We start from the raw sequence: 56608 nt of genomic DNA, 5'->3' as shown, positions 1-56608 counted from the left end.
CGCCCGGCGCACTGGCCGACCCCTCGGGCTGCCCGCCCGGAGCGGTCGACTGTGGCGGGGTCATCACCAGGTGAGCCTGCTCGAACTGCGCGACGTCACGCGCACCGTGATTCCGCCTGACCAGCCGGCTCTGACCATCTTGAACGGCGTCGACCTCACGGTCGAGCCGGGTGACCGCATCTCTATCGTGGGTCGCTCGGGCTCGGGCAAATCGACTCTGCTCAATCTGCTCGGCCTTCTCGACATGCCCACGAGCGGACTGCTGACGTTCGATGATCGTCCGGTCAAGTCGTATTCCGGTGCCGCCCGCGATCGGGTGCGCGGCGCGCAGATCGGCTTCGTCTTTCAGCAGTTCAACCTGCTTCCGGGTCGCACGGCCCTGGAGAACGTCGCCATGCCGCTGCTCTATGCCGAGGGCCGATCGTTCTGGCGCCGCAAGCAGCTTGCCGCCGAGATGCTCCAGGAGGTCGGTCTCGGCGACCGCATGGAGAGCATGCCCGACAGGCTCTCGGGCGGAGAGCAGCAGCGCGTCGCCATCGCCCGCTCGCTGGTGCGCGGACCGCGGCTGATTCTTGCCGACGAGCCCACGGGTGCACTCGACCTCGATACCGGCAGCTCGGTGATGCAGCTGATCGACGAGGTCGCGACGCGAACCGGTGCGGCTCTCGTGACAATCACCCACGACCCCGCCATCGCCGCTCGGGCGCGTGACCACTTCCGACTCGACCGCGGCGTCTTGACGCGAGCCGACAGTGACGAGCTGGCTGCGGCATCCGAGGCCATCTCGTGAAGCGCGCATTCACGAGCCTCGTCGGAGCGGTCATCGAGGCCTGGCAGGAACTGCGGGTGCATCGCACTCGAGTGCTGCTCTCGCTGATCGGCGTCGCCGTCGCCGTCTGCTCGCTCACGACGGTCGTGGCGCTCGGAGGCATCGTGCAGCAGGCGAACCAAGAACTCAGCGAGCGGCAGAGCGGGCGGCCCGCGAGCCTCTTCGTCTCGGCCTACAGCAACCAGGGCACCGCGATCGATTCGGCGACGATGGATGCGACGTGGGCCGAGACGCTCGCCCGTTACGACATCACCTATGGCAGCCGGGTGATGCAGACGACTCAAGCCGTGCCGTTCACCACCGGAGTCGTCGACGTGCAGACGCAGGCCGTCGACCAGCCCTACGGCGAGATGCACCGGGTGCGCCTCACCGAGGGCGAGTGGTTCACCGCCGACGATGCCGCAGGCCTCGCGCCCGCGCTCGTGGTCAATCAGATCTTCTGGGAGCGACTCGGCAGCCCCGAGTTGCGAACGCATCCGACCGTCGAGCTCGGCGCTCAGGGCGGCAAACCCGGCACGACCGCGGTGATCGTGGGCGTCTACCCCGTGGCGAGCTACGAGACCGATCCCGCCATGTTCATGCTCGCCGACCAGCTCTCTGCGATGACGGCCGCAAGGCCCTCGGCCGCCGTGCAGGATCCGTATGGCGGAGGTGGCGGCTCCACACAATATGAGATGTGGGTGCCTCCCGCCATCTCAGAGCAGCTCATGGAGGTCGTGAAGCGCGACTTCACGTCGGCGCTTGCGACGCCCGGAGGCGGAACCGGTGACGTTCAGGTCGACGTCTATCGCCAGGATTACGCCCAGTACGGCGACGACCCCTTTCTCGTGACGAAACTCGTCGTCGGTGGAATCGCCGTGCTCGTGCTGCTGCTCGGCGCTCTCGGACTCGTGAACATCGCCCTCGTGACCGTGAAGCAGCGCGTGCGCGAGATCGGAATCCGCCGCAGCTTCGGCGCCACGGCCGGGCGGGTGTTCTTCTCGGTGATGATGGAGAGCGTGGTGGCGACCATCGCAGCCGGCGCCGCCGGAGTGATCGCGTCCGTTCTTCTCGTGCAGAACCCATGGACCATGGATCTCATCGGCCAGGGTCTGGTCAGCGACTTCCCGCCGTTCCCCGCAGAGGCGGCAGTCCTCGGCCTCGTTGCGGCGACCGCTGTCGGAGCTCTGGCCGGCCTGCTGCCCGCGCTCGTGGCCGTGCGCGTGAAGGTGATCGACGCCATCCGGTACTGATCGCTGTTAGCTGGCCTGCTTCGCGGAGAGCGACCAGTGGTCGGCGATGAGCTGCAGGCCCTGGGCGAACACGTACGACCAGGTCGTGGAGTCGTGCGCGCTGCCCGGCGCCTCGATGTACGTGGCGTCCATTCCGGCCGCCTTGGCTGCGGCGTAGACGGTCTTGACCTGCGGCAAAAAAGCCTCATCGTTGGAGCCGACACCGAAGACGGCGAACGTATCGGCGTACTGGCCGTGCTGCTGCATGATGTTCGTGGGGTAGGCGGCCTCGTATCGAGTCAGGCTGCCACCGAATGCCGCGTCGGCGGTCTTCTGTTCGTTGCCGATGCGCGGGTACTGCTCGCCCGATGCGTCGAGGATCGCTCCGAACAGATTCGGAAAGGCCGCGCCGAGCTGAATGGAGCACGTACCGCCCTGGGACAGCCCACCGACCGCCCAATAGTGCGGATCGTCGATCACATTGAGGTTCGCCTTGATCCAGTTGGGCACGTCGATGGTGAGGTAGCTCTGAGACTTGCCGAGAGGCGAGTCCACGCACATCGGGTTGGCTGTCGGAGCTCCGAGTTGGTCGGGGGCCACCACGATCGGGGCGAGCCCGTCGTGCGCCTTGGCATAGGCGTCGAGGCTCTGCTGCAGCTTGTCGGTGAGGAAGGGGTCTTCGGGGGTTCCCGGCTGACCTGACATCATGACCATCACCGGCAGCTTCGGGGGGTTCGCCGTGAGCGCAGCGGGCGGCAGATACACGACCCCTGGCCTGGCAGGGAATCCGGACTCGGTCGCGGGGATCGTGACGGTCGTCAGGGTTCCGACCTTCGGCATGCCCTCCGGAGCGACCCAGTCTGCGATCGTCGGCACCGCGACGCCCTCGACCTCGGGAAGGGGCTGGTCGGCCGCATCGACGACAGCGCTGATCCCGAGCGCGCTGCGCACGGTGGGGTACTGTCCGAAGTCGATGTTGATGGCCATCGCGGTGGTGAGAACGAAAAGCACGAGCGCGAGCGCCGACCCGACCACGCGCATCCAGCCTGCGCGCCGCATCGAGACGATCGCGACGCCGAAGGCGGCGAAACCGACCGCGATCCAGACCCGCACGACAGCGGTCAGATCAGCCCCGAAGAGGTCGAGCCAGTCGGAGAGGATCCAGGTCAGGGCTACGCCAACGATCGCTCCGGCGACGGCGGCGACGGCGACATGAGTGAGCCAGCGACGCCGATTCCATCTCGTGCTCGGGCGGCGAAGCACAATCAGCACGACCGCCGCGAAGGCCAGGGCGTACGCGACGTACACCACAGGCCCCTCTGTGATGGCGAGGCTAAGCAGCAGGTTCACGGTGAGCCTCCTGTGTCGGCTTCGGTCGCAGATCGCGAAGCAGCCCGCTCAGCTGCACCACCGACAGCCGGGGCAGGTAGCAGCGTCCGATCGCTGCGCCGACTGCCGGAAGATCCGTGGTGTCAGGGTAGAGCAGCCAGAGGGGAACGAACTCGGGCTGGAACTTCTTCTTGAAATTCAGCAAGGACCGGAATCCGTAGGCGGGCTCGAGCGAGCGTCCGACGTAGTCGAGGATCTGGGCCACGACGCTGCCTCGTACGTCGAGGGTCGACGACTCGGGCGCGGCGTTCGCAAGCGGAGCGCCAGAGAGACTCAGGATCTCCAATCCATCGCTCTTGGCCTGCTCGACCGCGGCGGCGATGACGAACTCCATCGTTCCGTTTGCGGCGTCGGTGCGGCGCCTCATGAAATCGAGGGTGTAGCCGTTGACGCGCGGCTGGCCGGCGTCGTCGGTGCCGTAGAGGGGAAGCCAACTCGTGACCGCCACGATCGTGCCCTCGGCGTCGATGGCGAGCATGAGGCGCACCGACGAATCGACGAGTTCGTCGAGCCCACCGAGTGTGAATCCCATCTCGGGCAGATTCTTCTCCGCGACCCACGCCTCGGAGATGGCCTGGATCTGAGATCTCTGCAGCAGCGACAGTTCACGCCACGAGGTCCACTTCGCCACCACTCCAGCGCGGCCCGCCTTGTTCACAGCCGTGCGGATGTCTTGCCATTTCTTGCCGGTCGGATTCCAGTCGCGGGGTCGCAGAACCGCCTCTTCTGCGACTTTGAGGCGCTGCCAGCGCAGCCCGGCGAAGGTCTCGATCGTGGCATCGTCGACCCCGTAGAAGGTCGGCGTCCACCCGTGATCGCCGCAGAAGCGCACAAAACGCTCGACCACCTGCGGGTCGGCGAACGCGGGACCGAAAGGCCCTCCCACAGCCACGGCCACGAATCCCTGCACCCGGTAAGCGACCGCGGCGTCAGACACCTCGTCGAACCAGAAGGAGTTGCCGGGCCAGGTCGACATGAACGACAGCGTGTGGCCGCCTCCCCGTTCGAGAATCGCCCGTGCACGCACGCGATCGTCATCATCGATCACGGCCGTGCGACCGAGAACGAGAAGACAGGATGCGGTGAGCACCGCGGCCCAGAAGAGTCCCGCCGGCAGCGACCACACCTTATGTGCCCAGTGCGTCGTCGGAACGAATGCGAGCCCGTCGGAGATCACGAAGGTGTGCGGAATGAGACGCAGTGGCAGCGCGCGCAGAATGTCCAGCGCCGTCGGCACCGGCCGGAACTGATCGCTGATCGACAGGATTCCCACGAACGAGATGAGCGCGGTGCCCGCGAGCGCACTCAGCGTGATCACCAGGAACCGCTTTGCACTCGCGCGCGACGGACGAACGTCGACGTGCTTGCGCAGCAGGATGAGCAAGGCGGCACTGGCCAGCGGCAGGATCGCGCACAGGGCGCTGCCGGTGAGGGTCTGCCAGATATAGGGGTCGACCTCTTCATTGGCCTGCTCCGCGATCGCGGTCATGGTCTCCGGCTGAATGACCACGAAGACGCCGAGCATCACGGCGGACATCATGACCTGGATGCAGACGGCCAGCCAGAGGGCGGCGCGGCGACCGCGCAGAATGCCCCAGGCGGCCACGACCCCCACGGCGACAGGAAGAAGTCCGATCAGGGCCGTGCGCGGATGATCGACATCGACGGCCAGAAGACCGTAGATCGAGAGCAGGCCGCTGCCCGAGCCGATCAGGGCGGCCACAACGGGGCCGATCGAGCCGAGGGCCACGACCGCGGCGAGCAGGGTGCGGATCTCGTGATGCGAACTGCGGATGAGCCGGAACTTCGATCTCGATCCACCCAACGCGAAGCCGAGAACGAGCCCGACGGGCACAGCGACGAGTGAGTAGAAGTCGCCCGCTCCACCCGAGTACAGGAAGAGCGTGACGGCGATGAACGACGCGCCCAGACGTATCCGGCGTCGCCACAGGGCCGAAGCGAACGAGCTCGCGGCCATCGCGGCGCAGATGACACCTGTCGCCGGCGACAGCGCCTCGATCGATGGCGCATTCAGCGGCAGAAAACCGAGGTAGGTGCTTTCGACCCAGCTGAGACCGAATCCGATGAGGCCGGATGCGGCGCTGCCGCCGACATACGCGATGGCGGTGCGCCAGCTGCCCATGAGTTGTTCCGCTGCACCGACCACCACCACGATGAATGGCACGACGAAGATCAGGGCTCCTCCGCCGTCGACCGCGAGGAACGCCGTGATGAGGCCCCACCAGCGGTGGTGCCTGAAGACGTCCTCCTGGCCTGTCGCCAGAACCTGCCATCCCCAGTCGTAGGTACTCGAGGCGAACCCGACAATACTCAACACGATGACGATGGCACAGCACATCACGGTAAAGGGATGGCGGAGAATCCAGCGAACGAACAGCACGACTTACCTCAGATCATCAGAACTGATGAAGCGTATCCCTGTCGATTGAGAAAATCTCTCTGAAGCTGAATGTGCGATAAACCCCCAGCTATGGTTCAGCAACTGTGGGGCTTTCGATCAGCAAAATGTCCGGCAACACCCACTGTCAGAAAGCACGGCGCTCCAGAGCATCGAGCGCGGCGTCGAGCATGGCCGCGGCGGCGGCATGGTCGACCCGCACGATAGCCATCGACGCGAAGACCAGGCCGGCGCATGTCGTCGTCAACAGCTCGAGACTCTCGCGAGGCAGTTCGGGATGACGCGCGGCGACACCGGATGCGACCGCGCCACGCAGGTCTGACGTGTAGGCCGTGACAACCGCTGCGAGACCCTCCTCATGGCCCAGCGATGAGCCGGTGGCATTGAGCAGCAGGCATCCGTTCTTGGCCAGGGCCGTATCCTCGTCGACCATCGCGCGACGAAGCCCCCGCAGATAGACCGCGAGCGCATCGGGTTCGACCACATCTGCACGCAAAGGCTCGAGCCGGGGACGGACGACATCGTCGAGGTACGACTCGATCGCGGCATCGAAGAGCCCCCTCTTGCTGCCGAACGAGTGATAGATGCTCGATCGATTCAGCCCGGTCGCCGCCTCGAGATCCGGCAGCGACGTGTCTTCGTAGCCTCGACTCCAGAAGACTCCACGGGCCGCACGCACGACGTCGATCTCCGCGAATGCACGTGTTCTTCCCATGGTTTTCTCCTTTCGACACTGGCAAGCGCCTGTCGAATGAGTATATAGTGAAACGGTCGGTTCAAAAAAGGAGATTCTCATGGTCATCGCATCCGTCGTGATTGCTGCGCTCGCTGCTCTGCTGCACGTCTACATCTTCTGGATGGAGTCGTTGGCGTGGGACGGCCCCGCCGCGCGCAAGACTTTCGGACCGGCGTCCACAGCCGAGGTCGAGACGACAAGGCCCTTCGCCTACAACCAGGGCTTCTACAATCTCTTCCTGGCCATCGCCACGATCATCGGCATCGTCTTCGTGCTGGTCAGCACCTCCGAGGTCGGCCCCGCCCTCATCCTGGTCGGCACCGGATCGATGTTCGCGGCGGCCCTCGTACTGTTCGTGTCGTCGCCCGACAAGCGTTCGGCCGCGATCAAACAGGGCACGCTGCCCCTGCTTGCAGTGATCGCCACCATCATCTCCCTCACCGTCTAACCGACTCCATCACCACCACACCGCGGCACAACCGCCGCTACACCCCAGAGAGAAAGGCGAGAACGCCATGCGCGCCATCATCCACAACGAATTCGGAGACCCGGCAGAGGTTCTCTCTGTAGAGAACGTGCCCACCCCCGAGCCCGGAGCAGGCGAGGTGCGTGTTCGCACCCTGCTGAGCCCCATCCACAACCACGACCTGTGGACGATCCGTGGAACCTATGGATTCAAGCCCGAGCTTCCCGCCCAGGCAGGAACCGAGGCCGTCGGCATCGTCGATGCACTGGGCGAGGGAGTCACCGCACTGCAGGTAGGCCAGAGGGTCGCCTCCGGCGGAACCTTCGGAGTCTGGGCCGAGTACTTCATCGCGAAGGCCGCCGCGCTCATGCCCGTCGACGACGCACTCTCCGACGAGGTCGCCTCGCAGCTCGTGTCGATGCCGTTCAGCGCGATCGCCCTGCTCGACACACTCAACCTCTCCGAGGGCGACTGGCTCGTGCAGAACGCGGCCAACGGCGCGGTCGGTCGACTCGTTGCCCAGCTCGCCGCAGCCCGTGGAATCAACGTGCTCGGCCTCGTGCGGCGCGCTGCCGGAGTCGAGGAGATGAAAGCCCAGGGCATCGGCAACATCGTCGCGACCGACACCGATGGATGGCGCGACGCCGCAGCCGAGATCACCTCGGGGGCGCACATCGGCGTCGGTGTCGACTCCGTCGGCGGATCCGCAGCCGGCGACATCGTCTCGCTGCTGGGCGAGAACGGACATCTCGTGGTCTTCGGCGCGATGGGTGCGCCCACCATGGAGATCCCCTCCGGCCCCATCATCTTCAAGAGCATCTCGGTCTCGGGATTCTGGGGAAGCAAGGTCATGGGCGGCATGGACGGCGCAAAGCGCGCCGCCCTGCTCGGCGAACTGATCACCCGCATCGGTGAAGGCACCTTGACGCTGCCCGTCGAGGAGATCTACTCGTTCGATGACGCTCGCAAGGCGAGTGCCGCGAACTTCGTCGCGGGTCGCGGCGGCAAGGTTCTGCTGCGGCCGTAGCACCGCACGTCGAAGAGCTGGCCACCCTCGGGTGGTCCGCTCTTCGACGTTTCGGCTAGTCGGTCTCGGCTGCCGCCGTCGGAGTGAAGTGCAGTTCGGAGATGCGGCGCCGATCCATTGCCGCCACCTGAAGCACTCCGCCGTCGACATCGATGCGATCGCCCACGACCGCCAGACGTCCGAGCCGCTCGACGACGAATCCGGCCACGGTGTCCGACGCGGCGGGCGGCAGGGTCACTCCAGTCGCCTCTTCGAAGTCCTGGAAGTTCAACCGGCCGTCGACAGCGCCGCCCTGCTCCATCATCTCGGCGGACGCCGTCTCGGTGTCGTACTCGTCGAAGATCTCACCGACGACCTCCTCGACCAGATCCTCCAGCGTCACGATGCCGTCTGTCCCGCCGTACTCGTCGAAGACCACGGCGATATGGTCTCCGGATGCGCGCAGGTTCGTGAGGGTGGTCAGAATTCGCGCGGTCGCCGGAATGAAGGGAATCGGCCGCACGACCTTTCGAACCTCGATCGTGCGGTCTGGCAGCTCGAAGAGGTCGCGCACGTGCACGAACCCCACGATGTCGTCGATGGACTGGTCGACGACGGGAAAGCGCGAGTACGGCAGCGCACGCACAGTTTCGAGAGCGTCGGAGATCGAATCGTCGACCGCGAGCGAAACGACCTCGGGCCGTGGGCGCATGATCTCGCTCACCTGGCGGCCTCGCAGCGACAGCACGTCGTCGAGCATGCGTCGCTCGTCGTCGGGCAACCCCTCGTGGCTGGTCACGATCTCGCGCAGCTCCTCGTCTGAGAGCTTGTCACCGGTCTTGTTCGGGTCGCCCCCGAGCAGGCGCACGACGGCGTTGGTCGACACGGACAGGAACCAGATGACCGGACGCATCAGAACGGCGAAGCCGCCGAGAATCGGCGCGACCGCGTAGGAGAACCGGGCATTGTGCTGGATGGCGAGGCGCTTCGGCGCCAGCTCACCGAGCACCAGCGACAGGTATGCGATGAGCAGGGTGAGCACGATCGTCGCCGTGGTCGAAGCCGCCGCAACCGAGAGCCCGAGGCCCTCGAGCAGCGGCGTCACAGAAGGGGCGATCGAGGATGCGCCATATGCGGCGGAGGCGAAACCGGCGACGGTGACGCCGATCTGCACGGCGGAGAGGAAGGTGTTCGGGTTACGCGCCAGCCCTGCGACGGTCTCACCCCGTCGGCCCCGTTGCGCGATCGCGTTGATCTGACTCTCGCGCAGGGTCACCAGAGCCATCTCAGTGGCAGCGAAAACGCCGCCGACGAGCACGAAGACGATGACGAGAACGATGCTGACGACGAGGTCGCCGCTCATCGGAGGAGCTCCGTCGAACCAGGGTGCACGCCCGGGGTCACCCGGGCGCTGGGATGGTGATGGTCGGAACTGCTCGCAGACGATGTCATGCTCCGAGCATAGGAAACGATCCTCAGAAAAGCCCCTGCGAGTCGCGTTGTCATTGAGAAGAGCGAGGCGTCAATTCGATCGGGGTTCCCTGTTGGACAAGCCCGCTCGGCGGCGCGCAGGCTGAGACCATGGAATACACACACCTCGGACGAACGGGCCTACGCGTGTCGCGCGTCGTACTCGGCACGATGAACTTCGGCCCGCAGACCAGCGAGCCCGACTCACACGCGATCATGGACGCCGCTCACGCTCAGGGCGTCAACTTCTTCGACACCGCTAACGTCTACGGGCAGAGCCTGGGCAAGGGGGCCACCGAGGAGATCGTCGGACGGTTCTTCGCGCAGGGCGGCGGACGACGTGAGAAGACCGTGCTCGCCACGAAGCTCTACGGCGATATGACCGATTATCCCAACGAGGGCAAACTCTCGGCACTCAACATCCGGCACGCGCTCGACGCCAGCCTCACCCGCCTGCAGACCGACTACATCGATCTCTACCAGTTCCATCACGTCGATCGGGCGACCCCGTGGGAGGAGATCTGGCAGGCGATCGAGGTCGCCGTTCAGCAGGGCAAGATCCTCTACGCCGGCAGCAGTAACTTCGCTGGCTGGCACATCGCCCAGGCCCAGGAGGCCGCCAAGACGCGCCACTTCACCGGTCTCGTCAGCGAGCAGTCGATCTACAACCTCATCGTTCGCGACGTCGAGCGCGAGGTGCTCCCGGCCGCCCAGGCCTACGGGCTCGGAGTGATCCCCTGGTCGCCGCTGCAGGGCGGACTGCTCGCCGGAGTCCTCGACAAGGAGGCCGACGGATCGCGCCGCCGTTCGCGCTCCGATGACGAACTCGAGAAGCTGCGCCCGCAGCTCGAGAAGTACGAGGCGTTCGCCGCCGAGCTCGGACACTCCCCCGCCGAGCTGGCGCTGGCCTGGCTGCTGCACCAGCCCGCGGTGACGGCTCCGATCACCGGACCGCGCACCATGAACCAGCTCGACACCGCCATCGCGTCGGTCGACATCACCCTCGACGAGGATGCCCTGGGCCGGCTCGACGAGATCTTCCCAGGCCACAAGACCGCTCCCGAGGACTACGCCTGGTAAGTGGTCTCGATACGGCCGCGGGCGGCCTACTCGAGCAGCGCATCCCATTCGATCCCACGAAAGGAACATCATGAAGCAACGCACCATCGGAGACATCTCTGTCAGCGCCATCGGGTTGGGTGGCATGCCCATGTCTATTGAGGGCCGCCCCGACGAGCATCGATCGATCGCCACGATCCACGCCGCGCTCGACGAGGGTGTCACGTTCATCGACACAGCGGATGCCTACCACCTGGCCGGCGAGAATGAGGTCGGCCACAACGAGCTGCTCATCGCCAAGGCCCTGAAGAGCTACGGCGGCGACACCTCCGGCGTGCTGGTCGCGACCAAGGGCGGCCACCTGAGGCCGGAACCCGGCGGATGGACGCAGAACGGGCATCCGGACTACCTCAAGCAGGCCGCCGAGGCATCCGCCAAGCGCCTGGGCGTCGACGCGATCGGCCTCTACCAGTACCACCGCCCCGACCCGTCGGTGCCGTACGCCGATTCGATCGGCGCGCTCGTCGAGCTTCTGGATGCGGGAACGATCCGCATGGCCGGCATCTCGAACGCCGACCCCGATCAGATCCGGCAGGCGAACGACATTCTCGGTGGTCGCCTCGTGTCGGTGCAGAATCAGTTCTCGCCGAAGTTCCGCTCGAGCGAGAAGGAGCTCGTTCTCGCCGACGAACTGGGCGTCGCGTTCCTTCCGTGGAGCCCGCTCGGCGGCATCACGAATGCCGCATCGCTGGGCGAGAGCTACGAGGCCTTCGGCCGCATCGCCCGCGACCGTGGAGTGACGCCGCAGATCGTCTGCCTCGCGTGGGAGCTCGCGAAGTCGCCTTACGTCATCCCCATCCCTGGCGCCTCACGCCCGGAGTCGATCACGAACTCGGCACTCGCGGCCGACTTCGAGTTGACGCCCGAGGAGTTCGCGGCACTCGACGCGTAGCCCTTCGCTGCGCTGGTCGAGTAGCCGCGCGACGAAGGAGCCGGCGTATCGAGACCACCCTCGAGTGGTCTCGATACGGCCGCGGGCGGCCTACTCGACCAGCGCAGCGAAAGCGGGGCGGCCTACTCGACCGGCGATAAAAGCTACGCCGCGGGCTTCAGCGCCGGCTGCCGCAGACGCCCCACGAGGGCGGCGGCGGCCGGCGCGGCCTGGCGCGGAACGGCAATGGCCGTTGTCCACACGAGCGCGTCGTGCGTGACGGGAACGGCGCTCAGCACGGATGGCCGCTTGTCGGCGAAATGTGCCGGGACAACGGCAACACCGAGGCCGTAACCCACCAGATCGAGCAGCGAGCCGACGTCTCCCACCTCCAGCTCTACCGAGTGCGCGAGCCCCTCTTGTGCGAACGCGCGGTCGGCGAGCACCCGGGCGGCCCACCCGTCCGCGAATCCGACGAATGTCTCGTCGGCAAGATCACCGATCTCGACGCGGCCCCGGCCCGCCAGAGGATGGTCGGGGTGGCACAGCACCACGAAGCCCTCCGACGCGATGGGCAGAAGTTCGACGGTCGCCGGCACGGCTCCGCAGTCGGCGACGAGCGCAAGGTCGAGAAGTCCGGTCGCGACCTGGTCGAGAAGAGTCGTCGATCCGGCGAAGCCGAGTCGAACCGACACGGCCGGGTGTGAGCGGCGAAAGTCGGCGAGCTCCTGCGGCAGGTGCACTCCCCCGAGGCATTGCTCGGTTCCGATGCGCAGTGCACCGCGCAGAACTCCCCGAACGGCGAGCACCGCGTCGCGGGCGGCGGATGCGCTGGCGACGGCGCGCTGAGATTCTTCCAGCATCGCGGTTCCGGCGGGAGTGAGCTGCACGCGCCGGGTGCTGCGGGTGAACAGCGTGGTGCCGAGCTCGGTCTCGAGGGCCCGGATCGACGCGGACAACCCCGACTGCGAGATCTGCAGCGACTCGGCGGCACGAGTGAAGTGCTGGTGCTCGGCGACGGCGACGAAGTGCTCGAGTTGGCGGAGTTCCATGAGGGTTCAAGAGTACGCCTCGCAGCGGGAGCCGTCCTTAGAATCGAAGACATGGCCCGATCCAGCGAACACGCCCTGTCCTTCGGCCGCGCGGTCGGCGATTACGACCGCGGTCGCCCGAGCTACCCGGCCGAGGCCATCGAGTGGGTCCTCGAGCAGATCGACCCCGCGCATCCGGGTGGCGCGCGCGTCGTCGACCTGGGCGCGGGAACGGGCAAGTTCACCGCCGGGCTCGTCGACCATGGCTTTGATGTGACCGCCGTCGAACCCGATGCGCTGATGCGCGAGCGGCTCACGCAGAACCTGCCCACGGTGTCCGCGCTCGAGGGCAGCGGCGAGCACCTTCCACTCGACGATGCGAGCGTCGCGCTCGTCACCGTGGCGCAGGCGTGGCATTGGGTCGATGTGGCTGCCACGTCACTGGAGGTCGCGCGGGTGCTCGAACCGGGAGGCGCTCTCGCACTCGTATGGAACATCCGGGATGCCGATGTCGAGTGGGTGGCCCGGCTCGGCGAGGTGATCGGCGCCTCTGAGGCCGAGAAGTACGGCAGTACGACACCGCCGGTCGGTGCGCCTCTCGAGCGCCAGGCGTATCGCGAGTTCCGCTGGGTGGCCGAGATGAGCCGGGAGCAGTTCTTCGCCATGGTCACCTCGCGCAGCTACGTGATCACGATGGCCGAGGCCGAGCGCGACGAGATGCTGGCCCGCCTCGGGCAGCTGCTCGACGAGCATCCCGACCTGGCAGGCCGCACAAGCTATGCCATGCCCTACGTCACGAGGGTCACGATCGCGCGGGTCGCCGCCCGAGAGTGAGCCCGCGCAGAGGCCGGGCCTAGCCCTCGGCGGCGCGTTCGGCCTCGCGGCGCAGCTCGCGCTGCGCATCGGCCTCCGCGGCTTCAGCGACGGTCGGCGCCGTTCCGCCGAGCGACCTGGGCTGCCACCATTGGCCCGTGCCATCGACCGGATATGACGCCTGCAGCGAGTCGACCATGGTCTGCATCGTCTCGCGCAAAGAACCTGTCACCTGCGTGATGTCATCGTTCTCGCCCACGACGATCGGCTGACCGAACACGAAGTGCACCGGCACGCCGAACCGCTGCCTCAGAGGAATCGTTCGGTTCTTCGTGATCAGTCGCTGGCCGCCCCACACGGCGACAGGAATGATAGGCACCCCCGCATCGCGTGCCAGGCGTGCGGCGCCCGACTTGAGCTCTCGAACGGTGAACGACGAACTCACGCCCGCCTCAGGAAAGACACCGACGAGCTCGCCCGACTTCAGCGCCGAGACCGCGTTCTCGAAGGCAGCGGCGCCCGCCTTCATATCGACGGAGATATGACGCATGCCGCGCAGCAGCCAGCCGACACCGGGCTTGTCGAAGGCACGCTTGGTCGCCATGAAGCGGATGCGGCGTCGGTTGTGCAGCCACGTCTGCCACTCGACGAGGGCGAACTCTAGGTAACCGAAATGCGTCATGGCGATGACAGCACCACCGTGCGGCGGAATGTTCTCGAGGCCCGTGGCGGATCGTTTCGTGCGCAGACCGGCGAAGAGCACCCGCCCCACACCGATGGCCGTGGAGTAGATGGGTTCGCTGGGGCGCCGCTTCATGCGCACAAGGGTACGGGAGCCGCCTGTCAGAATCCGGGGTCGGGGCGGGGGTAGTCGCGGGATGCCGGCTCGTGGTCTTCAACGTCGAGCGTGTCGGTCTCGGCGTGGCCATAGGCATCCGGATCGGGCGGCGACGCCGCGTCGTCGATGGTGACCGTGCCGTCGATATCGGAGGTGATGTTCTCGCCTTCAGTGCGATCGGCTATCCAGTCGGCGGCTGCCTGCCGGTCGCGCCCTGTGTCGCCTGACTCGTCGGGCGAATCGCTCGGTCGTGAAGTCTCGTCGTGGGTCATGCCGTCAGCCTACGACTGGGCCTGGCCGTCGCCTCGGGGGGTTGCCACGGACGCGTACCTTTCTCCGCGATCCGTGCGAAAATAAGAGGTCGAACCCACACGATGGTCGAAACCCGAGGAGACCACACACCCCATGGCTAATGCTGGATCGAAATGCCCCGCCTGCTTACGCACCGTCGCCGTGGGGATCGTCTCGCAGACACTCGTGCAGCACGAAGACAAGACCGGATTCCGCTGCTCAGGATCAGGAACCAGCCCCGGAGCCGGCCGACCGGCCGCAGCGCCTCGTAAGGCCCCCGCATCCGGAACCGCCCGCACCAGCACGGCCGCAAAGCGCACGAGCCCGCCGACCAAGGGCGGCGTCACCGTTCGCCGCGTCGAGGTCGACCAGGAGGAACTGGCCCGTCGGCAGGAGAAGCAGGAGCGCATGCGCGAAGAGCGGGCCGCTGCCGCTCGCGAGCGCAACGACGCCAACATCTCGTACTTCGACGAACTCAGGTAGCCCGCTCGGCGGAGGCTCCAGACGAAGGTAGTTCGCTCGGGGGATGTATCCGTCTGATGCTCCGGCAAGACTGGGGTCATGACGATGCGCCGCCCTCTCGCCCCCTCTTCCGCCATCGCTTCTCACAGCATGCGGGCACAGCGGTCAGGCTCTCTGCGGCGACGCTCGATTGTGGCCGCTCTCGCCACCGCCGTCGCGCTCGCCGTGTCGGCCTGCGCGTCGAGCGGTCCCGAGGCATCCGCAGCGCCGACCGCGGTCGCCCTACCCGACACGGCGGTAGGCAAGAAAGCGCAGTGGGTGCTCTACACGATCAACTCCGACGAGGAGACGACCGAGGCCGAGATCGAGCAGAACATCGCTCCTGTGATGCTCGAGCAGGTGCCGGCCAGTCAGATAGTCGCCATCGTCGGCCAGATGGGCGACGCCAAGCCGTGGATCGCGACGAGCGTGACCGAGGCGACCGGCGGTCTCACCGTTCTGCTGCACAGCTCCTCCGCCGAGCTGCAGATGCAGATCTCCGTCGATGAGCAGCAGCTCATCAACGGGCTGCTGTTCCAGCAACCGCCAGCCGATCGCACACCCGCAGCGAGCTGGAAGGAACTGAAGAAGAACGTCGCCGCTCTGCCCGCCGACACGAGCATGACCGTCACGCGCGTCGATGCTGAAGCGGATGCCGCAGGCGCCGGCGAACGCATCGTCGATATCGCGGGCGACGAGACCAAGCCACTCGGCTCCATCTTCAAGCTCTACGTTCTCGGCGCGGTGGCCGATGCCGTGGCGGCAGGCACCCTGTCGTGGGACGACAACCTGATCATCTCCGACGACACACGGAGCCTTCCATCGGGTGTGCTGCAGGATCAGCCGAGCGGCACCCTGGTGAGTGTTCGCGAGGCCGCGACGAAGATGATCGAGATCAGCGACAACACCGCAACGGATCTGCTGATCGACAGGGTCGGCCGCGAAGCGGTCGAGGCGCAGCTGGCCGTCATGGGTCACCACGATCCTGCTCTGAACACCCCCTTTCTGAAGACCAGGGAGTTGTTCCAGCTCGGATTCGGGCCCGACTTCGGCGATGCACGAGCCTCGTGGGCCGATGCCGGCGTCGACCAGCGTCGTGCAGTGCTCGGCTCGATGCCTGGTGGCGTTCTCGAGCTCAACTCCTTCGACCTCTCGACGACGGCGTGGCAGCAGGGAATCGACTGGTTCGCGGATCCTGCCGATCTCGTTGCGGCCCATCTGGCCCTGCAGCAGAAGGCCGCGACGCCGACGGGCGAGCCGGTGCGCGGCATCCTGTCTGCCAACCCGGGGCTGCAGTTCGACTCCGAGGTGTTCCCCTACATCGCGTTCAAGGGCGGCAGCGCTCCCGGCGTTCTCGCGGGCAGCTGGTTGCTCGAACGCGCCGACGGCGAACGTTTCGTGATCACCATGCAGTCGTCATCGCTCGACCCGGCCGACGTCACAGACACAGCACTCATCTTCGGAAACGTCACCGACGCGGCGAAGCTGTTGGCCGACGAGTAGACGGGTGCTGCCTAACTGAGGACATCTCTCCTACCCCTGTCGTAGATCCCCGGGATCGCGGGAGCTTCGGCCCCCGACTTCGACGTCAGCGGAAGAATGTCCTCAGTTAGCCGCGACCCGGTGAGGCTCTCAGCTGATCGGACTCGCCGTTCCCGTCACCACGATGCCGCCCGCCTCGGGGATGCGTACCGATAGTCGGCTGGGTCTGCCGATGTGCGAGCCCTGGGTGATCTCGATCTCGGCCGGCGCCTCGATCAGTCCGAGCGCCCTCAGATATCCGCCGAACGAGGCCGCCGCAGAACCCGTGGCCGGGTCTTCGGTGATGGCTCCCACGGGAAAGAGGTTGCGGCTGTCGTATTCGCTTGCGCTCGACGGGAAGACCGTCGTGACGGTGCCGCTCCACCCCTGCTCGTTCATGAGCGACCTCATCGCGCCGGGGTCGAACGAGAACGCATCGAATTCGGCACGGTCGGCGAAGACGATGATCGGATGCCTATTGCCGGCGAACGAGACGCGCGGCGGGTAGGCCGGGTCGAGGCGGTCGAGCGATGTCGAGAGAAGACCGAGCAGCGCTTCGAGGACACCCTCGCCGAACGGCTCAACCGACGGTTCGACACTCGTGAACGATGCCGTGATGGCCTCGTCGCCCGCCGCCGTGGTGATCGTGACCGGCCCGACGGGCGTCTCGAACACGAAGTCGCCCACCCCGTCTCTCTGCGCGAGCGCAACTGCGGTGGCCACGGTCGCGTGGCCGCAGAACGGAACCTCGGCCAGGGGCGAGAAGTAGCGCACTCGCACGCGTCGATCGTCGCCCGCCACATTCTGCTCCGTGATGAATGCGGTCTCGGCGAATCCGATCTCGGCTGCGATGGCCTGCATCTCGGCATCGCCGAGCTGAGAGGCGTCGAGCACGATTCCGGCCGGGTTGCCACCGCCGGGTGCATCGGCGAATGCCGTGTACTTCAGCGCCGCCCTCGCATCTGTCATGTACTTATCGTGGCAGAACCGGGCGACGAGCTCGGCGCTAGGCGCGCCCGACCCCGGCCGACCTAGGAGCGCTGATCGATCTCGGAGAACCCCTGCGGCGTGACAGTGATGCGCAGCCGCGACGGGATCTGCTCTTTCATGGCTTCGACGTGGCTGATCAGACCGATCGTGCGGCCCCCTGAACGCAGGCTGTCGAGGGTCGACATCGCTATGGCGAGTGTGTCGGCGTCGAGCGAGCCGAAGCCCTCGTCGATGAACAGGGTGTCGAGCGTGATGCCTCCGGCCTGATTCGACACGACCTCGGCGAGCCCGAGGGCCAGAGCGAGCGATGCCAGGAAAGTCTCCCCGCCCGACAGCGAATGCGTGGCTCTGGCCCGCCCCGTGTGCTGGTCGAGAATGGCGATGCCGAGGCCGGAGCGGGTATTGCGGTACTGAACCGAGTCGTCGTGCTCGAGCGAATAGCGGCCGCCTGTCATCACCGCGAGTCGCGCGTTCGCGGCCCTGATGATCTCTTCGAGTTGGGCCGCGAGCACGTACGACTCGAGCCGCATACGCATGGTGTTGGGCTCGGCGCCCTCGACGGTGTTGGCGAGCGAGCGCATCGTCTCGTATTCGGCGAGCAGGTGTTCGGACGCGTCGAGCCGCTCGAGCGCCTCTGCAACGATGTCGCGAAGTCGCCCCAGTCGATCGGCCACAGACCCGGCCGCCACCCGAGCGTCGTCTCGCTCGACACCCGCCGACTTGCGCACCTCGGCAGCAGACTCGACCTCGACCGGCTCGTCGGGTAGCCCTTGCAGTTCGGGTTCGGCGAGCACGTCGCGCTGCGTGGCACGAGCCACGTCGTGAGCGCCGATGCGGGAGGCCGCGTCTGCACGCTGAGCCGCAGTCAGCCTCGACTCGACAGCCTCGTCCTTATCGGCGAAGCCCTGCTCATCGAGGTGCTGCCTCAGGGTCTGTCGAGCGGATTCGAACGCGAGCTCTTTGTCGTTGTGTGCAATCAGAGCCACTTCGAAATCGCGTGTGACCGAGAAGAGATGCTGCAGTTCGAGTACGCGCTCGGCCACCGTGGAATGGTCTCCTCGGTGCTGCTCGACGAGGTCGATGATCTGTGTTCTCTGCGACACCAGGGCCGCTCGTGCGGTCTTGGTGGACTGCACCCCCTCGGTCAGTTCGGCCACAGTCGACGTGATCGATTCGAGTTCGGCTCGCAGATCGGCGATCTGCTCGTCGAGTTCTCGGGCGGATGCTTCGGCCGCGACAACCGCGGCAAGGGCGAGCTGCGCCACGTCGAGCTGCTCGTCGATCTCGGCAGGAGGCTGACCGCCGCCCGACGCATCGGCCGAGGCGTGCCGCGCGACGAGATCACGCACGGCCAGCCCGGCTTCGGTCAGAGACTCGGACGCACGTGCAAGGCGCGCGCGCTGGGCATCGATTTGATCCTCGGTGACAGGTTCACCGAGATCGGCCGTCCAGGCGGTGGGATTCGGGTGCTCGGTGGAGCCGCAGACCGCGCACGGCTCGCCATCGACGAGTCTCGACGCGAGTTCTGCGGCGTGGCCGTCGAGCCGGCGCGTGAGCAACTGGTCGTAGAGCGTGGCGGCCTCTGTGTTCTCGGTGCTCTTGGCCTTCTCGACGACACGGGCGTCGTCGAGTTCGGACTTCAGGGCGGCGGCGAGCACGGCGGACTGTCGTGCGGTACGCAGCCGCTCAACACGTTCATCGGCCTCAGATCTGCCCGACGCTTCGAGAAGAGACGCGTTTTTCTTCTCGAGCGCCTCGTCGATCTGCGCGGGGAGCGAGTGCGCCCGCTCTGTGGCCGCGGCGAGTTCGACCTGCTGGTCGGCCTCTCTGTCGTCGTACTCAGCGATGCGCTTGGCGAGCTGGGGAATGCGCTTCTCGTCGGCCAGGATCACGTCGAGCCCGCCGAGCATACGGTTGATCTCGGCGGCTGTGATGGCGAGATCGTGCGGCGTAGCTGTCGCCGGTGCCGCGATCGATTCTGCGCTCGCCTCATCTGCGGAGGCTGCCTCGTCGGTCGGCGCCCCGTGCGACGCATCGGCGAGACTCGAGAGAGCGGTGGCCTCGTCGTGAGCGGTGCGGGCAGCTTTCTCATCGGCCGCAGCTCGTTGCAGCGCCGCCTCGGCGACGTTCTCTGCGGCGATATGAGCCCAGACGATCTCGGCTCTGGTCGCCGCCTCGATCAGGCGGCGCTCGTCTGCGATCGATTCTTCATTCTGCTGAAGCTCGACGAGACGTGCAGCTGCCTCGTCGCGGCGGGCCTGAAGACGGCGAGTGTTCTCGCGCGCACGCAAGTCGGTCTCGGCTTCGACAAAACGCGCATCCGCAGCGACCACCCGCGCCTGGGCGGCGTCGAGCTGTTCGACGTGCTCGGCGAGGGCCGACTCGAAGTACCCTCGGTCGGCTTCTCTCTGCATTGCGGGAACGACAGCTTCGTCGGGCACGCTGTCGACATGTGCTGCGGCGCCTTCGCCCTGAGAGCTCACATCCTCGTTATGGCGCGATGTCGCGGCACCGGCGCTCGAACCAGCACCGACGATGGCCTCGACCCGGCTGCCCAGCTGCGCGATGTGCTCGGCAGATTCGCGCTGGAGTACCTCGAGAGCCTTGCGCCGCTCGACCAAGGCCCGCTCGATATCGGCGAAGCGTCGCGTGCCGAACAGGCTCTGCAGTACGCCCTGGCGCTCGTCGTTCTTGGCGTGAAGAAACTTCTGAAACCGGTTCTGGGCGAGCAGAATGACCTGCAGAAACTGATCTTTGCTGAGGCCGAGGATGCCATCGAGTGCGATGCCGACCTCGCGTGGAATGGCGGCGATGCCCTGCCACTCGGCGTCATCGACGAGCTGGGCGCTCGACGACGAGCTACCGGGTGCCCCGCCAACGCGAACGAAGAGCTCTGCGTCCGCGGGCTTCTTCGTGGTGCCCTCACCGCGCTTTTTCGGCTGTTCGTAGTCAGGCGAGCGCCGCACCCGGTAGTTCTGCCCACCCGTGCTGAACCAGAGCTCGACGTATGTGGGGTCGCCAGGATCGCAGTAGTCACTGCGCAGCTGCTGCTGCGTTCCCTCGAACCGAGGAACACTGGCATAGAGGGCGAAGCAGATGGCGTCGAGGATGCTCGATTTGCCGGCGCCGGTGTTGCCGGTGATCAAGAAGATTCCGTCGTCGGCGAAGGCATCGAAGTCGATGTGCTGCGCTGTTTTGTAGGGGCCGAACCCGGCTATCGTGAGGCGATTGATTCTCACGCGGTCGACTCCTGGGCGGCCTGCTCGGCGATGACCTCGACGATCAGCTCGCTCTCGGCGTCTGTTGGGCCCACCCCGTTTCGTACGAACTCGAGAAAGCCCGCGACGACCTCGCTGTCGGAGCGAGCGTGCAGTCGTTCGCTGTAGCTGGCTGCCTGAAGCTCGGCCACGACGGCGGGCTGATGTGTGAGAGCGACCGCGTGAGGAAACCGCGTCTGAATGCGACGCATGCCGTCGATAGGGCGCACCTGATCGGTCAGCACGACGGAAACAAAATGGCCCTCGGCCGAGGCGTGAGACGGGTCTGCGAGCAGTTCGGCGAGCTCACCCGTGAGCACGGTCAGAGGACGCGGCACGGGAAGATCGACCCACTCGACGGTGTCGAGCCCCGCCGCATCGAGCTCGACGAGCCAGGCGCCGCGCGGTTTGGTGGCTTCGCCGAACGAATAATGCAGCGGCGCCCCCGAGTAGCGGATGGCCGGGGTGAGCGTCGATCGGCCGTGGATGTGCCCCAGCGCCACGTAGTCGGGGCCGTCGAAGACGTCGACAGAGACCAGGTCGAGACCGCCAGCAGTGATGTCGCGCTCGACGTCGCTGGCCTCGCTCGACGCCGCACCAACGGCACGAGCCCCTAAGCCGCCGGCGGCACCGGCGACGTTGACCACGAACGCGTGCGACAGCACCACCGAACGAGCTCCGTCTCGTCGGGCGATGTCTTCGCGGATGCGCTGCATGGCATACCCGAGCACCTGGGCGTGGCGCCGCATCTCGACACCGGGGTAGAGGTGCCGCACCAGCGCGGGCTCGAGATAGGGGATGCCGTAGAACAGCACCGGCCCGTAGGCATCGTCGATGACCACGGGCTCGTCGAACTGATCGGGGCGGGTGATGACGTGGATGCCCGCTAAACCGGCCCACTCACTCTGGAAGCCGAGCCTCGTGGCCGAATCGTGGTTGCCGCTGGTGATGACGACGTAGGCGCCTGCCTCGCGGATCTGCCGGATCGCCCGACTGAGCACGTCGAAGGCCTCGCGCGCCGGCGTGGCCGAGTCGAAGATGTCACCCGCAACCACGACCACGTCGACCGACTTCTCTCGAACGACCGCGGTCAGCGCATCGAGCACCGTGCTGAGGTTCTCGAGGGTCGAGTGACCGTGGAACGTTCGACCGATATGCCAGTCGGAGGTGTGCAGGATGCGCATGCGTCAACGCTATAGCGGGCTGCCGACATCGCCGGACGACGACCTGACAGCACCCACGATCATCACGACTCCATACACGGCGAGCGCTGAACAGGCCACCGCCATGACCGTCGCCACCCAGTTGCTGTTCGTCACCGTCTGCGGGCCGACCTCGTCGTCGGGCGAGTCGTAGGTGCAGTCGACACCCAGCGGAAGCCACGTTCGTTCGCCGGTCACTACCGTCGACTCGAGGTAGGGGCCGCCGACCTCAGGCCGGGGCGCTGACTTCGTGCACTGAATCGCGGGGCTTTCCCTGCCGTCGAGCGTGACCCCGAAGGCGACAGCCGCGAGAGCCGTCGCGCCGAAGAACACGACCAGTGCCAGCCCGAACAGAACACGCCACAGAGCTCCCACCGTGGCCATGCTATCCCGCGCGGCTCACACCAGCAGTTCCGCGACGTCGTGACCCACGACATCCAGGGCAGCGGCGACGCCCGCGTTGTAGATGCGCCCGTCATGCGTGTTGAGACCCTTCGCGAGCGCGGGGTCGTCGGCCAGCGCTCGAGCCCACCCCTTGTCGGCGAGCGCCACGACATAGGGCAGAGTCGCGTTGGTCAGCGCGCGGGTGGATGTCTCGGGTACGGCCCCGGGCATGTTCGCCACGCAGTAGTAGACAGTGTCATGCACCGCGAAGATCGGGTCGTCGTGGGTGGTCGCGTGCGATCCTTCGAAGCATCCGCCCTGGTCGATGGCGATGTCGACCAGAACGCTGCCCGGCTTCATCGTGGCGACCATCGCGTCGGTAACGAGCTTCGGTGCCTGCGCACCCGGGATGAGAACCGAGCCGATGACCAGGTCGGCCTCCTTCACCTGTGCGGCGATCTCATAGGCCGACGAGCTGCGCGTCTGCACGGCTCCCCCGAAGCGGACCTCGAGCTCGCGCAGCCGCGGAATCGAGAGGTCGATGATCGTCACATCCGCGCCCATGCCCACAGCGTTGGCCGCCGCGTGCTCACCCGCGACTCCACCGCCGATCACCACGACCTTCGCCTTCGGAGTTCCGGGAACGCCGCCGAGCAGCATTCCGCGCCCGCCGGCCGCACTCATCAGGTGATAGGCCCCGACCTGCGTAGACAGCCGCCCGGCGACCTCGCTCATGGGCTGCAACAGAGGCAGCGATCGATCGGTGAGCTGCACGGTCTCGTAGGCGATGCCGGTGGTTCCGGCGGCGATCAGGGCGTCGGCACAGGCTCTGGATGCGGCCAGATGCAGATAGGTGAAGAGAGTCTGGCCGGCACGCATCCGCGGGAACTCCTCCGCCACCGGCTCCTTCACCTTGAGCACCAGGTCTGCGCCCGCCCAGACCTCGTCGGCCGTGTCCGCGATCGTCGCCCCGGCCTCGATGTACTGCTCGTCGCTGATGCGCGAGCCGAGTCCGGCGCCGCGCTGCACCACGACTGCGTGGCCGCGTCGAACCAGCTCGAACACCCCGGCCGGCGTCGCGGCCACCCTGTTCTCGTTGTTCTTGACCTCTGTGGGCACTCCGATGTGCATGGCTACTCCGTTCGTCGGCGGCGTCTACTGCAGCGGGTGCGCAGGATGTGCCGAAAGTTCTGGCCCAATACTTGCCAAAATTCGTCATGAGTAACAAAGAACCGCAGAATCAGCGGAATCGGCACTGTAATTTATGAAATAGTTCACTCGTGACCGATTCACAGAACTCCCCATCGAATGATCGTCGCGCCGCCTTGCCGCCCGCCGAACTCGACGATATCGATCGCGAGATCCTGCGCATCCTGAGGGCGAACGCCCGCATGCCCAACAATCGGCTGGCCGAACTCGTGGGCATCGCCGCGTCGACCTGCGTCGCACGGGTGAAGTCGCTCGTCGCGCGCGGCGTGATCACCGGCTTCACCGCGAACGTCGATCCCTCCTCAGTGGGCCTGAGCCTGCAGGCACTGATCAGCGTCACCATCAGGGCCGGCGCCCGCAACCTCATGATGGAACTCGGCGAGGAGATCAGGCAGTTTCCCGAGGTGGTGCAGCTGTACTTCCTGGGCGGGGCGGAGGACTTCATCATCCATGTCGCCGTGCGCGACAGCGCCGCCGTGCGCGACTTCGTACTCGACAACCTGTCGGCGCATCCGGCCGTGGCATCGACCCGGACGAGCCTGGTCTTCGACCACCACTTCAGCGGATTGACCATCGCGCCGTGAGCAGAGACCCGTCTGCGCCGATCGAGTAGCCGCGCGACGACGGAGCCGGTGATCACGGCATCCGGGTCTCGATACGGTCGCTGAGCGACCTACTCGACCAGCGCAGAGAAGCGGCCTCGCTACACCTGCTGCCTCGGCTCGTCGGGGTACTCGGCGAACGTCGCGAGCTCGTCGTGCCCCGTGAGGAAGCCGCCGAGAAGCGCCGCCATGACCTCGGGGCGCACGCTGTGATACTCCGCGTCGATGACGAGCGCGCGAGCATTCGGCAGAGCGACCTCCAATGCGGATGCGGCGGGCGGGAAGATGGGAACCGTCGGCTCGCCCACCATGGCGATCACCGGCTGGGTGACGGATGCCCACTGCTCGGCCCACGGCGCATGTTGCGCCCGTTCGAGCAGGGCTTCGTCGTAGGCGAGCGTGTGTGAGATCGCGAGCATGTCGGGCCACGCGGGCGAGCTCTTGGCCCCCTCGAGCCACTGCGGAGGCATGTCCTTCATGAAGTACTCGACGACGGCAGCCTGGTCACCGGCGGCGACAAGCTCGTTCATCGCTCGCAGGTCGGCACCCCCGTCGCCCTCACCCTCGAGCGACAGCGGCACCTCGAACAGGGCGAGCTTCGTGATGCGCTCGCCCACCCCGGGCGTGGCCGCGGCCCAGAGCGCGAGCGCCCCGCCAGAGGAGTTGCCGTAGAGCGCGGCAGATCCGCCCAGCACATCGAGCAGGGCGGCGATATCGTCGACCTCTCGCTCGACCGCATAGTCGGCCGCATCGCCGCTCTCGCCGCGACCGCGCCTGTCGTAGTTGACGACGGAGAATCCCTGATCGGCGAGCAGTGTGGCGATCTGCACCGTCGTGGGGTCGAACGCACGGTAGTTCATGGCACTGCCGACCAGAATGATGGCGAGCGCGCCGCTGCCGAGCCGGTCGTAGGCGATGCGCGTGCCGTCTGCCGATTTCACGAACTCAGTCATAGCTCGAAGCATACTCAGGGGCTTTCGAAGGGGTGCAGCCCCGGCGTAGCGTTTCAGGCATGACACTCACGTGGGAAGAACTGGTCGTCGACTGCGAGGATTTTGTGGCACAGGGTCACTGGTGGGCGGATGCCCTCAGCTGGCAGATCGTCGACGAAGACGAGGAGGGCATCGAGCTGAAGAACCCGACAGGCGCCGGCCCGACACTGCTATTCCTGAACGTTCCCGAGGGCAAGACCGTGAAGAACCGGCTACACCTCGACTTCGTGCCCGACGATCAAGACGCAGAAGTGGAGCGCCTGCTCGCCATGGGCGCCACCCGGGCCGACGTGGGGCAGGGAAAACAGACCTGGGTGGTAGTGGAAGATCCGGAGGGCAACGAGTTCTGCGTGCTCTCAGCGAGATGACGCCCCGATCTCAGATGAGCGGCACGATGGCGTCGATCTGCACCAGGGCATTACCCTGCAGCACATTTACGCCGATCATCGAGCGTGCAGGGGGAAACTCCGTGAAGAATTCACGGAAAACACGATCAATAACGGGTGCGAACTGGATCAGCATCGGCGTGTAGATGGTGAGCTTGATCGCGTTCGACAAGTCGGTGCCTGCCGCCTGACAAATCGCGTTCAGGTTCTTCAAACACTGTCTCATCTGAGCGTCGACCGCTTGATCACCACCGCCAAACGACGGGTTCAGCGGTCGAGGCAGCATCTGCCCGGTAGCGGGGTCGATCGGAAGTTGGTCAGAGACGTATAGCAACCCGTTGTACGTGATCGCTTGACTGGAACCTCCAGGTGACCATGGCGCATCCGGGGTGAAAATCACGTTACGTTCCACAGGTCACTCCTCTGGTCTCAGTATCGACGAGCCCGCTCCAGACATCCTAGAGCGGGAGCAGCTCTCAGCGAGATGACGATTCGGGGGACTTCGATACGGTCACCCGGTGCACCCTGCTGGTCGGAAGACCGCTACCTCTTGAGGGGGTCGTGACCCCAGTTCATCAGCGAGTATCGCCAGGGCGTGTCGCTGACATCACCGCTCGGGCGCTGCGCCGAGTGTCTCTTGATATAGCCCAGCACGGTGCGCATGTGCTCATAGTCGGCCTCGGTCAGTTCGGACTTCTTCTTCTCGAGGATCGAGAGGATGTGACGACCGCTGCGGTGGCCGATCGCCTCTCCTCCCGCCTTCTGCCCCACGCTGCGCGACTCGTCTGTCGAGAGCCACTTCTCGAGCGAGGTGGGGGTGAGGTTCACCGAGTGGGTGAAGTCCGTCCAGATGTCGGCATTGTCGTCATCTTTGTCGCTCATCCCCCCAGTATCCGCCCTCGGGTCACATTCGTCGCGGGGGACTGAAAAACGGCGTCATCTATGCGAGCGTGCCGTCTTTGCCAAGCCGGCTTCGGTTGAGAGATACCCCCCAGGGGTATATGGTCGAGGTATGAGCAACACGCATGACCACCGCACGCACGACCACTCCGGCCACGCAGACCACGAGCAGGTCGAGCACGCCGGCCACGACCACTCGGGCCACGAGGCGCACGATCACGCAGGCCACGAAGGCCACGACCACTCGGCGCACGGAGGTCACGGCGGTCACGCCGCACACTTCCGCCGCCTGTTCTGGATCATGCTCGTGCTCGCCCTGCCCGTGGTCGCGTTCTCGCCGATGTTCGCGCATCTTCTCGGCTACGAACTGCCCGGCTCCCTACTGTTCACCGCGATCTCGCCCGTGCTCGGAACCGTCATGTTCGTCTGGGGCGGCGCTCCCTTCCTCACCGGCGGCCTCGCCGAGATCAAGGCGCGCCAGCCGGGAATGATGCTGCTCATCGCGCTCGCGATCAGCGTGGCCTTCGTCTCGAGCTGGGGCGCGACGCTCGGTCTGCTCGACCACCAGCTCGACTTCTGGTGGGAGCTCGCCCTGCTCATCGTCATCATGCTGCTCGGGCACTGGATCGAGATGCGCTCGCTCGCCCAGGCGTCGAGCGCCCTCGACAGTCTGGCCGCGCTGCTGCCCGACGAGGCAGAGCGGGTGGATGCCGATGGTTCCGTCGAGACCGTCAGCCCGGCCGAGCTGCGGCGCGGCGACATCGTGATCGTTCGCCCCGGGGCACGCCTGCCCGCCGACGGCGTGGTCGTCGAGGGCACCGCCGACGTCGACGAGTCGATGATCACCGGTGAGTCCGTTCCTGTCTCCCGCGGCACCGACGATGCGGTCGTCGCCGGAACGGTCGCGACCGACTCGGCCCTGCGCATCCGGGTCACCGCGACGGGCGACGACACCGCACTCGCCGGCATTCAGAAGCTGGTCGCCGATGCCCAGAACTCGTCGAGCCGCGCCCAGCGCATCGCCGATCGCGCGGCGGCCTGGCTGTTCTGGTTCGCCCTCGGCGCGGCCGTGATCACCGCGGTGGTCTGGTCGCTGGTCGGCAGCCCGAACGACGCGATCATCCGCACCATCACCGTGCTCGTCATCGCCTGCCCGCACGCGCTGGGGCTGGCGATTCCGCTCGTCGTGTCGATAGCCACAGAGCGCGCGGCCAAGGCCGGCGTACTCGTGAAAGACCGCCTCGCCCTCGAGAGCATGCGCACCGTCGACACCGTGCTCTTCGACAAGACCGGAACACTGACCACGGGTTCTCCGATCGTGACCCACGTGCACTCGACCGACTCCCTCGACGACGACCGGCTGCTGGCCCTCGCCGCGTCTGCGGAAGCCGACTCCGAGCATCCGGTCGCCCGGGCCATCGTGGCTGCAGCACACGAGCGTCGTCTGGTCGTTCCTCGCGCCACGAACTTCCGCGCGTCTACCGCGGTAGGCGTCGAGGCCACCGTCGACGGCCGGGTCATCAGCGTGGGCGGTCCTCGGCTGCTCGAGCGCGCCAATGCCACAGCGCTGGATGCGACGCGCGGCTGGTCGAGCGACGGAGCGATCGTGTTGCACGTGCTCGCAGACGGCGTTCAGATCGGCGCGCTCGCTCTCGCCGACGCGGTGCGCCCCGAATCGAAGCAGGCCGTGGCGGAGCTCACCGCCCGAGGCATCCAGGTCGTGATGATCACCGGAGACGCCGAGGCCGTCGCCCACTCGGTGGCCGCAGAGCTCGGAATCGACCGCGTCTACGCGGGCGTGCGCCCCGAAGACAAGTCGCTGACCGTGCGCGAGCTGCAGCAGGAGGGGCGCAAGGTCGCCATGGTCGGCGACGGCGTGAACGATGCTCCCGCGCTCGCCGAGGCCGATGTGGGTATCGCGATCGGCGCGGGAACCGACGTGGCTGTCGCCGCGGCCGGCGTCATCCTGGCCGGAGACGACCCGCGCTCGGTGCTCTCGGTGATCGAGCTGTCGAAGGCCGGCTACCGCAAGATGACACAGAACCTGTGGTGGGCGGCCGGCTACAACCTGCTGTCGGTGCCTCTCGCGGCCGGAGTGCTCGCGCCGATCGGCTTCGTTCTGCCGATGGAGGTGGGCGCCCTGCTGATGTCGCTCTCGACGATCGTGGTGGCGCTCAACGCGCAGCTGCTGCGCCGCATCGACCTGCGCCCGGGGCGCTGACGCATCCGGGGCGCTGACGCGCCCAAGTCCGCGACGCACGCAATCCCATTGGCAACCCAGGCGCACCGTGCTTGTCTTGAGCCATGCCCGAGATCCCCATGTTTCCCCTCGGCACGGTGCTCTTTCCTTATATGCCGGTGTCGCTGCGTCTCTTCGAGGAGCGCTACCTCGTGATGCTCGCCCACATGCTCGAGGCCGAGCAACCTCAGTTCGGCGTCGTTCTCATCGAGCGCGGCCAGGAGGTGGGCGGCGGCGAGCATCGCTTCCAGCTCGGCACCCTGGCGCTGATCAGCGAGATGGCGGGCGGCGAGGGATTCGTAGCGGTGAACGCCGAGGGCGGCTCGCGGTTCGAGGTGACCGGCTGGCTCGACGACGATCCGTATCCGCGCGCCGAGATCCGCTTTCTCGAACCGCTCGAGTGGGACGAGTCGCTGCGGTCACTGCGCGAAGACACCGAGCAGGCCGTGCGCCGAGCCCTCGCGGTGGCGAGCGAGTTCACCGAGCAGCGCTGGGCATCCGTCGTCGATCTCTCGGACGACCCGCTCGAGGCCTGCTGGCAGCTGGCCGGAATCGCACCCGTCGGCGAGCTCGACCAGCTCTCGTTTCTCGGGGCGGTGTCGATGGAGGAACTCCTGACCTCCGTTCTCGAACGGGCGACGGATGCGGCGGAGTCGTTCGCATCGGCCTGGTCGGCCGGCCCCGGCCCGAACGGATCAGACGGCCTGCCGGGCGACGACTTCGAGGAGAGGCTGTGAGCGCATCGAGAGCGTTCGGCACCGATGCGCCGACACCCTCGAGCACCCTCTGGTTCAACGGCGCGGTCGCCTTCGTGCTCGCAGGCATCGTAGCGATCACCCTGCACGAACTCGCCCGATTCGTGACAGCGGTGGCACTGCAGTCGGCGGCCACCCTCTATCCGAGCTACGTCGAATTCGACATCACCGAGACGCGCACGCTGATTCTCGCGTCGACCGTCGCCGCCAGCACAAGCCTGGTGACCGGACTCGCGCTCATCTTCGCGGCGCGCATCTGGGGCGCGGGGATCGCCCGGCTGTTCGTCACCTGGCTCGGATTCATCAGCGTGCAGCTCGTCTTCAGTTCGCTGTTGCTGGCTCCGCTGACCGGCGTCGGCGATGCGGCCACTCTGTTCTTCTGGCTCGGCGCCCCCACCTCGCTCTACTGGGTCGGCTTTGCGGCCGGCGTTGCGGGAACCGTTCTTCTCGCTCGCCTCTTCGCCACCCGGGTCACGGCCTACGCCGACGGTTCGGTCAGCTCGATGCGTTCACTCGGCATGGGATCGTGGGCTGCCGGAACAGCCGTGCTCGTGTTCGTCTACGCGCTCACCTTCACGTTCACCACGCGCAGCCATGCCATCGAGATGGTGAGCGACACGCTCATCGGCGTCGCGGCATCCGGAATCTTCGCGCCGTTGTTCTACCAGTTCAAGGGAAAAGTACGCATCGTCAACGAATTCCTGCGGTTTCGCAAACCCACGGCGGCTCTGTTCTGCCTGATCGCGGTGGGCCTCGTGCTCGTGTTCGTGCTGAACAACGGCGTCGAGTTCAAGCCTGGCCCGACCGAACCGGCTGCGGCTGCGGCCTCCTCAGCGAAGGTCACCCACTCAGCGCGATGACCGTGCAGCGACTGCCTGCGCCAGCTCTTCTTCGATGATGCGAAGCGTGTCGAGTTCGGCGAGCTCGGCGGCGAACCGTCGCGCCCGTGCCCGATATCGTTCATCAGCCAGTACCGCACGCACGGCCGAGCCGACGGCAGCCGCAGTCGGGGTGCCGGTGCGCAGATCGATACCGGCCCCCGACCAGCTGACACGTGCCGCAGATTCGGGCTTGTCTTCGGTGCCGCCCGCAACCACGAGGGGCACTCCGGCTGCGAGCACAGCCTGCACCTCGCCATATTCGCCGTTCGTGACGACGACATCAACGAGGTTCAGCAGTCTGTCGTAAGGCAGTGTCTCGGCGACGCGCACGTTCGACGCAACGGCCCCGAGCCTCTCGGCAGCACGGCCTCCCGTCGAGACCACGACGAGCACGTCGTCTTTCGCCAGTGCGGCGATCGTGGGTCTGATGAGCCGGTCGAAGTTCTGGTTGTCGATCACTCCTTGACTGACGTAGACAACCGCACGAGAACCGTCGAGTTCGTTCCACCACTCCGGCAGGGCTGCGGCGTCCTCGGTGGGCAGCGCACCGATGAAACGCACATTCGGCGAAAGGTCGCTGCGCGGATATTCGAGAGTCGCGGGGCCGAGTTGCAGGAATCGATCGAAGGCGCTCGAGATGTCCATCGCGAAGTGGGGCAGTCTGACTGCACCGATCTCAGCCATCGCTTGCTGGGCCGCTCGTTGGGTATCTCGAAAGAACACATGGCGCGCGAGGGCGTTGAGGATGCGATTGCGAGCGCGCCCGAGCCCGCTCGACGAGGGCGCCATGGCGAGTCCCGCAGGGGCTGTGTCACAGCTGAACTGGACGAGGCTGATCACGCCCACCGCCAAGACGGGCGGCCTCGGCGCGCTGGAGGAGAGCACCGGCGACATGCCTCCGAAAGCGCCGTCGACGAGTACCGCGTCGATCCGCTCACGCTGCAGCACGTTGCGCGCGGTGCGGAACTGCGCGGGGATCGTCTTGATGAAGATGTTCTGCACGTCGTATTGAAGACGAGCTATTCCCCGGTAGCGCTCACGGAAGGGCAAGTAACTCGGCACATCACGATCGTCGAAGTCGGCTCGGCCCTCGAAAGCCACGAACTCCATGCCCGCTCGCTTGATCTGCTCGGCGAACCGCGTGCCCGTGATCATGATCACCCGGTGACCTCGCGACACCAGATACGCGCCGACGGCGATCATGGGCGAGACATGATGATGCACGGGTGTGCTGCAGATCAGGTAGTTCGCCATGCGCTTCTCCCCAGATGTCGCGACCAATGGCTGTGTGCACACTGTAACCAATTTGAGGCGACCTCATCTGATGAGGATTCAGCTCCGTCGGCGTCTGCGCCTCGATGTCAGAGCGATGTAGGCGCTCAGCGCGCCGCTCGCGCCCAGACCGATGCCCATCAGTGGACCACTCCAGTGGCCGAATCGCTTGCTGTCACCGACGGCCAGTTCACCGATGCCCCGGATGAACGCGGCCGCGATCACCCCGGCCACCACACGGTTGCCCACCTTCTCGACGCGCGCGACCAGCGGGTCGAGTTCGGAGGCACGCAGATGAACCTCGATGCCGTTGCGGTCGATCACGTCGAAGACCTTGCGGATCTTGTCTGGCAGTTCGATGCCGAGTTCCGCGGCCTCGAGACCTGCTGCCGCCAATCGCTTCGCGATCGCCGCGGGCGAGAACTTCGACAGCGCGAGTTTCGTCGCATACGGCTTGAGAGCATCCCCCAGGCTGAACGTCGGATCGAGCAGCACGCCCATGCCCTCGACCATCAGCAGCATGCGCAGCAGCATCACGATCGAGGGCTGCAGCTGCAGCCGGTTGTGCCGCAGAACCGCGAGCAGCTTGTTGATGAGCGCGCCCATGTCGACCTCGCCGAGACCCTTGCCTCGATAGATGCCGATGAAGCCCACGAGGTCTGCCCGCAACGACTCTTGATCGATCGACGTCTTCGAACTCGACAGCGCGGTGAGTGCCGAAGCCATACGGTCTGGATCGTGCCTGCTCAGCGCCATGAACAGGTCGGCGAGCTTTCCGCGCAGCGCCTCGTCGATCTGACCGACCATGCCGAAGTCGATCAGTCCGATCCGTGCGTTCGCTTCGACGAAGAGGTTGCCCGGGTGCGGGTCGGCGTGGAACACACCGTCGACGAAGACCATCTGCGCTATGGCATCCACGGCGTTGGTGACGACGGCCGCGCGGTCGATGCCGGCTGCGTCGAGGGCGGCGAGGTCGTCGACCTTGATGCCGGTGATGCGTTCGAGCGTGAGTACGCGAGTCGTGCTCGTGTCCCAGAAGACTCGGGGAATCTGGATGGTGTCGTCACCCGCGAAGTTCGTGGCAAAGGTCTCGGCGTTGCGACCCTCGTGCGTGTAGTCGAGCTCTTCGCGCAACGTTCGCGCGAACTCGTCGGTGATGCCGGTGATGTTGTAATCGGCGGCGAGCTTCCACTGCCGAGACGCGCGCACGGCGAGCGTGTGCAGAATCTCGAGGTCGATGGCGATATTCGTGGCGATGTCGGGGCGCTGAACCTTGACGACCACCTCTGTTCCGTCGTGCAGCGTAGCCAGGTGCGCTTGACCTATCGACGCGCTGGCGAGGGGCTTGAGCTGAAAGCTGGCGAACACCTTGTCGGGCTGGTCGCCGAGCTCCTCGACGATGAGGCGCTTGATCACGGCAGCGGGCACGACCGGCGCCCTGTCTTGCAGCTTCGAGAGCTCGGTGAGGTAGGCGGGCGGAAGGATGTCGGAGCGCGTCGAGAGCACCTGGCCGAGCTTCACGAACGTCGGACCGAGTTCTTCGAGTGCCCGTCGCAGGTTCTCAGGATTGCTGGCCCGTGCCTGCTCCTGCGCCGCCGGTTCGAAGCGGTCGAGCCCGGTCGCGCCGATGATGAAGCTGAGCCCGTGCCGACTCAGCACACTGGCGATCTCCCGGTAGCGCTCGAGCCGCGTGCCGACGGCTGCGGCGATCGGATTAGCCACGAGCTACCCCCTGTGCCTCGGTCATGCGCCCATCTTGCCACGGGCGTGAGGTACGAACTCAGAGGTCGCGCACCACTACTCTCGGAAAGGCTCACAACAGGGCACGGAACAACCGGTGCGTAGCCGGGCAAGGGGAACGAACGCAGATGACACAACTCTGGACACTTCACGGCGACGGCAAGAACGTGAAAGCGGATGCCGTGGTCAAGCCGGGTGAGCGGCTCACCTGGCCCCGCATGATCGGCCTCGGCGGCCAGCACGTGGTCGCCATGTTCGGTGCGACCTTCCTCGTGCCTGTGCTCACCGGGTTCCCGCCCGCGACGACGCTGCTCTTCTCAGGGCTAGGCACCCTCCTGTTCCTGCTCATCACCAAGAACCGGCTCCCCAGCTACCTTGGCTCATCGTTCGCCTTCATCGCGCCCATCACGGCTGCCGTCGCCAGCACGGGAATGGGAGGCGCCCTCTTCGGAATCCTCGCGGTCGGCGCCCTGCTGGCCCTTGTCGGCGTGGTCGTTCTCATCACCGGCATCGGCTGGATCAATGCCCTGATGCCGCCCGTCGTATCGGGCGCCATCGTGGCGCTGATCGGCTTCAACCTCGCTCCCGCGGCGAAGAACAACTTCCAACTCGCGCCGCTCACGGCACTCATCACCCTGGCCGCGGTCATCTTCTCGACCGTGCTGTTCAAGGGCATGCTCGCTCGCCTGTCGATCTTCATCGGCGTCATCGTGGGCTACATCGCCGCCGTCATCGCGGGCGAGGTCGACTTCTCGAAGGTCGCAGACGCCGCCTGGGTCGGACTCCCGCAGTTCGCCCTGCCCGGCAACCCCTTCGCCGACTCGGCCCTCTGGGGCGTGCTCCCCGCCTTCCTGCCTGTCGTGCTCGTGCTCGTCGCCGAGAACGTGGGCCACATCCGCGGCGTCGCGCAGATGACCGAGTCTCCCGAGGTCAACAGGCTCACCGGTCGCGCGCTGCTGGCCGACGGCCTGGCCACCGTGCTCGCCGGCTTCGGCGGCGGATCGGGAACCACCACCTACGGCGAGAACATCGGGGTGATGGCAGCCACCCGCATCTATTCCACCGCCGCCTACTGGATCGCCGGCGCCGTCGCCATACTGCTCGGACTCTCGCCGAAGGTCGGCGCCATCATCAACACGATCCCGGCCGGCGTTCTCGGTGGCGTGACCACCGCGCTCTACGGCCTGATCGGCATCATCGGCGTGAAGATCTGGCTCGACAACAAGGTCGACTTCTCGAAGCCCGTCAACCAGTTCACGGCAGCCACCGCGCTGATCATCGGCATCGCAGACTTCACCATGAATCTCGGATCCGTCTCCTTCAACGGCATCGCTCTCGGCACGGTCGCCGCCATCGTGATCTACCACGCGATGACCGCGGTGGCACGTCTCCGCGGCACGGATGGCGGCCGACGCGACGCCTGACGGCCCCGACGGCCGGCCGGCTGAGACAGACGGCCGGCTCAGGCCGTTCCTATCGCACCCAGGGAAGCGGAACGAACTCGACCTCGTCGCCGACCGCTGAGCCGCTGTTCACGCAGACCAGCACCCCGGATGCATCGGCCAGGCCGCGCAGCATCGCCGAACCCGTGTAGGTACTCGGCTCGGCCTGGCTGCCGACCAGGCGGAAGGGAATGAGCCTGGTCTCGCCACGCCCCGCGGCAACCGGTGCGCCCAGACGCACGCGCGAAAGCTCGGGCAGCCCGGTGTCCGCGAGCGCTGCCAGCACCGGCGCAGCCAGGGTGAGAAGGCCCATCATGGCGGCGAGCGGATTTCCCGGTAGCCCGATCAGCAGCCGCCCGTCATCGAGGCGCGCCATGATGCTCGGCCCTCCCGGCCGCATTGCGACGCCATCGATCAGTACGTGCGCACCGAGTCGGTCGAGCGCACCGCGCAGATGATCGGCAGAGGAGTCACCCGTTCCCCCGGTGGTGATGATCACGTCGTGTGCCGATGCCTCGGTCGACAGTGCGCGCACGAGCGCACCGTGGTCGTCGCCGATTCTCGTCTGCCCCGCGACCTCTGCCCCGAGCAGTTCGACGAACGCGGGCAGCTGGGGCCCGAAACTGTCGCGCACCGTTCCCGGTGCGGGGATGCCGTGGGTCACCACTTCGTCACCCGTGAACACAAGAGACACCCGCGCCCGGGCCCGAACGGCGACCTCGTCGACGCCGCAGGCAGCGGCCACGGCGATGTGCGCCGGATTCAGCCGAGCACCCGCGTCGATGCCCACCTCGCCGCGGCCGAACTCCTCGCCTCGCGGTCGGATGTGCTGGCCGATCCAGGGTGTGACGCTCGAGCGAAGCAGACGACGCCCTGTGGCATCTGAACCCCCGGAGACGACATCACCCACCTCGCTGCGCAGCACGGCGTCGGCACCCTCGGGAATGAGCCCGCCCGTCACGATGGCTCGCGCCTCGCCCGCTTCGAGAGCAGGAGCGTCGCGAGCGGCCGCCCGAAGCACCCAGGGACCCGGCCCGCGAACAGCCCAGCCATCCATCGCCGACGAGGCGTAGTGCGGAACCTCGCAGAGGGCGACCACCGGCTCGGCCAGCACCCGCCCGACCGCCGCGGAGAGCTCGACCCGTGTCGTGGGCAGAACGCCGGCAGCGGCATACGCCGACTCACGCGCCTGCTCCCACGACAGTCGAGGCATCCCCGACGCGGCGCTCATGTCGTGTGACGCCGCGCGAGCCGCGAGGCCGCCTCAAACGCCCGATCGGTGGCCTCGGCGTCACCGGCCCCGTCGAGTGCCGCCGCCCGTCCCGCCGCATAGCCCACCAGATACGTGGTGAGGGGAGCGGCCGGGCGCAGCACAGCATGCGCAGCAGCGCCGGCGAGTGCCAACACTCTGTCGATGTCGACATCGAGTCCGGCGAGGTCGAGTTCAGCAGACAGCGAGGCGGTCCAGCGTTCGAGCACCTCGAGCATCTCGGCCTTCTCCTCGGCTGATCTCGCGGGCTTGACGGTCGCGTCGTCACTCATGATCGACTCCTTCTCGTGTGGGCAGTGTGTTTGACGTGGGCAGCGTCTCTGAGGTGGGCAGCGTGTCGTCTGGCCGCTCGATTCCAAAAGCGGAGGCGTCCTCCCAGGTGTCGACGTCGCGGGTCGACTCTCGGCCGTCGGGCAGCTCGACCAGGTCGAGCACCGAGATCAGCGAGCGCATCGACGCGCCGTCGAGACGTGAGGATGCGCGCAGGCCGTCGACGGCGTCGGCCAACGCCGAGCGGCCATAGACCGCGGCGAGCGGCTGCCGCATGCCCGCTGCGTCGAGCAGGACCAGGCCGTCGCGGCTGAGCAGTGGCGCGGCGTCGACGAGCTGTGCCACGGCAGCAGCGACCCGAGGCATATCGCAGGCGAGCACGAGTACGAGGTGGCCCGCTGAATTATCGAGATCCTGGAGCGCACGCATGCCCGCTGCTACGGCAGACGCCGGCCCTCCGAACGGCGGATCCTCGCGCGCGAACAGGACCTGCGAACCCGGACCCCGCGCATCCGGGCCCGCGGCACCGGGACCGACATCGGGACCGGGACCGACGACGGCGACCCGACGCGCGCCGGCATCGAGAACGGCATCGATCGTGTTCTGCAGCAGCGTCGAGCCGCGCCACGTCAGCGTCGCCTTGGGCACACCGGAGAGACGGGAGGACTTTCCGCCCGCGAGCACGATCGCGTCGAGCAGCATGCAGCCAGCCTACGACCGGGCATCGGTCCGGCGATCCTCTGCCAGGCCTCGGCCAGCCCTGTCGGCAGCGCGAAATCGGTGATAAGCCTGCTGTATGGGCAGAATCACCGTACGTCGCCGTGTTACCCGCCTCACCGTCGGGGGCAGCAAGAGGGTGCGTGAAGACGTGCTCGCAGCCGAGGAGCCGCTCGAGATCAGGGTGGGCGGCCAATCTCTGGCGATCACCATGCGAACCCCGGGCAACGACATCGACCTGGCCGCGGGCTTTCTCGTCTCTGAAGGCGTGATCTCGAGCGGAGAGCACTTCGCCGCGGCACGGTACTGCGCGGGCGCCACCGACGAGGGCCTCAACACCTACAACGTTCTCGACGTGACGCTCGCGCCGGGTGTCGCGGCACCCGATCCGAGCCTGCAGCGCAACTTCTTCACCACGAGTTCGTGCGGACTGTGCGGCAAAGCATCGATCGACGCCGTGCGCACGACCTCGGCCTACACAGCCGAATCGGATGCCCTCCGCATCGAGGCCGCGTTGCTCACGACATTCCCCGATCGGCTTCGCGAGCAGCAGGACGTGTTCGACAAGACCGGTGGACTGCACGCGGCAGCGCTGTTCGACGGCACCACGGGTGAGCTGCTCGTGCTTCGCGAAGACGTGGGGCGACACAATGCCGTCGACAAGGTCATCGGCTGGGCGACCCGCGAGAACCTGCTTCCGCTGCGGGGAACCGTTCTGATGGTCTCCGGCCGGGCGAGCTTCGAGCTCATGCAGAAGGCATCGGTGGCCGGCATCCCGATGCTCGCCGCGGTATCGGCGCCGTCGTCGCTGGCAGCGGAACTCGCGAGCGAGCTCGGCATCACGCTGGTCGGCTTTCTGCGCGGCGACTCCATGGTCATCTACTCCGGCGCAGAGCGCGTGCTTGAGTCTGATCTGCCACCTCTTGAGACCGCCCCTAGTGAAAGCATCGGTGTCGCATGACCACCATCCCGCCCCGCGAGGACGACAGCCAGCTCGAGGTAGGCGAGCGCGAGACCTGGGCCGTTGGCGTTCCCGGCATCGTGCACTCGATGGTTCCGGCGATCGAGGGCATGGGTGTGGCCCGCACCGCGAAGCTGATGCTCGGTCTCAATCAGAAAGACGGCTACGACTGCCCGAGTTGCGCCTGGCCCGACCCCGACAGGCGCAAGGCCGCCGAGTTCTGCGAGAACGGCGCCAAGGCGGTCACGTGGGAGGCGACTCCGATCGCGGTTCCGCGCAGTTTCTGGGGTCAGCACTCCATCGACGACCTGCTCACCCGCAGCGAGCACTGGCTTGGAATGCAGGGGCGCCTGGTCGAGCCCGTCTACAAGCCCGCGGGAAAGAACCACTACGAGCCGGTGAGCTGGGAGAAGGCCTTCGCGATCATCGCGGAACGGCTCAATGAACTGGACTCCCCCGACGAAGCGGCGTTCTATACGAGCGGCCGCACCGCCAACGAGACGGCCTTCGCCTATCAGCTTTTCGTGCGGGCTTTCGGAACCAACAACCTGCCCGACTGCTCGAACATGTGCCACGAGTCCACCGGAACCGCCATGGGCGAGACCCTCGGCGTGGGCAAGTCGACGATCGCCTACGACGACTTCGAAGACACCGACCTGATCATCGTGATGGGGCAGAACCCGGGCACGAACCACCCCCGCATGCTCACCGCCCTCGAAGACGCCAAGCGCAAGGGCGCCAAGATCGTGGCCATCAACCCGCTGCCCGAGGCCGGGCTCATGCGCTACAAGAATCCGCAGCGCCCGCGCGGCATCGTGGGCCACGGCACGAAGATCGCCGACCAGTTCGTGCACATCAGACTCGGCGGCGACATGGCGCTGATGCAGGCCCTCTCGAAGCGGGTTCTGGATGCCGAACGCACGGCCCCGGGAACGGTTCTGGACCACGAATTCCTGGCCGAGCACTGCTCCGGGCTCGAGGAGTTTGTGGCGCACATCGATCGTCTAGACGAGGCGGAGGTTCTCGAGGCGACCGGGCTCACGGCATCCGAGATCGACGAGCTGGCCGAGCGCTACATCACCGCCGACCGCGTGATCATCACGTGGGCCATGGGCATCACACAGCAGAAGAAAGCCGTGGGCACGATCAAGGAGATCGTGAACCTGCTGCTGCTTCGCGGCAACATGGGCAAGCCGGGTGCGGGGGCGTCGCCCATCCGGGGTCACAGCAACGTGCAGGGTGACCGCACCATGGGCATCTGGGAGAAGATGCCGGATGCGTTCATGGACGCACTGCAGGCGGAGTTCGGCTTCGACCCGCCCCGCAAGCACGGCCTCGACTCGGTGAACGCCATGAAGGCGATGGCTCGAGGCGAGATCAAGGTCTGGTTCGCGATGGGTGGCAACCTCGTGGCCGCCATCTCAGATAGCCAGGTCGCAGAGGCCGCGATGCGCGGAACGCGGCTCACCGTGCAGGTGTCGACCAAGCTCAACCGCTCGCACGCGGTGATCGGCGAGGAGGCGCTCATTCTGCCCACTAAGGGGCGAACAGAGCTCGACCGGCAGGCATCCGGCCTGCAGTTCGTGAGCGTAGAAGACACCGTCTGCGCCGTGCACGCCTCGAACGGCAAGGTCGAGCCGATCTCGAACCACGTGCTGTCTGAAGTGGCGATCGTCAGCCGGCTTGCACGTGCGGTTCTGGGAGAGGACTCTCCCATCGACTGGGCGGGCTTCGAGGCGAACTACGATCTGATCCGCGACCACATCGCCAACGTCGTTCCCGGCTTCGAGAACTTCAACGAGCGCATCCGCAACATCGACGGCTTCGTTCTGCCGAACGGCCCCCGCGACAGCCGCACGTTCAACACGCTCACCGGCCGGGCGATGATCACGGTGAACCATCTCGAGCCGGTCGTGCGACCCGAGGGCACGCTGCTGCTGCAGACCCTGCGTGCCCACGACCAGTACAACACCACGATCTACAGCCTCAACGACAGATATCGCGGCATCAAGAAGGGCCGCAGCGTGGTGTTCGTGAACCCGCTCGACCTCGACGAACTCGGCCTCGAAGACGGGCAGAGCGTCGACGTGTTCAGCGAGTGGAACGACGGCATCGAGCGGGTTCTGCGCTCGTATCGGGTGGTGTCGTATCCGAGCGCCAGAGGATGCGCCGCGGCGTACTACCCCGAGGCCAATGTGCTGGTGCCGCTCGATTCGGTGACCGACGAGAGCAACACCCCGGTATCGAAGGCGGTCGTGGTGCGCCTGGTGCCGGCGGCAGCCCCCGCGCTGGCCGAGTAGGCCTCGATACGCGCTGCTCCTTCGTCGCGAGCGCTACTCGACCAGCGCAACCAGTTGCGCTGGTCGAGTAGGTCGCTCAGCGACCGTATCGAGACCCCGGTCGGCTTACAGGCCGAAGGCCGCGCCCGCCTTCGCGAGGGGCTTGGTGCCACCCTCAGCGGTGAGCCCGGTCCACTCGTCTTCGCCGGCCACGTGGGTGGATGCGACAGCACCCTTCGCGCGGGCAGCGGCGACGCGCTCAGCGTGGCTGGGCGGGTTGCTCGGAACGCCCTCGGGACGCTTCGACTCGTTCTCCTTGCGCAGCGCAGGAACGATCTCCTCGGCGAGGATGTCGATCTGCTCGAGCACCGTCTTCAGCGGCAGACCCGCGTGGTCGATGAGGAACAGCTGGCGCTGGTAGTCGCCCACGTGATCGCGCATGGCGGCGTAGCGGTCGATGACCTCCTGCGGCGACCCCACGGTCAGGGGGGTCTGCGCGGTGAAGTCCTCCATCGACGGGCCGTGTCCGTAGACGGGCGCGTTGTCGAAGTATGGGCGGAACTCATCCTTCGCGGCCTGCGAGTTCTTGCGGGCGAAGAACTGCCCGCCGAGTCCGACGATCGCCTGATCGGCGCGGCCGTGACCATAGTTCTCGTAGCGGCTGCGGTAGAGCTTCACCATCTGCTCGGTGTGCTCGATGGGCCAGAAGATGTTGTTGTGGAAGAAGCCGTCGCCGTAGTACGCGGCCTGTTCGGCGATCTGGGGGCTGCGGATCGATCCGTGCCAGACGAACGGAGCAACTCCATCGAGGGGCCGCGGGGTCGCGGTGAAGCCCTGCAGAGGGGTGCGGAAGTTTCCGGCCCAGTCCACGACCTCCTCCTCCCAGAGACGGCGCAGCAGGGCGTAGTTCTCTGTGGCGAGCTCGAGACCCTTGCGGATGTCCTTGCCGAACCAGGGGTACACCGGTCCGGTGTTGCCACGGCCCATCATGAGGTCCATGCGGCCGTCACTGATGACCTGCAGCATCGCGTAGTCCTCGGCGATCTTCACCGGGTCGTTCGTGGTGATGAGCGTGGTCGCCGTGGAGAGCACGATGTTCTTGGTGGTGCCGGCGAGGTAGCCGAGCATCGTCGTGGGCGACGACGTGACGAAGGGCGGGTTGTGGTGCTCGCCGGCCGCGAAGACGTCGAGACCAGCCTGGTCGGCGTGCTCGGCGATCGCGATCATGGCCTTGGTGCGCTCAGTGTCGCTGGGCGTGTACCCCGTGGTCGGGTCTGTCGTGACATCGCCGACGCTGAAGATTCCGAACTGCATGTTCACTCACTCCTAAACTTTTCTATGCGTTTGCATATATGTGAGTGAGAACGTAGGTCCTCCGGAAACTATTCCCATCATCGGGGCGCGCTGGTCGAGTAGCGAGGAACGAGCGTATCGAGACCACCGACGGCGGTGATCTCGATACGTCGGCTCGTTCCTCGCGCGACTACTCGATCAGCGCACGGAGCTACGCCGCGTCGAGGTAGCCGTTCGGGTTGAGAACGTACTTCGTGGCCGCTCCGGCGTCGAACTCCGCGTAGCCGCGGGGTGCGTCGTCGAGCGAGATCGCCTTGGCGTTCACGTTCTTGGCGATGTGCACGCGGTCGTGCAGAATCGCCTGCATCAGGCCGTAGTTGTACTTCATCACCGGGCACTGCCCCGTGGTGAACGACAGCGACTTGGCCCATCCGGTACCCAAACTGAGCGACAGCGAGCCCTTCTGCGCCGCCTCGTCGACTCCGCCCGGGTCACCCGTGACGTAGAGTCCCGGAATACCCAGAGCGCCTCCCGCCGCGGTCACATCCATCAGCGAGTTCAGCACCGTCGCGGGCGCCTCACCGCCGCCGTGACCCCTGGCCTCGAAGCCCACGGCGTCGACACCGCAGTCGACCTCGGGAACTCCGAGGATCTGCTCGATCTGGTCGACGAGCTCGCCGGCACCCAGATTGACGGTCTCGCATCCGAAGCTGCGCGCCTGCGCCAGGCGATCGTCGTTGAAGTCGCCGACGATGACGGCCGCAGCCCCGAGAAGCAGCGCACTCGTGGCCGCAGCGAGACCGACGGGGCCGGCACCCGCGACGTACACGGTAGATCCGACGCCGACGCCGGCCGTGACCGCTCCGTGGAATCCGGTCGGGAAGATGTCGGACAGCATCGTCAGATCCATGATCTTCTCGAGCGCCTGATCGCGGTCGGGGAACTTCAGCAGGTTCCAGTCGGCATACGGAACCAAAACGAACTCGGCCTGACCGCCAACCCAGCCACCCATGTCGACATAGCCGTAGGCGCTGCCCGGCCGGTCGGGGTTCACATTGAGGCAGATGCCCGTCTTGCGCTCCTTGCAGTTACGGCAGCGGCCGCAGGCGATGTTGAAGGGAACACTCACGATGTCGCCGACCTTGATGAACTCGACGCCGGGGCCGACTTCGACCACCTCACCGGTGATCTCGTGGCCGAGAACCAGGTTCACCGGCGCAGTTGTGCGACCTCGCACCATGTGCTGATCCGAGCCGCAGATGTTCGTTGCGATCGTTCTGATGATCGCTCCGTGCGGCACCTTGCGGCCGACATTCGCGGGGTTGACCCCTGGCCCGTCTTTCAGCTCGAAGACGGGGTAGTCGATGTCGATGACCTCGACTTCGCCCGGTCCTTTGTATGCGACTGCTCTGTTTGATGCCATGCGGATCTCCTTTGATCGTGTGCCCCGAAACGAGGGGCATCGCTAGGCTGAGTCTATGTCGCGCACATGGAATTCAGTAGAGAACGCCTCGATTCGAATCCTCCTGATTCGGCACGCTGAGTCCACTGCGAACGAATCGGGCATCCTGTCGACGACGCAGCCCGGCCCCGATCTCACCGCGCGCGGTCGAGAGCAGGCCGACACCCTCGCCGATGCCCTGCGCGACGTGCCTATCGACGGCCTCTACGCATCCACTCTTCGCCGAACCCAACTCACGGCCGAGCCCCTGGCACGGCAGACGGGCCTGCCCGTGACGGTGATCGAGGGCATCCACGAGATCGAAGCGGGCGACCTCGAAGACCGCGGCGATCACGAGGCGATGTCGGCCTATGCACTGCCGATGCAGGTCTGGGCTCAGGGCGACTTCTCTGCCGCCGTTCCCGGCGGATTCAGCGGCGACCACTTCTTCGAGCGCTTCGACCGCGGCATCGCCGAGATCTGGCAGGCTCACCAAGGGGGCGAGAATCCGGATGGCGACACGGTCGCCGTTGTCGACCACGACGCCGCGATCCGCGTGTGGGTGGCCGGCAGGGCCGACAACCTCGGCCCGGAGTTCACCTCGACGCACGGCCTGGAGAACACGGGCATCGTCGCACTCACCGGCAGCCCCGCCGCCGGATGGCACGTGGAGACCTGGCAGGGCGAGCCGGTCACGTAGCCGTCGCTCAGTAGCCGAGGCCCGCCAGGGCGGCCTCCGCGGCGCGTGCGATGAGCGCGTTGTCGTAATCGGCGTCTTCTGCGGGGCGGTTCGACATGACGACGAGCACGATCGGCGATCCACTCGGAGGCCACAGAAGCGCGATGTCGTTTCGCGTGCCGTATGCACCGGCGCCCGACTTGTCGGCGACCGACCATCCGGCATCCAGACCCGCCGCTATCAGCTCGGCGCCGGTGGCGTTGCCGGTCATCCAATCGATGAGCTGCGCCTGCTGCGCGGCACCCAACGCGTCGGTGGTGAGCAGCGTCGCGAGGTCGAGCGCGAACGCACGCGGCGTGGTCGTGTCGCGGGTGTCACCCGGGATCGCGCTGTTGAGATCCGTCTCGATGCGATCCGAGCTGGTGGTGGTGTCGCCGAGCTCGCGCAGAGCCTGGGTGAACCCCTCCGGCCCGCCCAGCTTCTCGAGCACGATGTTGCCCGCGGTGTTGTCACTGAATCGCACGGCGGCCTCGGCCACAGCGCGCAGCGTCATGCCGCTGTCGACGTTCGCCTCGGTGACGGGCGAGTTCGGAAGCAGCTCGCTCGCGTCGTACGTGACGAGCTGATCGAGCTGGTCATCAGGCACCGTCTTCAGCAGAATCCCTACCGCGAGAGCCTTGAACGTCGAGGCATACGCGAACCTCTCGTCGGCCCGGTAGGCGACCTCCGCCCGGCTGTCGGGATCGAGCGCGTACACGCCGAGGCGAGCGTCGAACTCCTGCTCGAGCTCTGCGAAGGCGGGAGTGGGATCGTTCGGCACCGTCGGCGGCGTCGAGGTCACGGGCGCCGACGTCGTCTGCGGCGCAGCCGGGGCCTCGGACGCCGCGCAGCCGCCCAGCAGAACGAGAACGGTCACGCCGGCAGCGATGACAAGGCCACCCGATCGGATGCGACGCGCAGGTCGGGAGCTCAATCTCATGCCTCGAGTGTGCCAGCCCGGCCGCGGGCTGTCACATGAGCGCGGAGAACGCGAGCGTTACCGCGGCGTCAGTCTGAGCACCGGGATGACGCGCGGCGCGGCCTTGACCGCGTAGTCGCCGAAGCCAGGTGAGACGGCCACGACCTGGCTCCAGGCAGCATCGCGCTCCTCGCCGTGCAGCTCATGAGCCGTCACCTCGACCACGCCGTGCGGGGTCTCGATCGTGATGTCCGGGTGCTCGAGCAGATTGAAGTACCAGGCCGGATGCTCGGGCGCACCGGCCTTCGACGCGTAGATGAGCCAGGAGTCTTCGTCGCGCAGCGCCATGGTGGGCACTACCCGCTCCTCACCGGTGCGCGCACCCCGCGTGTGCAGAAGGATGAGCTTGTCTCCGAACCCGGCCGTCTCGACGTAGCCGCCGTTGGCGCGGAACTCCTCGATGATCTGATCGTTGAAGCTGCTCATGGACCTATTCTGCGCCCGAAGGGTTCGGCGGCAGAAGAACCTTGACACCGTTCTCGCGGAGCGCGTGCCCGAGGTCTGCGGGCGGGGCGACATCGGTGACCAGGTAGTCGGCGCTGGCGAGATCGGCCACCTGAGCGAAGAGGCGACGGTCGAACTTGGTGGAGTCGGCCAGAATGGCGACCCTCGTCGCGCGCGAGATCATCTCGCTCATCATCATCGCTTCGGCGAGATTGCTGGTCGAGAATCCGCTCTCGGCAGACACCGCGCCGACCGAGATGAGGGCGAGGTCGGAGTGCAGATCGAGGTCGTTTCCCGAATCCGAGAACTGGAACCCGATCGGACCGATCGTGGCCTGTCCACTCAGTCTCACGGCTCCGCCGAACACGTAGAGGTCGCGGCAGATCTTGGGCGAGATCTCGGTCGGAATACGCAGATTGTTCGTGGCGATCGTCAACTCGCGATGATCTTCGAGATGCCGCACGACGGCGAGCGTCGTGGTACCGGCATTGATCATGACGACCGAACCGTTCTCGACGAGACCCGCCGCGAGCGCGCCGATCTTCTCCTTGGCCGACCGCTGCAAGCGGAGGCGCACATCGAGCTTCTTCTCGGTGGACGGCATCACCGCGATACTCACCGCGCCGCCGTGCGTTCGCACCAGAAACCCGTCGGCGTCGAGCTGATCGAGATCTCGTCGGATGGTATCGGCCGAAACGCCGAACCGAGCGGCCAGCGCAGACACGGTGACCTCGCCTACCTCCGTGACATATGCGGCGAGATCCGCTTTGCGTCCGGCCGGCAACCGAAGGGGCTGGTCGTCGCCGTCTGAGGAAAAGGAAGAGTCAGCCACGTCTGATTTCTAGCAGAACACTGCAGAAAGCTGCAACCTCTTGCCCAGCGGCGAGACATTCTCTCCAGTAGCAGCTCGAAAAACGCATAAGTGCGCACTGTGATGCGGTTACTTGCGTTAAACGAGGCAAGCGACTACTGTCACAACGATAAGGCGCACAAAAGCGCACTCAACAGCACGATCCCGCATCTCATAGGAGAGACATGAGCAAAGAAGCTCGTTTTAGAAGAGGCGTCACCACTGCCGTGGCTGCCGCCGCGGCCCTCACCCTCATCACCGGCTGCTCGTCCGGCGCCGGAAGCGACGCCTCGAGCTCAGGCGGAGACGTCACCATCGAACTCGCTCAGTGGTGGGAGCCGGAGCTGCCCGACGGCGCGTTGCGCACCCTGATGGACACCTTCGAGAGTGAGAACCCCGGCATCAAGGTCAAGCTGCTCAGCGGCCCCTACGCCTCTACGAAGGAGCAACTCTTCGCTGGAGCGGCGGCCGGCACGATGTCCGACGTCGTCGGCCTCGACGGCGCGTGGGTCAGCGACTTCGCCAAGCAGGGCGCACTCGCCGACCTCAGCACTCTGATGAAAGACGCCAAGTACGACGACAGTGAGCTCGCCTCGACGATCAAGGTCGACGGCAAGACCCAGATGATCCCCGTGGTCAACTTCGTCTACCCGCTCTTCACGAACGACGATCTGCTCGCGAAGGCAGGGGTCACCGCGCCCCCGTCGACCCGAACCGAATTCGAGACGGCCGCCAAGGCCGTGACCGCGCTCGGCGACAACACGAGCGGATGGGTCCTGCCGCTCTCATCCGAGGCGCCCAACGGCATCCAGAACGACGTGATGTCGTGGGTCTGGTCGTCGGGTGGAACCATGCTGAAAGACGGCAAGCCCGACGTGACCAACGACGACGTCACGGGCGCCGTGAAGTACATCAAGAGCCTGAATGACGCGGGTGTCATCGCACCCGGCTCGGCCACGATGAAAGAACAAGACAAGGTCGAGGAGTTCACCAACGGCCGGGTCGGCATGATGATCGACTCGCTGTCGCACATCGATCTGATCCGCAAGTCGAACCCCGACCTCAAGTTCAGCATCTCCGCCATTCCCGCCGAAGACGGGTTCACGGGTGAACGTGGCATTCCCTACGCCTCGTGGGGCGTGGGCGTGTCTGCCAGCAGCAAGCACCCGGCAGAGTCGTGGAAGCTCGTGCAGTTCCTGATGAACGAGAAGACGAACTCCGAGCTGTCGACTCTCGCGAATGCGTTCCCCGGTAACACGAAGAGCGTGCCCGACTTCTCGTCGAGCGACCCGCTGTTCAAGCAGGCCTTCGACATCTACTCCAAGGGAAAGCCCGCCAACGAGTTCGTCGGACTGCCCGTGGCCGAGCAGCTGATGCGTCTCTTCGACGAGCAGCTGCAGGCGATTCTGCAGGGAGACGAGTCGGTCGATGACGGCCTCAAGAAGGCTCAGGATGCGTGGGTCGGGGAGTTCTAACACCCCCGCCCCACAAACACCCGTCGATTGACGGCCGCGCCGCGGACCCCTCTCACAGAGAGGGAAACCGCGGCGCGGCCACCCCTCACAGAAAGGCTTCTGCAGTGGCCTCGACCAACACCGTCGTCAGACCGGGCAGCACGAAGAGCCGCACCTCCAGGTGGGCCCCCACCGCACGCAAGCTGACACCCTACGCATTCCTCTCGCCGACCGTCATCGTGATGCTCGTGCTCATGCTCATTCCGGTGATCATGGTCATCGGGTACTCGTTCATGGACAACGTGATCACGAACAAGAACCCGGTGTTCGTCGGCATCGACAACTATGTCGAGGTGCTGAGCGACCCGGTGTTCCGCACCGCGACCGGCAACACCCTCTTCTTCACGCTGGTCAGCGTCGCGGCGCACCTGCTGCTGGGCCTCGGCTTCGCCATGCTGCTGAACTCGCCCCTCGTCGGCAACGTCACCAAGGCGCTCTTCCGAGTCGTCTACATCTTGCCGTGGCTCTTCACCGTCGCCATCATCGCGGTGCTCTGGCGCCTGATGCTGAACCCGAACGGCGTCGTCAACTACCTCCTCATCTCGCTCGGCCTCACCGACAAGGGCATCGAGTGGCTGTCGTCTCCCGACACCGCGCTGCTCGCCGTGACCTTCATCAACATCTGGGCCGGCTACTCGTTCTACATGGTCACTCTCCTCGCCGGTCTGCAGGGCGTGCCCGCCGATCTGTACGAGGCGGCCCGCGTCGACGGCGCATCCGCATTTCAGCGTTTCTGGAACGTGACCCTGCCGCAACTGAAGCCGATCATCATCAGCATGAGCGTGCTCGACATCATCTGGACCTCACAGCAGTTCGCCTTGATCTGGATGACCACCGGCGGAGGCCCGGTCAACGTCACGGAGATGCTCAGCACCTACACGTACAAGCTCGCCTTCAGCCGCTACGAGTTCTCCGTCGCCTCCGCGAGCGCCGTGCTCATCCTCCTTCTCACCATGGTGCTCGCATTCTTCTACGTGCGTCACCAGAAAGCGCGTGACTGACATGACGACATTCGCCCAGAAACAGAGTCCGGCCGTTCGTACGACACCGGATGGCGCCCGACGCTCGCCCGCGCAGAAGCCGCGGCGCCGGCCCAAGGAACGGCTCGCCAAGGTCGTCATCATCGTTCTGCTGCTGACGGGAGCAGCGTTCGCCGCCTTCCCGATCATCTGGATGGCCTCGAGCTCCTTCAAGCCGAACACCGAGATCTTCGCCTACCCGCCGCAGCTGATCACCTCGAACTTCTCGTTCGACGCGTACATCACGATCCTCACCGACCCCGCGAAGGTGCGCTTCTTCATCAACAGCTACGTCGTCTCGCTGGCTGTGACAGCGCTCACCCTCCTCGTGGCGATCCTCGCCTCATACGCCTTCAGCCGCTACGAGTTCAAGGGCAAGCGCCCGATCAACATGATCATCGTGAGCATCCAGGCGGTGCCGCCGATCACGCTGCTGATTCCCTTCTTCGGGCTGATGGTGGTGCTGGGTCTCTACAACACCTACCAGGGCCTGATCCTCACCTATCTGGTGTTCACGCTGCCTTACGCGATCATCATGATGACCGGCTACTTCAACACGCTGCCGAAGGAACTCGACGAGGCGGCCCGCATGGATGGGGCCGGCCCGCTCACCGTTCTCTGGCGCATCCTCGTGCCGATCTCTATTCCCGGCATCGTCTCGGTGGGCGTCTACACATTCATGATCGCGTGGAACGAGTATCTCTTCGCCCTCACGCTCACCCGCACGGAGGACATGCGCACGGTGCCCATCGGCATCCAGCTGCTCATGGGCCAGAACTCCTACGAGTGGAACGAAATGATGGCGATGAGCATCCTCGGCTGCATCCCCGTGCTCATCCTCTTCCTCTTCTTCCAGCGCTACTTCATCGGCGGTATGACCGCCGGCGCCGTCAAGAGCTGACCCTCTTCTTCATCCCTTTCTCGCGACAACACTGCCTCACCACAACACAAGGAGAACACCCACAATGCTCGTATCCGGAAAAGACCTTCTCGACGTCGCCAACGCGAACAACTTCGCCGTTCCGGCGTTCAACGTCAGCGACTACGCCATGATGAACGGTCTCTTCGAGATCAGCGAAGAGAAGCAGTCGCCACTGCTCATCGCCATCCACCCCGACGAGCTGAGCCACATCGGCACCGACGTGCTGCACGCGATCATCGCCAGGGCGAACCGCTCGAGTGTGCCGGTCACGATCCACCTCGACCACGGCGCGAGCTATGAGCAGGTGCTGCTCGCGATTCAGAGCGGCTTCACCTCGGTCATGATCGACGGCTCGATGCTGCCGTTCGACGAGAACATCGCCATCACGAAGAAGGTCGTCGACACCGCCCACGCTGTCGGAGTCTCTGTCGAGGGAGAGCTCGGCACCATCGGCAAGACCGACAACGAGGCCGAAGACGGCGCCGCATCCATCATCTATACCGAGCCCGACGAAGCGGTCACGTTCGTCGAGGCGACCGGCGTCGACAGCCTGGCCATCGCCATCGGAACCAGCCACGGAATCTACCCGGCGAGCATGAAGCCCGAGCTCAAGCTCGAGCTGCTCAAGCGCATCAAGGCGAAGGTCAACATCCCCCTCGTTCTGCACGGCGGATCGAACAACCCCGACGACGAGATCGGCGAGTCCGTGAAGCTCGGAGTCAACAAAATCAACATCTCCTCCGACATCAAGGCGAGCTACCACAACAAAATGCGCGAGGTGCTCGCCGATGCCAGCGTGCGTGAGCCCAACACGATCCAGCCGCCGTCGATCGCCGCGATGAAGGTGACGGCAGCCCAGAAGATCGATCTGTTCAACGCCGCCGGAAAGGCCACACTGTACTGATCGACGAGTCCACCGTTCAGCTGAGGAATGCGATGTCACGATGAATGAGAAGCTCGTACTGGGCCTCGGCGGAACGGTCGACTACGAGATCGTCTGGGACTCCCGGGTGATCGACGAACTGGTTCTGGAGTACGCCATCCAGGCGTCCGAGCTCTCTCGTCTCATCGCTATCCGCAGCGAACGCGACCTGCTCATCGCGCTGCTGGCCTTCGTCAAAGACGGAGCGGGCGGAGAACGATTCGTCGCCTCCTCCCGCACCGTCGAGCAGTTCGCCGCCCGTTTCGACAAACGCATCACCCTCGGCGGAACGGGCGTGCGGGCGGCCTATGCGATGGAGGCGGTGGGGGTCTCGTGCACGCTGCACCTCGTCAGCATCGACGACAACGTGCGCAGGCTCCTCCCCCGCGGTTCGGCCTACATCTCGAGCGCCGAGCGCGACACCCTCGACCCCCATCTCATCGTTCAGTTCGTCGAGGGCAGCCGCGTGCGCGTCGGCGAACTCGAATTGCGCTCGCCCCACGCCAACCGCGTGATCTTCGCGAACGACCCTCCCAATGCCGAGCTCGTGCTCAGCGACGAACTCGGGGCGAGCCTCGAACAGGCCGAGCTGTTCATGATCTCGGGGTTCAACAGCATGCAAAGCGAGGAGCTGCTGCTGCAACGGCTAGGCGCTATGCGTCGACACCTCACCCAGCTTCCGGCAGATGCCCTGGTCTTCTACGAGGACTCGGGCTTTCATGTGCCTGCCCTCAGCCGCCACGTGCGCGAGGCTCTGCTCGAGCGCATCGACGTCTACAGCATGAACGAAGACGAGATGCAGGCCTACCTCGGCAGGTCGCTCGACCTGCTCGACGTCGACGAGATGGCCGTGGCGCTGGGCGAGCTCCATGAGCTCATCCCCGCCTCTCTCCTCGTGGTGCACACGAAATTCTGGTCGCTCGCGCTGGGCGCCCGTGCCGACGACTACGAGGATGCGCTTCGCGGCGCGATCCAGATGGCCAGCACACGCTACGTGCGCGGCGACGGTTTCACCGAGCGCAACTACGACCAGACTGGTCTGCTGCCGGTCAATCCGCTGGGCGCCGACTTCGCCCGCGGCATCCGGAGCCGACGGGGAACCGAGGTGTGCTGCGTGCCGGCGTTTCTTCTGACAGTCGCGCGGCCCACCACCATCGGCCTGGGCGACACCTTCGTCGGCGGCTTCATCGCGGCGATCGCCCGGCGCGCCTAGCCGCGCAGCGCGTCGAGAACCTTCACCCGGGCGCCCGTGCGCAGCAGCGAGTTCGCGTAGATCTTCGATCCGAAGAGTACGACCACGACCGTCGTCGCGAGAATGATGAGCAGCGACAGCAGCGGCTCCCACCACTCGGCCGTTCCGAGGTAGATGCGCATGGGCATTCCGATCGGGGCCGAGAACGGCACGTACGACATGATCGTGAGCACCAGGTCGTTGTCCCACGCGAACACGATCAAGAAGTACGGAATCATCACGAGCATCATCACCGGCGTGGTCACCGACCCGATGTCCTCCTGACGGGAGACGAGCGCCGCCGCCGATGCGAACAGCGCGGCCAGCAGCACGAAGCCCACGGCGAAGAACACCACGAACCAGACGATCGAGGGTCCCAGGTCGCCGAGCAGGGCATCCTGCCCCGTGACCACCAGCCCCACGATCGCCGCCGCGGCTATCAGCACGATCTGGCCGAACGCGAGAATGGTGTTTCCGATCACCTTGCCCGCCAGCAGAGCGCGAGCCGAGATCGCCGACATAAGAATCTCGACGACCCTCGTCGACTTCTCCTCGACCACGCTCTGCGCGATCGTCGTTCCGAACAGGGTCGCCGCCATGAAGAACACGATTCCGAAACCGAGCCCCACGAGATAGGCGAGCCCCGAGTTCTGGGCGGCGGGCTCGAGCAGCGTGACCTCCGGGCTGGCGCTCAGCAGCTGCACGAGTTCGCCGGGCGCCTTGTCGAGGGCAAGAATCCGGATGCCCGTGGGCCCGTCGCCCGGCACGATCGCGGCCTCGACATCGCCGGCTCGCACGAGCGTCTCCGCTTCGTCGACGCTGCCAGCCTCAGTGATCTCCAGCGAGGAGATCTGGGTGAGCGCCGCGCTGTCTCCGACGACGGCCACGCGGGTCGTGGCGCTCGACGCGGATGCGCCGAAGATGCTTCCGGCCACGATCGAGGCGATGACCGCGAGCAGCAGAATCACCGACGAGATGATGAAGGCCTTGCTGCGCAGCCGCATCCGCACCTCTCGGTCGGCAACGAGCACGGCACTCTGGGCAAAGGTGTTGGCCCGCGTGTTGGCCCTGGTGTCGGCGATGGTCATTTCACGACCTCCTTGAAGATCTCGGTGAGCGATCGGTGTCTCGGCGCGAAGCTGGCGACCGGGCCCTGCTGCAACGCGCGCCGCAGAACGCCCTGAGCGGCTTCGTCATCATCGGCCTCGAAGAGCGCGTACCCGCCGTCGAAGTCGAGAACGGCGACGCCCGGCATCTCGCGCACCCAGGCGGCGTCGGATGCGACGAGCAGCTCGAACTGCCGAACCGCATTGTCGTCGTGCAGCTGCTGCTTCGAACCGCTTGCTCTGATCTGCCCGTTTGCGATCACGACCACGTCGTCGCAGAGCCGCTCGACGACATCCAATTGATGCGACGAGAACAGAACGGGCGCGCCCTGCTTCGCCACGTCATGAAGCACACCCAGCACGGTCTCGACGGCCATCGGGTCGAGCCCCGAGAAGGGCTCGTCGAGAATGAGAACCTCCGGCGAGTGCACCAGAGCGGCGGCGATCTGCGCGCGCTGCTGATTTCCGAGCGACAGGCTCTCGACGGTGTCGTCGCGGCGTTCGGCCAGTTCGAGCCGCTCGAGCAGATCGGTGGTGTTGGCCTCGGCGTCGCGCCGAGAGACCCCGTGGAGGCGTGCGAGGTAGACGAGCTGCTCGGCGACCTTCATCTTGGCGTAGAGGCCCCGCTCCTCGGGCATGTAGCCGAACCGTCGGCGGTCGTCGGGCCCCAGCGCAGAACCGCCCAGGCGCACGACTCCGGAGTCGGCGCTGAGCACCCCGAGAATGATGCGCATGGTCGTGGTCTTGCCGGCGCCGTTGCCACCCACGAAACCGGTGAGGCGGCCGTCGCCGACCGCGAAGCTCACCGCGTCGAGGGCGGTGCGGTCGCCGTAGCGCTTGGTGACTCCGTCGATCTGCAGCATGGAGGATCCTTCCGTTTCCTCCACGCTAAAGATGCCTGCGCGCCCCCACATCCCCCGCGAGGTGGGCGCCCGCGCGCACACATCCGCGCGGCCTCCACCCCGAGGCGGAGACGACAGTACCCGCTGCGGACAGAAGTTACCGGCACACCGGGCGCGACAGTCCGCACCGGGCACTACTGCGAGGCGGTCAGGCCCCGGGCACCGCGATGCCGTGCTCGTAGGCGAACACGACTGCCTGGATGCGGTCGCGCACGCCGAGCTTCTGCAACACCTTCGAGACATGAGTCTTCACCGTGGCCTCGCCCAGAAACAGCTCCGACGCGATCTCCGCGTTGCTCATTCCGCGCGCGACCAGACTCAGAACGTCGCGCTCCCGGGCAGTGAGCTCGGCGAACATCGCGGCGGCCGCGATGCGAGCAGAAGCAGCAGCAGCCGAGCCCGCGGCATCCGAGCCTGAACCCCGTGCATCGCCCGCATTCACGTCTCGCTGCGCGAAGCGCTCGATGACGCGCCGCGTGACATCCGGGCTCAGCAGCGCGTCGCCGCGCGCGACGATCTGCACCGCATCGACGAGTTGCTCTGGCGTGCTGTTCTTGAGCAGAAAGCCGCTCGCGCCGCCCTCGAGAGCCGCGAAGAGGTAGTCGTCGCGATCGAAGGTCGTGAGAACGAGCACGGCGGGTGGATGCTCGAGGGCCGTGATCAGGCGCGTCGCGGTGAGCCCGTCCATTCCGGGCATCTGCACGTCGAGGCACACGACGTCGGGAGAGACCTGCCTGATGCGTTCGAGGGCGCCGCGTCCGTCACGGGCCTCGCCGACCACGACGATTCCCGGCTCGCTCTCGAGGATGATGCGGATACCGCTGCGCAGCAGATCCTGATCGTCGACGAGCAGCACGCGGATCTCGGCGTCGGCGTGGGGCGCGGAGCCGTCGGTGGCTGCGACTGTCATCGAACCCTGCCCTCCGTGAGTGTCGTCAACGCGCCAGCGGGCGCCGCGCCGGCGGGGATGTCGGCGCGCACGAGGTAACCGCCGCGCGCCCGAGGCGCAGCCTCGAGGGTGCCGCCGACGGCCGAGAGCCGCTCACGCATGCCCACGATGCCGAGCCCGGAGCCCTGCACGGCACCGCGCGTCGGTGTGCCGCCGGAGTCGGTGATCTCTACCTCGACGGAGAGTTCGCGATAGCGCAGACGCACGTCGATCGCGGCGGAGGAGCCCGCGTGCTTGATGGCGTTGGTGACCGCCTCCTGCACCACACGATAGACGGTGATCGAGACCAGCGCCGAGAGCGGTCGGGGCTCGCCGACCACGGTGAGTTGGGCCGCGAGGCCCGCCGAGCGGGCATCGTCGAGAATCTCGCGAAGCTGCTCGACCCCGTGGGTGCTGGGCTCGTCTGTTGGCCCAGACGAGTCGCTGCTCGGGGTGCTGTCGTCGCGCAGCGTGGTGAGCATACGATGCAGCTCATCGACGGCCTGACGCGCGCTCGACTCGATCGCCGAGAGCGATTCGGTCGCCTGCTGTGGATCTCGCTGCAGCACTCGCCGGGCGGCACCCGCCTGAACTCCCATCACCGACACATGGTGCGCGACGACGTCGTGCAGCTCGCGGGCGATACGCAGGCGCTCGAGCGACACGGCCTGAGCCGCAGTCCGCTCCCGCTCTTCGGCGAGCTGCACAGTGCGATCCTGCAGCGCGGCGCGCTCACGCGCGGCCACCCAGGCCCTGTTGCCGAAGTAGTAGGCGCCGCCGAAGTAGAGCAGATTCTGCAGAACCGTGACGAGACCGACGGCGAGGGCCGGCGACACCGAGCCCACGGCATCCCTGTCGGCGAAGGCCGAGGCGAACGTCGCGCCGAGCAGACCGATGAACAGCCACACGAACATGGCAACGATCACCCCGAGTCGCGCGACCATCGCGAGCCGTCGATTCCTGCTCCAGGCACCCGCCGTGTACATGGCGATGAAGAAGGCGATGTTGGTGAACAGAATCTCGGGCACGCGCAGCATCTGCATACCCATGAACACGGCGGCGCAGACGATCAGCACGATCACGGGCAGCCTGCGCCGGAATGCGAGCGCCACGCTCTGCAGCAGCACGAAGGCCACACCGAGCCACGGCGGTGCCGGGTCGGCGTAGAAGCCAGCAGAATCGTAGAGCTCGAGGCTGCCGAGACTCAACGCGAAGATCACGGTGGCCAAGATCGCATCGGCGCGATACTCACGCCGCGACGGTCGCGGGCGCAGCCATCCGTCGTCGAGCGCATCCACCCTGCTGTTCGTCACAGCACCCACGCTAGCGAAAACCGACCCCGCGGCACCTCCGTCTGCAGGGGGAGGCGCCGCCCGCGACTACGGTTTCGAGCTCGTGTAGCCCGCGTTCTTCAGCAGGTGACGCAGGTCGAGCACCATCTGCTCGTCGACGTCTTTGTGCTTGGGCTTCGTCAGAACGATGCGCCCCTCGCCCAGTTTCACGACGAACTTTCCGTCGTGCTCTTCGCGCACGTCGCCGATCTCGTCGAGCAGCCCGATCACGTCGTTCCACTCGAGATTGTGCGTTGTCGGGTGTCGCTCGATGTGCTCGAGGGTCGTGCGGTGGTGCTGACTCACGTGCAGGGGTTCGCTCGCGTCGGTCATGGTGGTGCTGCTTTCTCTCGAGGGTTCGGATGCGCGCGGCCGGTCGGCCGCGGATCACACGGGGTCGGTCGGGTTGCTCTTGGCGACCAGCAGCGGGTCGGTGGGCGTGAACGGGAACACGGGCAGCGTGGCCTCGTCGACGTCGAAAGCGGCGGCGAGCACCGGGCGCGAGAACGCCGACACCGACGCCCGGTATCCGATGTCGCCCGGTGTGGGCTGGTCGAAGAAGATCAGAAAGTGGATCTCGTCGTCACCGATGACCTCGATCTGATGCGGGTAGGCCTTCGGGATGAAGTACACGTCGCCGGGCCCGAGCAGATAGGTGTCGACGGTGCCATCGGGGTCGAGGATCGACATGCGCGCGTTGCCTTTGTGCACGTAGCCCATCTCGGCGGTCTTGGGGTGCCAGTGCGGCT

The 56608-nt window shown here is 66.2% G+C and carries 55 protein-coding genes (2 of these 55 running past the window's edge); 24 read left to right on the top strand and 31 right to left on the bottom strand.

Annotated elements, in window-relative coordinates:
- The 3 genes in view from B9Y86_RS06480 to B9Y86_RS06470 are tightly spaced (each overlapping or abutting the next) and all read left to right on the top strand, a layout consistent with a single transcriptional unit that may run on beyond the window.
- Positions 1–74, top strand: partial view of a permuted SH3 domain-containing protein gene (locus tag B9Y86_RS06480; RefSeq protein ID WP_176223282.1) — the 3' portion only. 973 nt of this gene lie to the left of the window's left edge; 74 of the gene's 1047 nt are visible here — the last part of the coding sequence; the start codon falls outside the window, past its left edge; the stop codon is at positions 72–74.
- A complete protein-coding gene (locus B9Y86_RS06475) occupies positions 71–790 on the top strand; it encodes an ABC transporter ATP-binding protein (protein WP_085484217.1) in 720 nt (239 codons plus the stop codon). Before B9Y86_RS06480 ends, B9Y86_RS06475 begins: the two co-directional genes overlap by 4 nt.
- Positions 787–2061: an ABC transporter permease gene (locus B9Y86_RS06470; RefSeq protein ID WP_139824778.1), complete on the top strand. Its 1275-nt coding sequence runs from the start codon at positions 787–789 to the stop codon at positions 2059–2061. Before B9Y86_RS06475 ends, B9Y86_RS06470 begins: the two co-directional genes overlap by 4 nt.
- A 6-nt stretch (positions 2062–2067) precedes the next feature.
- On the opposite strand, the gene B9Y86_RS06465 is transcribed toward B9Y86_RS06470, so the two are convergent.
- The 3 genes from B9Y86_RS06465 to B9Y86_RS06455 form a co-directional block, all read right to left on the bottom strand.
- Positions 2068–3390 carry an alpha/beta hydrolase gene (locus tag B9Y86_RS06465; protein ID WP_085484213.1) on the bottom strand — a complete coding sequence of 441 codons (1323 nt, stop codon included), beginning with the start codon at positions 3388–3390 and terminating at the stop codon, positions 2068–2070.
- Entirely contained in the window at positions 3374–5764 is a 2391-nt protein-coding gene (locus tag B9Y86_RS06460; RefSeq protein ID WP_176223281.1) for a bifunctional lysylphosphatidylglycerol flippase/synthetase MprF, read from the bottom strand. The genes B9Y86_RS06465 and B9Y86_RS06460 overlap by 17 nt, the downstream gene beginning before the upstream one ends.
- 211 nt (positions 5765–5975) lie before the next feature.
- Positions 5976–6563 carry a TetR/AcrR family transcriptional regulator gene (locus B9Y86_RS06455; protein WP_085484209.1) on the bottom strand — a complete coding sequence of 196 codons (588 nt, stop codon included), beginning with the start codon at positions 6561–6563 and terminating at the stop codon, positions 5976–5978.
- A 79-nt stretch (positions 6564–6642) separates the two neighbouring features.
- On the opposite strand from B9Y86_RS06455, the gene B9Y86_RS06450 reads away from it, so the two are divergent.
- Positions 6643–7032 carry a DUF1304 domain-containing protein gene (locus B9Y86_RS06450; RefSeq protein ID WP_085484207.1) on the top strand — a complete coding sequence of 130 codons (390 nt, stop codon included), beginning with the start codon at positions 6643–6645 and terminating at the stop codon, positions 7030–7032.
- A gap of 67 nt (positions 7033–7099) precedes the next feature.
- The gene (locus B9Y86_RS06445) at positions 7100–8077 is read left to right on the top strand and encodes a zinc-binding dehydrogenase (protein WP_085484205.1); all 978 of its coding nucleotides are present in this window, start codon (positions 7100–7102) and stop codon (positions 8075–8077) included.
- A gap of 55 nt (positions 8078–8132) precedes the next feature.
- On the opposite strand, the gene B9Y86_RS06440 is transcribed toward B9Y86_RS06445, so the two are convergent.
- A complete protein-coding gene (locus tag B9Y86_RS06440; RefSeq protein WP_085484203.1) occupies positions 8133–9419 on the bottom strand; it encodes a hemolysin family protein in 1287 nt (428 codons plus the stop codon).
- A 218-nt stretch (positions 9420–9637) separates the two neighbouring features.
- Between B9Y86_RS06440 and B9Y86_RS06435 the strand changes: the two genes are divergently transcribed.
- Both B9Y86_RS06435 and B9Y86_RS06430 read left to right on the top strand, forming a co-directional pair.
- Complete coding sequence (locus B9Y86_RS06435) at positions 9638–10606, top strand: aldo/keto reductase (protein ID WP_085484201.1); 969 nt, start codon at positions 9638–9640, stop codon at positions 10604–10606.
- 70 nt (positions 10607–10676) lie between these two features.
- Positions 10677–11537, top strand: coding sequence for an aldo/keto reductase (locus B9Y86_RS06430; RefSeq protein ID WP_085484199.1), 861 nt, complete (start codon positions 10677–10679; stop codon positions 11535–11537).
- A gap of 143 nt (positions 11538–11680) precedes the next feature.
- On the opposite strand, the gene B9Y86_RS06425 is transcribed toward B9Y86_RS06430, so the two are convergent.
- Positions 11681–12568 carry a LysR family transcriptional regulator gene (locus tag B9Y86_RS06425; RefSeq protein WP_085484197.1) on the bottom strand — a complete coding sequence of 296 codons (888 nt, stop codon included), beginning with the start codon at positions 12566–12568 and terminating at the stop codon, positions 11681–11683.
- Positions 12569–12619: 51 nt separating this feature from the next.
- Between B9Y86_RS06425 and B9Y86_RS06420 the strand changes: the two genes are divergently transcribed.
- Positions 12620–13381 carry a class I SAM-dependent methyltransferase gene (locus B9Y86_RS06420; RefSeq protein ID WP_085484195.1) on the top strand — a complete coding sequence of 254 codons (762 nt, stop codon included), beginning with the start codon at positions 12620–12622 and terminating at the stop codon, positions 13379–13381.
- Between the two features lie 19 nt (positions 13382–13400).
- On the opposite strand, the gene B9Y86_RS06415 is transcribed toward B9Y86_RS06420, so the two are convergent.
- Together B9Y86_RS06415 and B9Y86_RS06410 are read right to left on the bottom strand one after the other, a co-directional pair.
- Positions 13401–14177: a lysophospholipid acyltransferase family protein gene (locus B9Y86_RS06415; protein WP_085485271.1), complete on the bottom strand. Its 777-nt coding sequence runs from the start codon at positions 14175–14177 to the stop codon at positions 13401–13403.
- Positions 14178–14203: 26 nt separating this feature from the next.
- Complete coding sequence (locus B9Y86_RS06410; RefSeq protein WP_085484193.1) at positions 14204–14470, bottom strand: hypothetical protein; 267 nt, start codon at positions 14468–14470, stop codon at positions 14204–14206.
- A gap of 133 nt (positions 14471–14603) precedes the next feature.
- Here B9Y86_RS06410 and B9Y86_RS06405 point away from each other — a divergent pair, with 133 nt between their 5' ends.
- Together B9Y86_RS06405 and B9Y86_RS06400 are read left to right on the top strand one after the other, a co-directional pair.
- Complete coding sequence (locus B9Y86_RS06405; protein WP_139824776.1) at positions 14604–14972, top strand: hypothetical protein; 369 nt, start codon at positions 14604–14606, stop codon at positions 14970–14972.
- 78 nt (positions 14973–15050) lie between these two features.
- A complete protein-coding gene (locus tag B9Y86_RS06400; RefSeq protein ID WP_085484189.1) occupies positions 15051–16493 on the top strand; it encodes a serine hydrolase in 1443 nt (480 codons plus the stop codon).
- 129 nt (positions 16494–16622) lie between these two features.
- Here the strand turns inward: B9Y86_RS06400 and B9Y86_RS06395 are convergent, their stop codons facing one another.
- The 5 genes from B9Y86_RS06395 to ald all read right to left on the bottom strand — a co-directional run bounded on the left by B9Y86_RS06395 (position 16623) and on the right by ald (position 23475).
- Positions 16623–17480, bottom strand: a complete 858-nt coding sequence (locus tag B9Y86_RS06395; RefSeq protein WP_085484187.1) for a PhzF family phenazine biosynthesis protein — start codon at positions 17478–17480, stop codon at positions 16623–16625.
- 62 nt (positions 17481–17542) lie between these two features.
- Positions 17543–20740: an AAA family ATPase gene (locus B9Y86_RS06390; protein WP_085484185.1), complete on the bottom strand. Its 3198-nt coding sequence runs from the start codon at positions 20738–20740 to the stop codon at positions 17543–17545.
- The gene (locus B9Y86_RS06385) at positions 20737–21942 is read right to left on the bottom strand and encodes an exonuclease SbcCD subunit D (protein ID WP_085484183.1); all 1206 of its coding nucleotides are present in this window, start codon (positions 21940–21942) and stop codon (positions 20737–20739) included. Before B9Y86_RS06385 ends, B9Y86_RS06390 begins: the two co-directional genes overlap by 4 nt.
- A gap of 9 nt (positions 21943–21951) precedes the next feature.
- Positions 21952–22335 carry a hypothetical protein gene (locus tag B9Y86_RS06380; protein WP_139824775.1) on the bottom strand — a complete coding sequence of 128 codons (384 nt, stop codon included), beginning with the start codon at positions 22333–22335 and terminating at the stop codon, positions 21952–21954.
- Positions 22336–22359: 24 nt separating this feature from the next.
- Positions 22360–23475 (bottom strand): alanine dehydrogenase, encoded by a 1116-nt coding sequence (ald, locus tag B9Y86_RS06375; RefSeq protein ID WP_085484179.1) that lies wholly within the window; start codon positions 23473–23475, stop codon positions 22360–22362.
- A 149-nt stretch (positions 23476–23624) separates the two neighbouring features.
- On the opposite strand from ald, the gene B9Y86_RS06370 reads away from it, so the two are divergent.
- Positions 23625–24137, top strand: a complete 513-nt coding sequence (locus B9Y86_RS06370) for an Lrp/AsnC family transcriptional regulator (protein WP_085484177.1) — start codon at positions 23625–23627, stop codon at positions 24135–24137.
- Between the two features lie 119 nt (positions 24138–24256).
- Here B9Y86_RS06370 and B9Y86_RS06365 read toward each other — a convergent pair whose 3' ends face one another.
- Positions 24257–25108: an alpha/beta fold hydrolase gene (locus B9Y86_RS06365; RefSeq protein WP_176223280.1), complete on the bottom strand. Its 852-nt coding sequence runs from the start codon at positions 25106–25108 to the stop codon at positions 24257–24259.
- A 59-nt stretch (positions 25109–25167) separates the two neighbouring features.
- On the opposite strand from B9Y86_RS06365, the gene B9Y86_RS06360 reads away from it, so the two are divergent.
- Positions 25168–25515: a VOC family protein gene (locus tag B9Y86_RS06360; RefSeq protein ID WP_085484173.1), complete on the top strand. Its 348-nt coding sequence runs from the start codon at positions 25168–25170 to the stop codon at positions 25513–25515.
- 10 nt (positions 25516–25525) lie between these two features.
- Here the strand turns inward: B9Y86_RS06360 and B9Y86_RS06355 are convergent, their stop codons facing one another.
- Positions 25526–25945 carry a RidA family protein gene (locus B9Y86_RS06355; RefSeq protein WP_217809179.1) on the bottom strand — a complete coding sequence of 140 codons (420 nt, stop codon included), beginning with the start codon at positions 25943–25945 and terminating at the stop codon, positions 25526–25528.
- A gap of 131 nt (positions 25946–26076) precedes the next feature.
- The gene (locus B9Y86_RS06350) at positions 26077–26415 is read right to left on the bottom strand and encodes a DUF3140 domain-containing protein (protein ID WP_085484171.1); all 339 of its coding nucleotides are present in this window, start codon (positions 26413–26415) and stop codon (positions 26077–26079) included.
- Between the two features lie 130 nt (positions 26416–26545).
- Here B9Y86_RS06350 and B9Y86_RS06345 point away from each other — a divergent pair, with 130 nt between their 5' ends.
- From B9Y86_RS06345 to B9Y86_RS06335, 3 genes are all read left to right on the top strand, one after another.
- A complete protein-coding gene (locus tag B9Y86_RS06345) occupies positions 26546–28654 on the top strand; it encodes a heavy metal translocating P-type ATPase (RefSeq protein WP_085484169.1) in 2109 nt (702 codons plus the stop codon).
- 83 nt (positions 28655–28737) lie between these two features.
- Positions 28738–29409, top strand: a complete 672-nt coding sequence (locus B9Y86_RS06340; RefSeq protein WP_085484167.1) for an LON peptidase substrate-binding domain-containing protein — start codon at positions 28738–28740, stop codon at positions 29407–29409.
- Positions 29406–30287 carry a hypothetical protein gene (locus B9Y86_RS06335; protein WP_085484165.1) on the top strand — a complete coding sequence of 294 codons (882 nt, stop codon included), beginning with the start codon at positions 29406–29408 and terminating at the stop codon, positions 30285–30287. The genes B9Y86_RS06340 and B9Y86_RS06335 overlap by 4 nt, the downstream gene beginning before the upstream one ends.
- Here the strand turns inward: B9Y86_RS06335 and B9Y86_RS06330 are convergent.
- Both B9Y86_RS06330 and B9Y86_RS06325 read right to left on the bottom strand, forming a co-directional pair.
- Positions 30276–31562 (bottom strand): nucleotide disphospho-sugar-binding domain-containing protein, encoded by a 1287-nt coding sequence (locus B9Y86_RS06330; protein ID WP_085484163.1) that lies wholly within the window; start codon positions 31560–31562, stop codon positions 30276–30278. The genes B9Y86_RS06335 and B9Y86_RS06330 overlap by 12 nt on opposite strands.
- Positions 31563–31640: 78 nt before the next feature.
- Positions 31641–33302, bottom strand: a complete 1662-nt coding sequence (locus tag B9Y86_RS06325) for an ABC1 kinase family protein (RefSeq protein ID WP_244894663.1) — start codon at positions 33300–33302, stop codon at positions 31641–31643.
- Between the two features lie 146 nt (positions 33303–33448).
- Between B9Y86_RS06325 and B9Y86_RS06320 the strand changes: the two genes are divergently transcribed.
- Positions 33449–34744 (top strand): uracil-xanthine permease family protein, encoded by a 1296-nt coding sequence (locus tag B9Y86_RS06320; protein ID WP_085484161.1) that lies wholly within the window; start codon positions 33449–33451, stop codon positions 34742–34744.
- 49 nt (positions 34745–34793) lie between these two features.
- Here the strand turns inward: B9Y86_RS06320 and B9Y86_RS06315 are convergent, their stop codons facing one another.
- From B9Y86_RS06315 to mobA, 3 genes are read right to left on the bottom strand one after another with little or no spacing between them, the layout of a single operon-like run.
- A complete protein-coding gene (locus tag B9Y86_RS06315; RefSeq protein ID WP_085484159.1) occupies positions 34794–35993 on the bottom strand; it encodes a molybdopterin molybdotransferase MoeA in 1200 nt (399 codons plus the stop codon).
- Positions 35990–36304 carry a DUF6457 domain-containing protein gene (locus B9Y86_RS06310; protein ID WP_244894662.1) on the bottom strand — a complete coding sequence of 105 codons (315 nt, stop codon included), beginning with the start codon at positions 36302–36304 and terminating at the stop codon, positions 35990–35992. Before B9Y86_RS06310 ends, B9Y86_RS06315 begins: the two co-directional genes overlap by 4 nt.
- A complete protein-coding gene (gene mobA / locus B9Y86_RS06305) occupies positions 36297–37004 on the bottom strand; it encodes a molybdenum cofactor guanylyltransferase (protein WP_085484157.1) in 708 nt (235 codons plus the stop codon). Before mobA ends, B9Y86_RS06310 begins: the two co-directional genes overlap by 8 nt.
- A gap of 94 nt (positions 37005–37098) precedes the next feature.
- Between mobA and fdhD the strand changes: the two genes are divergently transcribed.
- Entirely contained in the window at positions 37099–37980 is an 882-nt protein-coding gene (gene fdhD / locus B9Y86_RS06300) for a formate dehydrogenase accessory sulfurtransferase FdhD (protein ID WP_085484155.1), read from the top strand.
- On the top strand, positions 37977–40280 hold the full coding sequence (locus B9Y86_RS06295; RefSeq protein ID WP_085484153.1) for an FdhF/YdeP family oxidoreductase: 2304 nt from the start codon (positions 37977–37979) through the stop codon (positions 40278–40280). Before fdhD ends, B9Y86_RS06295 begins: the two co-directional genes overlap by 4 nt.
- Positions 40281–40385: 105 nt before the next feature.
- Here B9Y86_RS06295 and B9Y86_RS06290 read toward each other — a convergent pair whose 3' ends face one another.
- Positions 40386–41573: an LLM class flavin-dependent oxidoreductase gene (locus B9Y86_RS06290; RefSeq protein ID WP_085485262.1), complete on the bottom strand. Its 1188-nt coding sequence runs from the start codon at positions 41571–41573 to the stop codon at positions 40386–40388.
- A gap of 190 nt (positions 41574–41763) precedes the next feature.
- Positions 41764–42975 carry a formaldehyde dehydrogenase, glutathione-independent gene (gene fdhA, locus B9Y86_RS06285; protein WP_085484151.1) on the bottom strand — a complete coding sequence of 404 codons (1212 nt, stop codon included), beginning with the start codon at positions 42973–42975 and terminating at the stop codon, positions 41764–41766.
- 55 nt (positions 42976–43030) lie between these two features.
- Between fdhA and B9Y86_RS06280 the strand changes: the two genes are divergently transcribed.
- Entirely contained in the window at positions 43031–43693 is a 663-nt protein-coding gene (locus tag B9Y86_RS06280; RefSeq protein ID WP_244894661.1) for a histidine phosphatase family protein, read from the top strand.
- Positions 43694–43700: 7 nt separating this feature from the next.
- Here the strand turns inward: B9Y86_RS06280 and bla are convergent, their stop codons facing one another.
- Genes bla through B9Y86_RS06265 form a run of 3 tightly spaced genes read right to left on the bottom strand, consistent with a single transcriptional unit; the run spans position 43701 to position 45966 of the window.
- Entirely contained in the window at positions 43701–44651 is a 951-nt protein-coding gene (gene bla / locus B9Y86_RS06275) for a class A beta-lactamase (RefSeq protein ID WP_085484149.1), read from the bottom strand.
- A gap of 57 nt (positions 44652–44708) precedes the next feature.
- Complete coding sequence (locus B9Y86_RS06270; RefSeq protein ID WP_085484147.1) at positions 44709–45116, bottom strand: nitroreductase/quinone reductase family protein; 408 nt, start codon at positions 45114–45116, stop codon at positions 44709–44711.
- A 4-nt stretch (positions 45117–45120) separates the two neighbouring features.
- Positions 45121–45966 carry a DeoR/GlpR family DNA-binding transcription regulator gene (locus tag B9Y86_RS06265; protein ID WP_085484145.1) on the bottom strand — a complete coding sequence of 282 codons (846 nt, stop codon included), beginning with the start codon at positions 45964–45966 and terminating at the stop codon, positions 45121–45123.
- A gap of 203 nt (positions 45967–46169) precedes the next feature.
- Between B9Y86_RS06265 and B9Y86_RS06260 the strand changes: the two genes are divergently transcribed.
- From B9Y86_RS06260 to B9Y86_RS06240, 5 genes are all read left to right on the top strand, one after another.
- Positions 46170–47459 carry an ABC transporter substrate-binding protein gene (locus B9Y86_RS06260; protein WP_085484143.1) on the top strand — a complete coding sequence of 430 codons (1290 nt, stop codon included), beginning with the start codon at positions 46170–46172 and terminating at the stop codon, positions 47457–47459.
- Positions 47460–47563: 104 nt separating this feature from the next.
- Positions 47564–48499 carry a carbohydrate ABC transporter permease gene (locus tag B9Y86_RS06255; RefSeq protein WP_244894660.1) on the top strand — a complete coding sequence of 312 codons (936 nt, stop codon included), beginning with the start codon at positions 47564–47566 and terminating at the stop codon, positions 48497–48499.
- A 1-nt stretch (position 48500) separates the two neighbouring features.
- Positions 48501–49418 (top strand): carbohydrate ABC transporter permease, encoded by a 918-nt coding sequence (locus tag B9Y86_RS06250; RefSeq protein ID WP_085484141.1) that lies wholly within the window; start codon positions 48501–48503, stop codon positions 49416–49418.
- 64 nt (positions 49419–49482) lie between these two features.
- Positions 49483–50343, top strand: coding sequence for a ketose-bisphosphate aldolase (locus B9Y86_RS06245; protein WP_085484139.1), 861 nt, complete (start codon positions 49483–49485; stop codon positions 50341–50343).
- Between the two features lie 40 nt (positions 50344–50383).
- Positions 50384–51574, top strand: coding sequence for an ADP-dependent glucokinase/phosphofructokinase (locus B9Y86_RS06240; RefSeq protein WP_085484137.1), 1191 nt, complete (start codon positions 50384–50386; stop codon positions 51572–51574).
- Here B9Y86_RS06240 and B9Y86_RS06235 read toward each other — a convergent pair.
- The 6 genes from B9Y86_RS06235 to B9Y86_RS06210 form a co-directional block, all read right to left on the bottom strand.
- Positions 51571–52680 (bottom strand): ABC transporter permease, encoded by a 1110-nt coding sequence (locus B9Y86_RS06235; protein WP_085484135.1) that lies wholly within the window; start codon positions 52678–52680, stop codon positions 51571–51573. The genes B9Y86_RS06240 and B9Y86_RS06235 overlap by 4 nt on opposite strands.
- Positions 52677–53561 (bottom strand): ABC transporter ATP-binding protein, encoded by an 885-nt coding sequence (locus B9Y86_RS06230; RefSeq protein WP_085484133.1) that lies wholly within the window; start codon positions 53559–53561, stop codon positions 52677–52679. Before B9Y86_RS06230 ends, B9Y86_RS06235 begins: the two co-directional genes overlap by 4 nt.
- A gap of 187 nt (positions 53562–53748) precedes the next feature.
- Entirely contained in the window at positions 53749–54510 is a 762-nt protein-coding gene (locus tag B9Y86_RS06225; protein WP_085484131.1) for a response regulator, read from the bottom strand.
- Complete coding sequence (locus tag B9Y86_RS06220; RefSeq protein ID WP_244894659.1) at positions 54507–55841, bottom strand: sensor histidine kinase; 1335 nt, start codon at positions 55839–55841, stop codon at positions 54507–54509. The genes B9Y86_RS06225 and B9Y86_RS06220 overlap by 4 nt, the downstream gene beginning before the upstream one ends.
- A gap of 66 nt (positions 55842–55907) precedes the next feature.
- A complete protein-coding gene (locus B9Y86_RS06215; protein ID WP_085484127.1) occupies positions 55908–56192 on the bottom strand; it encodes a hypothetical protein in 285 nt (94 codons plus the stop codon).
- 54 nt (positions 56193–56246) lie between these two features.
- Positions 56247–56608: the end of a cupin domain-containing protein gene (locus B9Y86_RS06210; protein ID WP_139824774.1), read on the bottom strand. It continues 685 nt past the right edge of the window; 362 of the gene's 1047 nt are visible here — the last part of the coding sequence; its start codon lies off the right edge, out of view; its stop codon occupies positions 56247–56249.

The sequence above is a fragment of the Agreia pratensis genome (genome assembly GCF_900177685.1).
GTDB classification, from domain to species: Bacteria; Actinomycetota; Actinomycetes; order Actinomycetales; family Microbacteriaceae; genus Agreia; species Agreia pratensis.
This window is presented reverse-complemented; position numbering and strand designations above follow the sequence as displayed.

Coding starts and splice junctions, on each gene's coding strand:
- B9Y86_RS06455 (WP_085484209.1), bottom strand. CDS start 6,563: ATGGGAAGAACACGTGCATTCGCGGAGATCGACGTCGTGCGTGCGGCC.
- B9Y86_RS06450 (WP_085484207.1), top strand. CDS start 6,643: ATGGTCATCGCATCCGTCGTGATTGCTGCGCTCGCTGCTCTGCTGCAC.
- B9Y86_RS06445 (WP_085484205.1), top strand. CDS start 7,100: ATGCGCGCCATCATCCACAACGAATTCGGAGACCCGGCAGAGGTTCTC.
- B9Y86_RS06440 (WP_085484203.1), bottom strand. CDS start 9,419: ATGAGCGGCGACCTCGTCGTCAGCATCGTTCTCGTCATCGTCTTCGTG.
- B9Y86_RS06435 (WP_085484201.1), top strand. CDS start 9,638: ATGGAATACACACACCTCGGACGAACGGGCCTACGCGTGTCGCGCGTC.
- B9Y86_RS06430 (WP_085484199.1), top strand. CDS start 10,677: ATGAAGCAACGCACCATCGGAGACATCTCTGTCAGCGCCATCGGGTTG.
- B9Y86_RS06425 (WP_085484197.1), bottom strand. CDS start 12,568: ATGGAACTCCGCCAACTCGAGCACTTCGTCGCCGTCGCCGAGCACCAG.
- B9Y86_RS06420 (WP_085484195.1), top strand. CDS start 12,620: ATGGCCCGATCCAGCGAACACGCCCTGTCCTTCGGCCGCGCGGTCGGC.
- B9Y86_RS06415 (WP_085485271.1), bottom strand. CDS start 14,177: ATGAAGCGGCGCCCCAGCGAACCCATCTACTCCACGGCCATCGGTGTG.
- B9Y86_RS06410 (WP_085484193.1), bottom strand. CDS start 14,470: ATGACCCACGACGAGACTTCACGACCGAGCGATTCGCCCGACGAGTCA.
- B9Y86_RS06405 (WP_139824776.1), top strand. CDS start 14,604: ATGGCTAATGCTGGATCGAAATGCCCCGCCTGCTTACGCACCGTCGCC.
- B9Y86_RS06400 (WP_085484189.1), top strand. CDS start 15,051: ATGACGATGCGCCGCCCTCTCGCCCCCTCTTCCGCCATCGCTTCTCAC.
- B9Y86_RS06395 (WP_085484187.1), bottom strand. CDS start 17,480: ATGACAGATGCGAGGGCGGCGCTGAAGTACACGGCATTCGCCGATGCA.
- B9Y86_RS06385 (WP_085484183.1), bottom strand. CDS start 21,942: ATGCGCATCCTGCACACCTCCGACTGGCATATCGGTCGAACGTTCCAC.
- ald (WP_085484179.1), bottom strand. CDS start 23,475: ATGCACATCGGAGTGCCCACAGAGGTCAAGAACAACGAGAACAGGGTG.
- B9Y86_RS06365 (WP_176223280.1), bottom strand. CDS start 25,108: ATGACTGAGTTCGTGAAATCGGCAGACGGCACGCGCATCGCCTACGAC.
- B9Y86_RS06360 (WP_085484173.1), top strand. CDS start 25,168: ATGACACTCACGTGGGAAGAACTGGTCGTCGACTGCGAGGATTTTGTG.
- B9Y86_RS06350 (WP_085484171.1), bottom strand. CDS start 26,415: ATGAGCGACAAAGATGACGACAATGCCGACATCTGGACGGACTTCACC.
- B9Y86_RS06345 (WP_085484169.1), top strand. CDS start 26,546: ATGAGCAACACGCATGACCACCGCACGCACGACCACTCCGGCCACGCA.
- B9Y86_RS06340 (WP_085484167.1), top strand. CDS start 28,738: ATGCCCGAGATCCCCATGTTTCCCCTCGGCACGGTGCTCTTTCCTTAT.
- B9Y86_RS06330 (WP_085484163.1), bottom strand. CDS start 31,562: ATGGCGAACTACCTGATCTGCAGCACACCCGTGCATCATCATGTCTCG.
- B9Y86_RS06320 (WP_085484161.1), top strand. CDS start 33,449: ATGACACAACTCTGGACACTTCACGGCGACGGCAAGAACGTGAAAGCG.
- B9Y86_RS06315 (WP_085484159.1), bottom strand. CDS start 35,993: ATGAGCGCCGCGTCGGGGATGCCTCGACTGTCGTGGGAGCAGGCGCGT.
- B9Y86_RS06310 (WP_244894662.1), bottom strand. CDS start 36,304: ATGAGTGACGACGCGACCGTCAAGCCCGCGAGATCAGCCGAGGAGAAG.
- mobA (WP_085484157.1), bottom strand. CDS start 37,004: ATGCTGCTCGACGCGATCGTGCTCGCGGGCGGAAAGTCCTCCCGTCTC.
- fdhD (WP_085484155.1), top strand. CDS start 37,099: ATGGGCAGAATCACCGTACGTCGCCGTGTTACCCGCCTCACCGTCGGG.
- B9Y86_RS06295 (WP_085484153.1), top strand. CDS start 37,977: ATGACCACCATCCCGCCCCGCGAGGACGACAGCCAGCTCGAGGTAGGC.
- B9Y86_RS06290 (WP_085485262.1), bottom strand. CDS start 41,573: ATGCAGTTCGGAATCTTCAGCGTCGGCGATGTCACGACAGACCCGACC.
- fdhA (WP_085484151.1), bottom strand. CDS start 42,975: ATGGCATCAAACAGAGCAGTCGCATACAAAGGACCGGGCGAAGTCGAG.
- B9Y86_RS06280 (WP_244894661.1), top strand. CDS start 43,031: ATGTCGCGCACATGGAATTCAGTAGAGAACGCCTCGATTCGAATCCTC.
- bla (WP_085484149.1), bottom strand. CDS start 44,651: ATGAGATTGAGCTCCCGACCTGCGCGTCGCATCCGATCGGGTGGCCTT.
- B9Y86_RS06270 (WP_085484147.1), bottom strand. CDS start 45,116: ATGAGCAGCTTCAACGATCAGATCATCGAGGAGTTCCGCGCCAACGGC.
- B9Y86_RS06260 (WP_085484143.1), top strand. CDS start 46,170: ATGAGCAAAGAAGCTCGTTTTAGAAGAGGCGTCACCACTGCCGTGGCT.
- B9Y86_RS06250 (WP_085484141.1), top strand. CDS start 48,501: ATGACGACATTCGCCCAGAAACAGAGTCCGGCCGTTCGTACGACACCG.
- B9Y86_RS06245 (WP_085484139.1), top strand. CDS start 49,483: ATGCTCGTATCCGGAAAAGACCTTCTCGACGTCGCCAACGCGAACAAC.
- B9Y86_RS06240 (WP_085484137.1), top strand. CDS start 50,384: ATGAATGAGAAGCTCGTACTGGGCCTCGGCGGAACGGTCGACTACGAG.
- B9Y86_RS06235 (WP_085484135.1), bottom strand. CDS start 52,680: ATGACCATCGCCGACACCAGGGCCAACACGCGGGCCAACACCTTTGCC.
- B9Y86_RS06230 (WP_085484133.1), bottom strand. CDS start 53,561: ATGCTGCAGATCGACGGAGTCACCAAGCGCTACGGCGACCGCACCGCC.
- B9Y86_RS06225 (WP_085484131.1), bottom strand. CDS start 54,510: ATGACAGTCGCAGCCACCGACGGCTCCGCGCCCCACGCCGACGCCGAG.
- B9Y86_RS06215 (WP_085484127.1), bottom strand. CDS start 56,192: ATGACCGACGCGAGCGAACCCCTGCACGTGAGTCAGCACCACCGCACG.